Genomic DNA, 53,891 nt, shown 5'->3' on the forward strand with positions numbered 1-53,891 from the left:
CAAAGACCCGGTAACGTCCCTCCGACCGAACACGGTCCAGAGCGGTGCGGAAGGCCAGCGCGTAGTCCATGTCGATAGGGGCTCCTTGGGGCCGGGGGACCATGGAGGTCCACTCACCCCGCGGCCTTGACCGGGATCAAGGCCGTCAGATCGCCTTGGAATGCCGCGTCGCGTCGGCGTCGAAATAGGCGTCGAAGCAGGCGCAGATCGAACGCACGATGAGGCGGCCATCGCCGACGACCTTGAGCGTCGCACCGTCCAGGCGGGCCAGTCCATCCGCGAAGAAGGGCGCCAAGCGCGAGATCGCCTTGGAAAGGTGCGACATCTGCGCGCCGTGCCGCGCGCAAACCGCGTCCAGATCGACGGTGAGGTCGCACATGAGCCGCTCGATGATCTCACCGCGCAGGCGATCGTCCTCGGTCAGGGCCACGCCCCGCGCGATCGGGAGCTGATCGGTCTGGACGGCCACCCGCCAGCCGAGCTCCTGAGCAATATTCTGCACGTAGCCCTGCGGCAGGCGGCCGATCGCCGACGCGCCCAGGCCCAGCAGGGTGTTCGCAGTGTCGGTGGTGTAGCCCTGGAAGTTGCGGTGGAGGCGTCCTTCGCCGAGGGCTTGCGCCAGATCGTCGTCGGCCCGCGCGAAATGGTCGAGGCCGATGCGGACGTATCCGGCTTCGACCAGCCGGTCGGCCGCGGCCTCGGACTGGGCGAGCCGCTCCTCAGGACCCGGCAGCGCAGCCTCGTCGATCAGTTGCTGGTTGGCCTTCATCCAGGGCACATGCGCATAGCCGAAGAGCGCGATCCGCTCGGGCCGAAGCGCCAGGATCGCGTCCACCGTCTCAAGCGTGTTGGCCGTGGTCTGGTGCGGCAGCCCGTACATCAGGTCGAGGTTGATCGACCGAACGCGGGCTTCGCGCAGCCATTGAACGCCCGCGGCCACCTCCTCGAAGCTCTCGCGGCGGTTGACGGCGGCCTGAACCGTCGGGTCGAGGTTCTGCACGCCGAGACTGGCGCGGTTCAGGCCATGTCGGGCCGCAGCTCGCACCCAGTCGCGGCTGAGGGTCGAAGGATCCAGTTCCGCGGCGACCTCGAGGTCGGGCGACAGGTCGAAGACGCGGCTCAGGCCGTCGAAGATCGCGGTGAGTTCCTCCGCCGACAGCATGTTCGGCGTCCCGCCGCCGAGATGGATGGCGCGCGCGGGCAACCGCCGCCCGATGGCCCGGGCCAGGAAGTCCATCTCCGCAAGGAGCAGCTGCACGTACTCGCCGATCGGCTCGCGCCGGTTCACCGCGCGGGTGTTGCAGCCGCAATACCAGCACAGCCGCGCGCAAAACGGCACATGGATGTAGATGGAGACCGGATCTGTGGCCGGAAGCTCGGCCAGCCAGCCTCGATAGACCGCCTCATCCACGGTCGGCGCGAACTGCACGGCGGTCGGATAGCTGGTGTAGCGAGGGGCGCGGCCGTCAAAGCGGGCGACGAGATCGGCGAGGCGGTGGGCGCGGTCGGTCACGACTGAACTGTTCATCCGGTGACCCTGATCACGAACGGCCGGCGACGGCCGTGATGCAGATCAAGTCGTCGGCCGGTCGTCGTCCTCGTCGATCAGGATCCTTGCCGCGTCACCCGCCGGATCCTGGTACTGGCCGTCCCGCAGGGTCCACCAGAACGCGCCCAGCGCGATCAGACCGAGCCCCAGTGAGAAGGGCGCCAGAAGCATCACGATGTCCATCGGCGGACTCCAGTACGCAGGGCGTTCAGCGTGACCACGAGGGAAGAGCCCGACATGGCGATCGCCGCCACGAACGGGTTCACCAGCCCCAGCATCGCGGCCGGTGCGGCGACCAGGTTGTAGAGGGCCGCAAGGCCAAAGTTTTCCAGCGCCCGGGCGCGCGCGTTGCGCGCCATGTCGATGGCGTCCACGACCGGCATCAACGCGTCGCCCGAGAAGACGAGATCCGCCGCGTTCTGGCTGGCCTCGAGCGCCGTGCCGGGCGCCATCGCCGCGTGCGCCTTGGCGAGCGCGCCGGCGTCGTTCAATCCGTCCCCGACCATAAGAACCTTGCGGCCCCGCCGCGCCAGCGCGTCGATCGCCTCCGCCTTGTCCTGCGGAGAGCAGCCGGCGCGCCAGTCCGCGACGTCGACGCCGGCGGCGGCGCGGCCGACCGGTCCGGGCAGATCGCCGGACAGGATCTCCACCGTCAGGCCACGCCGCCGCAAGGCGGTCACGACATCGCCCGCATCGGCCCGGAGCGCGTCGACGAACGCGAAACGGATCCGCAGGTCGCCGTCGAACCCAAACCAGAGCTCGGTCTCGCCGCTGCGGCTCTCGATGCCGAGGAAGGCGGCCTTGCCCAGCCGGCAGCGGCGACCGTCGACAACGCCTTCGACACCCTGACCCGGGACCTCGGTCACCGTCTCGGCCACCGGGCCGTCGCCGGCGACCGACGCCAGGGCGCGGGCCAGCGGGTGGCGCGAGGCGCGCGCCAGCGGCGCGGCCATGGCAGTCGCGGCGGGAGCGGAATCTTTGAGGCGGGGACGCCCCTCGGTGAGCACGCCTGTCTTGTCGAAGACCACGTGATCGACTTCGGCCAGCCTTTCCAGCGCGGCGCCTGACTTCACCAGCACGCCATGCCGGAACAGCCGCGCCGAGGCGGTGATCTGCACCGCCGGCACCGCGAGGCCCAGGGCGCATGGGCAGGTCACGATCAGCACCGCCACCGCACGGATCAGGGCCTCGCGCGGATCGAGGCCATAGCCCCAGCCACCCAGGAAGGTGAGCAGGGCCACCGTGTGCACGACCGGCACGTAGACGGCGGCGGCCTTGTCCGCGAGGCGGACATAGCGGGACTTCGACTGGGCGCCGAGCTCCACCAGCCGGGCGATGGCGGCGACCGCGGAGTCTTCCGAACGCGCCGTGGCCCGCAGGCGGAGGACACCAGAAAGGTTCAGCGCGCCGGCGCGGCAGGCCAAGCCGACTCCCACGGCGACCGGCGCCGTCTCGCCTGTGAGCAGGCTGTTGTCCAGCTCGGACGCGCCCTCGACGATCTGGCCATCGACCGGCAGCCGATCGCCGGGACGCACCAGGAGGATGTCGCCAACGCCGACCTGATCGAGGGGCACCACCGCGAGGTCTCCCTCGTGGCCGATGCGGGTCGCGGTGGTGGCCTGCAGGGCCAGGAGATCCGCGGCCGCGCTGGATGCGCGCGCGCGAAGGCGATGCTCCAGCCACCGCCCGATCAACAGCAGGAACAGCAGTGAGACCGCGGCGTCGAAATAGACGTCCCGCCCATGCAGGATCGTCTCCGAGAAGCTGATGGCCAGGGTCAGCAGGACGCCGATCGAAATCGGCACGTCCATATTGGCGCGGCGCGCCTTCAGCGAACGCCAGGCGGAACGGAAGAACGGCAGGCCGGCATAGATCGCGCATGGCGCGCCCACGATGCCCGAGAACCACATCATGACCGTCCGCGTCGCCGGACCCAGTTCCTGCCCAAACAGCCCCGCCCATATCGGAACCGAGAACATCATGGTGTTCATGACGCCGAAGCCGGCGACGGCCATGGCCAGGATGAGTTCACGACCTTCGAGATCGTGAGTGAGGCGCGCCTCCTGCGGATCGTACGGCGTCGACGGATAGCCCAGGCGGTCCAGGGCCGCGACGACCTCCGTCGCATCGCCCGCCCCCGGCTGGAACTCCACGGACAGCCGCTTCAGGCTGAGGTTGACGCGGGCCGTGGCCACCCCTGGGACCGCGCCGACGGCGCGCTCCACCTTCGAGAGGCAGCCCGCGCAGCGCACGTCCGGCACCAGCAGTTCCAGGGTGCTACGGCCATCGTCGCGGCGGCGGAGAAAGGCGCCGAGGTCGCGTCGGGGCGCGTCGTAGGTCAGGGCCACGTGAGCCTCCGCTCCGCCAGGAAGGCGCCGCCCGAGGCGCCCTTGGCGTCGGCCGTGAGGTCCCACGCCCCGGCGATCCGGCCCGCCGGCGCGATGTAGCGGCCCGGAGAAGCCTCAACGAACTTCAGGCTGATCCGTCCGGCTTCGGTGGCGGGGCGCTCGAGGCGGCCGACGATGGCCAGGCCCGAGAGGGGGCGGCCGTCGCGATCGCGGAATTCCAGCCGCACCTGACCGGGCTCGGCCGCGGCGGCGGCCCGCCAGCCGAGCCGTTCCTGAGCCTCGAGCTGGGCGATCCTGCGGTTGTAGAGCAGCCCGTCTTCGTAGGGCGTCACCGACACTTGGCCCGGGAACGTGCGGAGCGCGAGCACCGTGAACGTCGCATCCACGCCCATGACGACGGCGAAGAAGGCCGTGATGCCGGCCAGAACGTGCCAGCCACGGATCGTGAACCCCGGACGGGTGGAGGTGTCGGTGGCGCTCATCGCGACGTTTCCGTTCCGGTGATGAAGGTGGTCTTGGCTTCGAACACGCCGGCCTTGCCGCGGATCACGAAGGTGGCGGGCAGGCTCTCGGTCGCGGCGTCCGAGGGATCGGCCGTCACGAACACCCTTACGGCGCGCACCTCGTTGGCGGGGATCGTCGCGGTCAGGGTCGCGCCCGCCGCTTCGCCCGGGATGCGCAGCCGTTCGCCGCCCACGCCCTCGAACGCGACGGAGACCGTCTGCGGCTGGAACGTACGGTTGGCGATCTTGAGCGTATAGCCGTTGCGCACGGATCCATCGTGCAGCCGCACGAACATGGGATTGCGGTCGCGCAGCGCATGCAGGTCCATGGCGGGCCGGTTGAGCAGCCCCCAGCCCAGCAGCGACGACACCAAGGCCAGCGCCACGGCGTAGTAGAGCGTGCGCGGTCGGACGAGCTTGTAGACGGGCGGCTCCTTGCGGGCGCGCGCGGCCGCCGCCGCGTCGGTGTCATAGGCGATGAGCGAGCGCGGGCGCTCCACCCGGTCCATGATCTCGTCGCAGGCGTCGATGCACAGGCCGCAGTTGATGCACTCGAGCTGCGGGCCGTTGCGGATGTCGATCCCCATCGGGCAGGCGACGACGCAGGCGTGGCAGTCGATACAGTCGCCCCGGCCTTCCCAGGTCTGGCCTTTCTTGTGGGGGCCACGGACCTCGCCCCGGTCGTAGCGGTAAGTGACCTGCAGCGAGTGGTCGTCGAGCATGGCGCCTTGGATGCGCGGCCAGGGGCACATGTAGGTGCAGACCTGCTCGCGCATGTGACCGGCGAAAATGTACGTGGTGCCCGTCAGGATCGCGCACGAGAGATAGGACTGGATCGGCGCCTTGCCGGTCCAGAACTCCACGAACAGCGTCGGCGCGTCGCGGAAATAGAAGATCCAGGCGCCGCCCGTGCCAAACGCCACCGCCAGCCAGACGAGGTGCTTGCCGCCCTTGCGCCACAGCTTGTCGAACGACCACGGCGCCGCCGCCAGTCGCATGCGGGCGTTCCGATCCCCTTCGAAGGCCCGCTCGATGTAGATGTAGAGGTCGGTCCAGACCGTCTGCGGGCAGGCGTAGCCGCACCAGAGGCGTCCGAACAACGCGGTCACCAGGAAGAGCGCAAGCGCCGCGATCACCAGCAGGCCGGTGATGAAGTACACCTCCTGGGGCCACAGCTGGATGCCGAAGAAGTAGAACCGCTGGCCGAAGAAATCGACCAGCACCGCCTGGTCCGGCAGCGCGCCCGGCCGCTCCCAACGGATCCACGGGGTGACGTAGTAGATGGCGAGCGTGAGGATCAGCAGCGCCCACTTGATCCGCCGCCAATGGCCGTGGACCAGCTTAGGGTAGATCGGCACCCGCGGCTGATAGAGGCCGCCGGTCCCCTTCTCCTTGCGCCGCACGCGTTCGGCGGCGGACTCCGGCCCGCCGTCCGTTCGTTTCGACACCGTATCGATGACGGTCGGCATCAGCGGGCCGCGCCGAGGGCGCTCCCCTGCGACGCCGCCGCGACCGAGGCGGCCGGCTCCGTCTCGCCACCGGCGTTGGCGTGGATGTAGACCGCCAGCGCCTTGATCGTTTCGGGCGAGAAGCGGGCCTCCCAGGTGGGCATGACGCCATTGCGACCATTCCAGATCTGGTCGCGGATCGTCTGCCGGTCCGAGCCGTATAGCCACTCGGCGTCGGTCAGGTTCGGGATGCCGCGCGTCACGTCGCCCGTTCCGGCGGGCCCGTGACAGGCCGAGCACTGATCGGCGAAGGTCTGGCGCGCCCGACCCACCGCCGCAGCCTCCGCCTTGCGACCCGAAAGGGCAACCACGTACTCCGTGAGATCCGACACCTGCGCATCGCTCAGCATCTGGTCGCGGCCGAAGGCGGGCATGACCGCCTCCCCGCGCGCCTGCGCGTGACCCGAGCGCACGCCGACCTGGATGGTGTGGCGGATCTCGTCGAGCGTTCCCCCCCAGAGCCACACGTCGTCGCGCAGGTTAGGATAGCCCTTGGCGCCCGCGCCGCCTGCGCCGTGGCAGGTGGCGCAGTTGTCGCCGAACACCGATTGGCCGACCTGCATGGCATAGGCCTGCAGCTCGGGATCGGCCTCGATCTGCTGCAGCGACGCGTCGCGCAGCCGGGTCTCGCCGGCCTGCCGCTGCTTGGCCAGGGCGCCCAGTTCCTGGACGACGGCCGCCCGGTCTGAAAGCCCCAGGACACCCTTTGTATAGCCGGTGATCCCAGGCCAAGCCGGCATCAGGATCCAGTATACGATGGCCCAGGCGATCGAGCCGTACCACACCCACAGCCACCAGCGCGGCAGCGGGGTGTCCAGCTCCTTGATGCCGTCCCACTCGTGGCCGGTGGTCTCCGTGCCGGAGTGCTCGTCGCGCTCGCGGTCAGACATGGTCGCTCTCGTCCTGCTCGAGGGGGAGTTTGGCGAGGCGATCGAACGCCTCCTTGTGGCGCGGCCAGAGCGCGTAGATCAGGCCGCCGGCGAAGATCAGGCCGAAGTAGATTGTCCCGCCCTGCTGGGCGAAGGTCGCCACGGCCTCGTAGGAAAGACCGCTCATCGCAGGTTCTCCGGGTCTTCCGCCTTGTAGGTGCGGAAATCGACCATCGTGCCGAGCACCTGGAGGTAGGCGATCAGGGCGTCCAGTTCGGTGATCCGGGAAGGATCGCCGTCGAAGTCGCGCTGCTGCACCTTCGCGCCGTAGCGCTTCTTCAGGTTCGAGGTCTCGCCCGCGAACGGATCGACCTGTTGCTCGAGGTCGGCGCTGGCGTTGGCGATCTGGTCCTTGGTGTACGGCACGCCCACCCGTGTCAGCGCCTCGAGGTGCTTCTGCACCGCGCGGTAGTCCAGCTCGCGCTCAGCCAGGAAGGCGTAAGGCGGCATGTTGGACTCCGGCACGACGGCGCGCGGATTCTTCAGGTGATCGACATGCCAGCTGTCGGAGTACTTGCCGCCCACGCGCGCTAGGTCCGGGCCCGTACGCTTTGAGCCCCACTGGAACGGGTGGTCGTACATGCTCTCCGCGGCCAGGCTGTAGTGGCCGTAGCGCTCGACCTCGTCGCGCAGGGGGCGGATCATCTGCGAGTGGCAGACGTAGCAGCCCTCGCGGACGTAGATGTCGCGGCCGGCCTGCTCGAGCGGGGTATAGGGCCGAACGCCCTGCACCTTCTCGATCGTGCTCTCCAGGTAGAAGAGCGGGCTGATCTCGACGAGGCCGCCGATCGAGACCACGATGATGATGCCGATCAGGAGGACGAGCGAATGACGCTCGAACTTTTCGTGACGCTTCCACATTTGCAGGGCCCTACTCAGCCGCCATCAGGGCGGGGGCGCCCGCGGCCTGCAGGTCCGCGGTCGCGGGCCTGGGCATGCGGATCGTGCGCCACAGGTTGAAGGACATGATCACCGCGCCGGCGAGGTACATGAGCCCCCCGATCGTGCGGATGACGTTCTCGATATGCTTGGCCGCGACGGTCTCGACGAAGGCGTTCGCGAGGTAGCCCTGCGGCGTGTATTCGCGCCACATCAGGCCTTCCATGATGCCGGAGACCCACATCGCGGCGATGTAGAGCAGGATGCCCGTCGTCGCGATCCAGAAGTGCCACTCGACCAGGGTGTTCGAGTAGAGGCGGTCCTTCTTCCAGAGCCAGGGCACCAGGCAGTAGATCGCGCCGAAGCTGATGAAGCCGACCCAGCCGAGGGCGCCCGAATGGACGTGGCCGATGCCCCAGTCCGTGTAGTGGCTGAGCGCGTTGACCGCCCGGACCGACATGAGCGGCCCTTCGAACGTGGCCATGCCGTAGAAGGCGATGGCGACGACCATCATGCGGACGACCGGGTCGGTGCGCAGCTTGTCCCAAGCGCCCGAGAGCGTCATCAGGCCGTTGATCATGCCGCCCCAGGAGGGCATCCAGAGCATGATCGAGAAGGTCATCCCCAGCGTCTGGGCCCACTGCGGCAGGGCCGTGTAGTGCAGGTGGTGCGGACCCGCCCAGATGTAGATGAAGATCAGCGACCAGAAGTGGACGATGGACAGGCGGTACGAATAGACCGGCCGTTCAACCCGCTTCGGCACGAAGTAGTACATCATCGCTAGGAAGCCGGCCGTCAGGAAGAAGCCCACGGCGTTGTGGCCGTACCACCACTGGGTCAGGGCGTCCTGGACCCCGGCGAAAGCCGAGTAGCTCTTGGACTCCAGCAGGCCCACCGGCATCGCCAGGTTGTTGACGATGTGCAGGATCGCGATGGTGACGATGAAGGCCAGGTAGAACCAGTTGGCCACATAGATGTGGGGTTCCTTCCGCTTCCAGATCGTTCCCAGGAACACGAGCAGGTAAGCGACCCACACGATGGTCAGCCACAGGTCCACGTACCATTCGGGCTCGGCGTACTCCCGGCTCTGGGTGATCCCGGCGAGGTAGCCCGTGGCCGCCAGCACGATGAACAGCTGGTAGCCCCAGAATACGAACCAGGGCCACACGCCGCCCGCGAGGCGCGCCTTGCAGGTGCGCTGCACCACATAGAAGGAGGTCGCGATCAGGGCGTTGCCCCCGAACGCGAAGATCACCGCCGAGGTGTGCAGCGGGCGCAACCGGCCGAAGTTCAGCCACTCGGCGTCTGGGAAATAGAAGATCCTCGGCCAGGAGAGCTGGGCTGCGATCAGCACCCCTGCCCCGAGGCCGGCGACGGCCCAGAACATGGTGGCGATGACCCCGGCGCGCACAACGCCGTCGGCGTAGCGGGTTGGGTCGGCGCGCAGCTTTCCGTCGGCCATCGAGACCGACATCGCAAGGAAGCCCACGGCGAAGGCGCCCAGCATGATCCAGCTGTGAAGCCTGAAGCTGGGGTCCTGCGTGAAGGCGGTCGCCAGCAGCGCGGCGAACGCGCAGAGGCCGGTGAAGACATATAGGGCGACGGCGTCGAACGGCGCGTCGTCGCGAAAGGCTCGGGCCTGCGTCATGGAACCCACGGCTGCGTTGAGAGACGCTCAGGCTTCTGCCGCAGCGCGCATGGGGCGGCTTTGATCTCCGTCAACGCCCCCGCTTCCGGGGGGTGCGACAAGGCGGCGTTCCGGAGGACCGAATGCGCCGTCTCGCCCATCCCTATGAAGACCGCGTGTTCCGATTGGGCGCCGGGACGGTCGGCGGCATCCTGCTCGCCAGTGCAGGCCTCGCCGCCGACCTCGCCCGCGACCACATGGCCCTCATCGGAACGATTTGCGGCGCCGACGCCGCCCCCCATTGCGGCTGGTGCTACGCCGCGGCGGGCCTCGCGGTGGCGGGACTTGCCGCCGTGGCCATAGCCCTCGCGCCCTCGCGCCCCGCGCTCTGACCACGCTTCTGCGCCCTATCCGCGCGGGATGATCGCGCCCTCCGGCCGCCGATCCGATTTTCGAAAGTCGGGTTTGCTCCAGATCAAAGTCCCGCTGATCGGCAGGCGCCAAACCGTCCTCACAAGCGGCGCCATACGCCGCCGCGAAGGGGATAGAACCGTGAACTCGAAGCATCTGATTGCGGCGGCGCTCGCCGCCCTGGCGGCTGGCGGAAGCGCCCAGGCCCAGGACTTTAAGCCGAAGGCCAAGGGCGATGTGGTCCTCAACGTCCGCGTCACCGAAATCGCGCCCACCGGCACCGACCCGATCACGACCCTCGCGGGCGCCGGCGTCGGACTGCGCTCGAAGGTCGGCTACGACGTCATGCCGACCATCGGCGTCGCCTACTTCCTGAGCGATCACGTGGCGATCGAAGGGATCGCCGGCACGACCCAGCACACGGTCAGGGCCAAGGGCCCCGGCACGAACCTGAAGGTGAAGGACACCTGGGTGCTGCCGCCCATCGTGACGCTGCAGTACCATTTCGCGCCGGAGGCGCGGGTCAGTCCCTATGTGGGCGCGGGCGTGAACTACATGCTGTTCTACGGCGGCGACGACAAGAACGGCTTCCACCTCAAGCTCGACGACGGATTCGGCGCGGCGCTTCAGGCCGGCGTCGATATCGCCGCGCGCGACCGCTGGAGCGTCAACCTGGATGCGAAGAAGGTGTTCTTCGAAACCGACGCAGTCGACCAGGCCAGCGGGATCAAGTCGAAAGTGACCCTGAACCCCTGGGTGCTCTCGGCCGGCGTCGGCTATCGGTTCTGACGACACTCCGCAGTTGATCCTGCGCAAGGCGTCGACCTGGCCCCGTCCCTAGCCTCTTCCGATAGACCACGGGAGGCCGCCATGGACCGCTTGAAGGGGAAGGTTGCCGTGATCACCGGCGGCGCGCTTGGCCTCGGGCGCGCCACCGCGTTGCGCATGGCCGAGGAGGGCGCGGCGGTCGCGGTGTGCGACGTGCTCGTGCAGGACGCGAACGCCTTCGTCGACGAACTGGCGGGACGCGGATTCGACGCCTGCTGCTGGCAGCTGGACGTCTCGCGCGAGGCTGATGTGAAGCGCGTCCTGGACGCGGTGGCCCAACGGTTCGGCCGCATCGACATTCTGGTGAACAACGCCGGCGTCGCGGGGGTCAACAAGCCCACCGACCAGATCACCGAGGCGGAGTGGGACTTCGTGCAGGGGATCAACGTCAAGGGCGTGTTCTTCGGGACCAAGCACGCGATCCCCCACCTGCGCCGCGCCGGCGGCGGCGCCATCATCAACCTCAGCTCGATCTACGGGCTGGTGAGCGCGCCCGACGTGCCGCCCTACCACGCCTCGAAGGGCGCCGTGCGGCTTATGACCAAGACCGACGCCCTGCTCTACGCGAAGGATCGGATCCGCGTGAACTCGATCCACCCTGGCTTCATCTGGACGCCGATGGTCGAGGGCTATGTGCAGGACACCGGCGACGAGACGGGCGCCCAAGTCAGCCTGGCGGCGATGCATCCGCTGGGTCACATCGGCGATCCCGACGACGTTGCCTGGGGCTGTGTCTATCTCGCCTCCGACGAAGCCAAGTTCGTCACCGGCGCCGAGCTGGTGATCGACGGCGGCTACACGGCCCGTTGAGGTCCGCGATGCCCGCCCCGCTCGCCGCCCTGCTACGCGCCCTCGCTGTCTGGCTCCTGATCATGCTTGGCGAGAGCGCCCATGGCATGGCGCGCCGATTCCTCTTCAGCCCGGACGTCACCTTCGCCCTGCGCCAGGTCTCTGTGGTCGTCGGCGTCCTGATCGTGTTCGGGGTGACCTGGGTCTGCCTCCCTTGGCTGCGACTGCGCTCGGCGCGCGCTGCGCTTCTCGTGGGCGCCTTGTGGGTGACGCTGACGCTCGGCTTCGAGGTCGCGTTGGGAAGGCTCATGGGCCTCGGGTTGGAGCACACCTTCGCCGAATACGACTTGGCGCACGGCGGGCTCATGCCTCTGGGACTGCTTGCGATGGGGTTGACGCCCTGGCTCGTCCTGCGGCTCCAGGCCGCGCCACGCAAATTGCGGAAAACGCCATGAAGCACGCCGTCATCCTGGCCCATCCGGCCCACAACAGTCTGAACGCCGCCATCGCGGCGAGCTACGAGGCCGCGATCACCGCGCTCGGCCACGACGTCGTCGTGCGCGATCTCTACCGCATGCGGTTCGATCCCCGTCTGTGGGCCCCTGAGATTCCCGGGCCGAAGCCGCCGCGGTTCCGCGCCGATGTTCTGCGCGAGCGCGCTCTGCTCGCGGACGTCGACGTGTTCGCGTTCGTCTACCCGCTCTGGTTCAACGCGCCGCCGGCGATCCTCAAGGGTTACGTTGATCGCGTCTTCAGCATGGGCTTCGGCTTCACGCCCGGGTTCGGGGGGACCAATCCGGCGCTGACCGGCCGCCAACTGATCAGCTTCACCACCTCCGGAGCGCCGGACCAGTGGGTGCGGGACACGGGCGCCCTCAGCGACCTGCTGCGCCTCTTCGACCGACACCTGGCGGGGACCTGTGGGCTCGAGGTGGTCGACCACGCTCATTTCGGCGGCATCGTCTCCGACATTTCCCGGGATTTCGTGGCCGAGATCCTCGATCGGGTGACGAGCGCCGCGCGGGTTCATTTCCGCGCGCACCCGCCGCAGGCCGCCTAGTCCCCTGCCGTCTCCCATCCCAGCGCCTTCGCCACGCGGCGCGCGAAGTCGCCCAGCGGCAATGGCTTTGGCAGCACCGTGACGTTCCCGAAGGAGGGATCGACGCCCAACTGGCTGTAGCCCGTCACGAAGGCGAAGGGCGTCCCGCGGCGCGCCAGGTCTTCCGCGACAGCATAGACGAACTCGCCCTCCAGATTGACGTCGAGCAGCGCCCCCTCCGGCGGGTCGGCGGCCACCAGCGCGAGCGCGGCCGCGACCGTCGCCGCGGGCCCGATCACCTCCGCGCCCGCATCGAGCAACAGATCCTCGATCAGCAGCGCCACGAGGGGTTCGTCTTCCACGACCAGGATCCGGCGCCCCGCGAGCGCCCGCGTCCCCTTCATGCCTCGCCGTCCACCAAGGGGAACTCGAGGGAGGCCGTCAGGCCGTCGGCGGCGTAGTCGAGGGTGGCGGTCCCATGCAGACCCGCCGCCAGACTGCGCTTGATCAAGCGGGTGCCGAAACCTTCGCGCGCCGGGGGTGAAACGCCCGGGCCGCCGCGCTCCTGCCAGGTGAGCCGCAGCCGCGGGCCGGATGACGGGTGCTCGACGCACCAGTTCACCGCCAGGGCGCCGCCCGCCGCCGAGAACGCGCCGAACTTCGCCGCATTGGTCGCCAGCTCGCCCACGACCATTCCGAGCGTCACGGCTCGATTTGGGCGGAGCACGACGTCCGGCCCTTCGGACACGAACGGCGCCCCTTCGCGGCCGTAGGGAAGGAGTTGCTCCGCGAGGATATCGGCGACGTGGGCGCCGACCCAGTCGTTGCGCGTGAGCACGTCGTGGCTCTGCGACAGGGCGGTGATGCGCGCGATGACGGCCTCGCCGAAGGCCTCGGGCGTCGACGCCGAGCGGACAGTCTGAGCGACGATGGATTGCACGCTCGCAAGGGTGTTCTTGACCCGGTGATTAAGCTCCCGGATCAGCAGTACTTGGCGCTCCTGCACCTCGAGCCTGGGCGTCAGGTCGCGGATCACGCTGGTGATCAAGGGATGTCCGTGATCCGGCAGCAGGCTCAGGTTGGTCTCGATGGGGAACTCGGAGCCGTTCTTGCGCCGCCCGAACATGTTGGCCCCGTCCCCCATCCGCCGTGTCTGCGGGTTCGCGAGGTACGCCTGCAGATAGGCGCCATGGAGGCCCTGGAAGCGTTCTGGCATCAGCACGTCGATCGAGTCGCCGATCAGTTCCTCGCGCGAATAGCCGAACAGCCGCTCGGCCTCCGCATTGAGGAGAACGATGCGGCCATCCTCGTCGCAGATGACCATGGCGTCGGGCGCGCCCTCAAGCAGGGCGCGGAACCTCGCCTCGCTGAAACGCGGGCTCTCGGGCGGCGCGTTCAGACGCGGCATGCAGCTCTCCAGGAAAAGGACGCCCTGGCCCAATGGGCCGGGGCGTCCAGGTCGCCAGTCCGTCTTGGGGGACTATTTGGACTGGATCTCGATGGTCTTGGCCTCGGCGTCCGGCCGCTTCGGGATCTCTACGGTCAGAATGCCGTCCTTCAGGCTCGCGCTGATCTTCGAAGGGTCCGTGCTACGGGGCAGGTAGACGGACCGCGAGAAGCGCCCGTAGCTGCGCTCAGTCAGGCGGGCCTCGCCGTCGACCTTCTCCTGGGCGGCGGTCTTCTCGCCGCTGATGGTGAGAACGTCGTCTTCCGCGGTCACCTTGATCTGATCGCCCGTCAGGCCGGGAGCCTCGACGGTGATCCGCAGGCCGGACTTCGTCTCGTCCACGTCCATGCGCGGCGCGAACGAGGCCTCGGTCAGAGCGCCGAAGCCCTCGCCCAGGTCGTCGAAGAAGCGGTTGAACTCGCGTTGCAGCGGCGCGAACAGCGTCATGGCGTTGCGCTGCAGGTTGGGAACCAGGTCCTTTGCAGGCGTAGGGGCGATCATCTGGAACCTCCGTTGCTGACGTCCGCAACTTTCCCCACTCGGGGCGGAGACGCCTTGCGCGAGGTCAAACCGTCCGCGGCTTCAGGTCCGCAGAGGGGCCCGCGACCAGGTGGGGTGGACAGGGCGACGGGGGAGAGCATGCGGCTAAGCATGCGCGCGGCGCCGGCGAGCCAGTTTGATCCGCCTCAATCGCGCGGCAGGGAGCGGGCCAGCCGCGCATCCCAACCGTAGATGTCCGGATGGAAGGCCGGAGGCCCTTCGCCGGAAGGATGCACGGTACGGTGCACGACGAAGAGGGGTACGGCCGCCGGCAGCCGGATCCGCCGCGTCGTCCCCGCTGCGATACGGGCGTCGATCTCGGCCGATGAGATGCCGGCCCCGCCGAGCAACGCCGCGGCGAGCGCGCGCGGGTTTTCGAGCCGCATGCAGCCGTGGCTGAAGGCCCGCACCGGATTGGCGAACAGGCCCCTGCCCGGTGTGTCGTGCAGGTAGACGCCGAAGCGGTTCGGCACGTCGAACTTGATCTGGCCGAGCGAATTGTTCGGGCCGGGCCGTTGCTGCAGGCGGCCATCCACCCAGCGGATACCCAGGCTCGCCAGCATGCCCGGACGGCGCGCCTCCGCCGGCAGCAGTTCGTTGCGGGCGATGGAGTCGGGAACGTTCCAAGGCGGATTGAAGACCACCGCCTCTATCCGGGCGGCGAACATCGGGGTCGGGTGGGCCGGGCTGCCGACGATGGCGCGCATGCGGAGCACCTCCTCGCCCCCTCGGAAGAGCGCGGCGACCTGGGCGCCCGTGTCGACCTCCACCCGGTCCGCCGGCAGCGGGCGCGGCAGCCAGCGCCAGCGTTCGAGGTTGGCGTCGATTTGCGCAAGCCGCTCCGCCGCGGACACGTTGAGCGCGCGTCGGGTTTCACCACCCGCCACGCCGTCGACGGCGAGGGCGTGGCGGGCCTGGAAGGCGCGCACGGCCTGCTCTAGGGGGAAATCGAAGGTCTCATCGTCCCCAGAGCCGGGGGCGGCATATCCTTCCGCGGACAGCCGCTCCCGCAAGGCAGCGACCGGGTCGCCGCGCGCGCCGTCCCTCAAAGGCGCTCCCTCCGGTATGGGCCGCCAGCCGCCGGAGGCCGCGAGCGCGGCGTATCGGGCGTGCCCGGCGCGCAGGGCGTCGTAGGCGGGGTCCGGCGGCGAGAGGCCCGCGAGCCAGCTCGCCACCTGGCCGTCGGCACGCGCCGCGCGAAACTCGGCATCGATGTCGCGCGCGCCTGGCGCCAGGCTCCAACGGTTGTCGATCGCCGCGGGCCGCAGCGCCTGTCCGGTCTCGCGCCGCGCATAGGCCAGCAGGCGAGCCACCAGCGCCTCGTCGGACAACGACACTGCGGCCGCGGGTTCAAGGTCAAGCTCTGCGACGATCGCCGCGCGCGCCTCGGCAGACAGCGCAGGCTCGGCCGTCCAGGCCCCGCCGCAGGCCATCGCCATCGCCCCGGTCAGGACCGTCCGGCGGCCCACCGCTCGACCGCCTGAAATCAGTGTGAAGGCGGCGCTGTCACCGCGTTGTCGCGCAGGGCTGGGCAAGCTCGTCTCCTGCCGGCAACCTGACGACGCCGCGCGCACGCCGCAGTGACGAAAATCAAGCCCACCCGCTTGCGGCGGATCAAGGCGACCATCCCGGGGCAAGCCACTTAGACGCGATGACCACACGCAACTTCGACGCCCTCTTCGCGCCTCACGCCATCGCGCTGATCGGGGCCAGCCGCCGGCCCGGCTCGGTGGGCGACGTGCTGGCCGCCAACCTCGCGACGGGCGGCTTCGGCGGCGAGCTCATGTTCGTCAATCCGGGCGGCGGGCCAATCCACGGCCGCGAGACGGTCCGCACCGTCGCCGAGCTGCCGCACGTTCCCGATCTCGCGGTCATCGCGACGCCGGCCGAAAGCGTCCCGGGCCTGATCGCCGATCTGGGCGCACGGGGCTGTCGGGCCGCCGTGGTGATCAGCGCCGGCTTCGAAGGTGACGACCCGGCTAGCGCCGCCCGCCGCCAAGCGCTGCTCGACGCGGCGAAACCCCACCTTCTGCGGATCGTCGGGCCGAACTGCCTGGGTGTGCTGTCGCCCGGCCGCGGCGTGAACGCGAGCTTCGCGAGGGCCATGCCACCGGGCGGATCAATCGCGCTTGTGGCGCAGTCGGGCGCGGTGGCGGCGGCGGCGCTGGACTGGGCGCCCGCCCACGGGCTGGGCTTCTCCCACGTCGTGACGCTGGGCGACTCGCTGGACGTGGACGTCGGCGACGTCCTCGACTTTCTCGGCCGCGATCCCGCCACGTCGGCGATCCTGCTCTACGTCGAAAGCCTGAGCGACGCGCGCAAGTTCATGAGCGCGGGCCGGGTGGCCGCGCGGGAAAAGCCGGTCCTCGTTCTGAAGGGCGGCCGCAGCGCGTCCGGCGCCAAGGCCGCGTTCTCCCACACTCGGGCGCTGGCGGGCGCCGACGCCGTTTATTCGGCGGCCTTCCATCGCGCCGGCATCCTGCAGGTAGACGGGCTGGACGCCCTATTCGAAACGGCGCTTGCGCTCGCCGGCGCGCGCGCCACCGCCCCCGCGACCCTGACCATCTTGACCAACGGGGGCGGCGCCGGCGTGCTGGCCGTGGATGCGCTTGAGCGGGTTGGCGGGCGGCTGACATCCCTGTCCAAGGACACGCAGACCACACTTCGCAACCGGCTGCCGGCCAACGCCGCGGTGGGCGATCCCGTGGACATCCTGGGCGATGCCAAGCCGGCCCTCTACGCGGAAGGCCTGGGTATGCTGCTCGCCGCGCCCGAGGTCGAAGCGGTGCTGGTGATCAACTGTCCCACGGCCGTGGCCGACAGCGGCGAGGCCGCGGACGCGGTGGTGAGCGCCGCCAAGGGGTCCCGCAAGCCCGTACTCGCCGCGTGGCTGGGCGATGCGAGTGTCGCCGCAGGCCGCGCTCGCCTGTGCGCCGCCGGGATCCCCAGCTACGGATCGCCCGAGGCGGCCGTGCACGCGTTCCGCAGGCTCGGCGACATTCGCACCCTGCACGACCAACTGATGGAGGCGCCGGACGGTGAAGCCGACACGGTCGACGCCCCTGCCGCCCGGGCCGTGATCGCCGCGGCGCTCGCCGCCGGACGCGACCATCTTGACCCGCTCGAGGTTCAAGCCGTGCTCGGGGCCTACGGCATTCCGAGCCTGCCGATCGCTTTCGCCGAGACTCCGGCGCTGGCCGGGGACGCTGCGGCCGAGATGGATCGGCCTGTGGCGCTGAAGATCGTCTCCCCCCAGGTGAGCCACAAGTCGGACGTGGGCGGGGTCGCCCTGGGTCTGGTCGGGCGCGACGCGACCGAGCGGGCCGCCCAGGCCATGCAAGCGCGGCTCCAGACGGCTCGGCCCGACGCGCGCCTCGCGGGCTTTCTCGTCCAGGCCATGGCGATCCGGCCGAGGGCCCGGGAGATGCTGGCCGGACTGGTCCGCGACCCCACCTTCGGGCCCGTCGTCGTGGTCGGTCATGGCGGCGTCGCCGTGGAGGTCCTCGCGGACCGCGCTCTTGCGCTTCCTCCGCTCAATCTCACCCTGGCCCGCGAACAGATCGGGCGCACCCAGGTCGCTCGGCTCCTCGCGGGCTATCGCGACCGCCCGCCGGCCGACGTCGATGCGCTGGCGCGCATCCTGGTGGCGCTCGGGCGGCTGGGCGGCGACCTTCCCGAGGTCGTGGAGCTCGACCTCAATCCGGTTCTTTGCGACGAGGCCGGGGCGCTGGCGATCGACGCTCGTATCGCCGTCCGCCCGGTCGATGCGGCCACCGCGCGGGCCGCCATCCTCCCCTATCCCTCCCACCTGCGCCGTACGATCGAAAGCGGCGGCGAGGCGCTGGTCCTGCGGCCGATCCGGCCCGATGACGCGCCGCGGCTGATCGCGCTAATCGACCTCTGCACGCCGGAGGACCGCCGTCTTCGCTTCAGCAGCGGCATGCTGCACCTCGATCCGCGGCTGGCTCGCCAGCTCTGCCAGATCGACTACGACCGACACATGGCCCTGGTGCTGGAGACCGCCGCGGGCGAAATCCTGGGGGTCGGGCGGCTCGTGGAGGACCCGCAAGGGGACAGCGGAGAGTTCGCACTGCTCGTTCGCAGCGATCGCCAGAACGCGGGTCTTGGGCGGCTGCTGCTGCAAGCCGTCCTCGACTACGGCCGCGACCGCGGTCTGAAGGAGGTCTGGGGCGACGTCGCGGCGGACAATCCCCGGATGCTGGGCATGACGCGAGCTTTCGGGTTCACGGCCGCACCATCGGAAGCCGACCTGGGACGGATGCGGGTCGCCAAACTGCTCGACGATCCCGAACTCACGCGCCGTCGCGAAGCGTAGGCGTCTAGGCTCGGACGTCGGAGCCGACCGCCCACATCGGCTCGGCGCCGGCGCGAAGGCCGCCTTCGAGCAGGTGGGTCCAGATCGCCTCGGGCGTTTCGGCGAAGCGGAACAGCTTCAGGTCGTCGGCGTCGACCATGCCCGAGGCGGCCAGCCCCTCGAAGTTGAGGATCGAGCGCCAGTAGGCCTCGTCGAACAGGACGATGGGGATCGGCGGCGACTTGCGCGTCTGGCGCAGCGTGAGGATTTCGAAGAGCTCGTCGAACGTGCCGAAGCCGCCCGGAAAGACCACGAGGCCGTTGGCCCGCATCGCCAGGTGCATCTTGCGCATGGCGAAATAGTGGAACTGGAACGTCAGCTCGGGCGTGGAATAGGCGTTGGGAGTCTGCTCTTCCGGCAGGCTGATGTTGAAGCCCACCGACACAGCGCCTGCGTCGGCCGCGCCCCGGTTCGCCGCCTCCATGACGCCCGGGCCGCCGCCGGTGGCGATCACGTTGTGCCGGTGCTTGCCGCTGGTCAGCAGGGCTCCGCCCTGTCGCGACGCCAGAGCGCCGAAGGCCCGCGCGGCCGCGTACCAACGAGCCTGTGGCCCCGGACCGTCCTCGCAGATCCGCGCGCTGCCGAACACGACGATGGTCGAGCAGACGCCGAAGGTCCGCAGCAGTTCGTCGGCCTTGGCGAACTCCAGCATGAAGCGGGTCGCGCGCATCGAGGCGCCCAGAAGGAAATCGGTGTCCAGGGCGGCCAGACGGTAGGCCCGCGAGGCGACCTGCGCCGATGCGCCGGGGGCAGGATCGGGAGGAGGCGCCTGTTGCATAGCCGCCGGCTCCCGCCTCAGTGATCGCGTCGGACGGCGAGTTCGGCGTCCCGCGGCAGACCGTAGGCCCGCTCGCTGGCCGGCAGTCGCATGGCCATCCGCGTGGCTTCGCGCATCGAGGCGAAGGCGGTGGCCGCCCCCGGATCCTCGACCCAGATGGTCCGACCCGCGGGCATCATCAGGAGATAGCGTTCGGCGTCGCGGGCAGAGTCGGTCCTGGCGACGAGGGCCGGATGGGCCGGTTGGGCGAGGGTCGTTTCGGTGAAGGCGAGCATGGCGTTGTCTCCCGATGTTGGCGCCAGCTAACGTCCCCCGACGCGCCGCCGCCATTCGGGAGCGCCGCTTAAGTATCCGTACGGAGGCGCAGATGACCGGCCGCGCCCGCGGCCAGCCCGCCACCGAAGCCCACGGCCGCCGCGACCCACGCCAGACCGCCGGGCGGCGCGCTGAAGAGGAACAGCGCCGCGAGCGGCGGCGCGACGATCGCCGCCACGAGTCCGGCCGCGGCCACGACGGCGATCCCGGCGAACGCCAGGCGCTGCGCCAGGTCGGCCGCCCGTCCGGCCCCCGCCATCACGGCCGCCACGCCAAGATTGGCGGCGACCAAGGCGACGAAGGCGGCGGCGCGCGCCGCCGACGGCTCGAGACCCGCGCCGAGCAGCGCAAGGTGTGTCGCGTAGGCCACCGCCAGCAGCGCGAGTCCCTGCCCGATCGCCAGCCAGAGCCGCCCCGGCGCGAGCAACGAGGCCCCCGCGGCGCGGGGTGGCCGACGCATGGCGGCCGGGTTCGCGCCGCGGCTTTCGAACACCAGCGCGCACATCGGGTCGATCACCAGCTCCAGCAGCACGACCTGCATCGGGAACAGCACCGGCGGACCGCCGAACAGCGGCGGCAACAGTGCGAGCCCCGCCATCGGGATATGAACGGCGACGAGATAGGCCAAGGCCGCCTGCAGGTTGGCGTAGATCCGCCGCCCCTCGGCCACGCCGGCGACCACAGACGCGAAGCGGTCATCGAGCAGGATCAGGTCGGACGCCTCGCGGGCCACGTCGACCCCGCGCAATCCCATGGCCACGCCGACGTCCGCAGCCTCCAGCGCCGGAGCATCGTTGACGCCGTCGCCGAACATGCCGACCCGCTCGCCATTGGCCTGTAGCGCGCGCACCAGCCGCAGCTTCTGCTCCGGCGCCACGCGGGCGAAGACACGCACTCGCCTGGCAACCGCTCGAAGCGCCGCGTCGTCCATCCCGGCCACCTCGGCGCCGGTCAGGACGCCGCCGGAAACATCGATCCCGGCAGTGGCGGCGATGGCCAGGGCGGTGGCCGGGAAGTCGCCAGTGATCATCACGACCTTAATCCCGGCCGCCGCAGCGGCCGCCAGCGCCGGCGGGACGTCCTCGCGCACGGGATCCTCGAACGCCACGAGCCCCGCGAACCGGAATGGCGCGCGGTCGGGATCGCCCCCATCGTCGGGGCCAGGCGGCGTCGTGGCCACACCGAGCACCCGGAGGCCGCTCCGTGCGAAGCTGGCGACGGCAGCTTCGGCGGCCATGCGCGCGGCGGGTGAAAGGCGACAGAGGCGGAAGACCGCTTCGGGCGCCCCCTTGGCGGCGAAGGCGGCGCCGCCTTGCGCCGGCCAGGCCTGAATGAACGCCAGCCGATCGGGTCGCAGAGGGTAGGATCTCAGGGGCGCCCCGGCTCCCCGCCAACGGCGCGCCGCGGCGTGAAGCGCCCGATCCATCGGGTCCAAGGGGTGCGCCGCGCTGGCCAGCACGGCCGCGTGCAGCAGATCGCGACCGGCGGGATCGCGCGGGGCGGTGACGCCACCTTCCAGCCGCCATAGGGCAGCCAGCCGCATGCGGTTGCGCGTAAGGGTGCCGGTCTTGTCCACACAGAGAACACTCACGGCGCCAAGCGCCTCGATGGCGGCCGTGCGGCGCACCAGCACCTGGCGCTGGGCGAGTCTCCAGCCCCCGAGGGCCAGGAACACCGCAAGAACCATGGGAAATTCTTCCGGCACCAGGGCGATGCCAAGTGTGAGCGCCGCGAGCACCCCGCCGACCCAGTCGCCATGCAGCACGCCATGCGCGAGGAAGGCCACCGCCGTCAGGCCGAACGCCGCGGCGCCAAGCCACCCCACCACGCGCCGCGTGGCCAGCTGCAATGGCGTCGGCGGCTCCCGTCCCTCGGCCAGCGCGGCGCCGATGCCGCCCAGCCGCGTGGCGGCGCCCGTCGCCATCACGCGGACCACGCCGTGGCCGCGCACCACCAGTCCGCCGGCCCAGACCGCGGCGTTCTCCGGGACCGCTTCCCCCTCCGCCCAGGCCGCGGGCGTCCGGACCACCGGCGCCGACTCGCCTGTAAGCACGGACTCGTCCACCGACAGCACGTCGCCCGCCACCAGCACGCCGTCCGCGGGGGCGCGGGCGCCCTCGGCGAGCAGGGCAAGGTCGCCCGTCACGAGCTCGGCAGCGGGAATTCGGCGCGTCCGCCCTGCCCTCAGAACCTGGGCCGTGGGCTCGGCAAGCGCCTTCAGCGCCGCCAGGGCCCGCTCGCTGCGAGCTTCCTGGACAACGACCAATCCGATCGTCGCCAGCGCCCCGAGAAAAAGGAAGGCGGCCTCGGCATGATCCCCGAGCAGGAAATAGGCGGCGACCGCCGCGAGCAGCAGGAGGAACATCGGCTCGCGCAGCACGTCGCGGACGACCTCGGGCAGCCTGCGGCGGCGCGGGGGCGCCAAGCGGTTCGGGCCTTGGGCGGCCAGGCGGCGGGCGGCTTCGGCCTCGGAGAGGCCTTGCAGCGCCGCGGGGGCGGCAGCGATCGATGTTTCAGCAGGGGTCGACACGGATCGGAGGATCCACGCAGGGCGCGGCCGCCACCTTGATCCTGATCAGGACCCAGATCCCCGCCCTCCGAGGTTGATCCGAGTCAAGGCGGGCCTCGCGCCGGGGACCGAGCTTGTGTCGGATCGGAGACGCCCATGACCGCATCGCATCCTTCCGTCACCGCCGAGGCCGCCCGCTCTGCCTGCGCCGCCTGGGATCCGTCCGACGCCGTCAGCGAGATGTTCGGGGCCGGCGCCTGCGCCTGGGAGGTGTGGACGGGCTATCTGACGCGGGTGGCCCTGGCCCGCGGACCGATGGACCTGCTCGAGGCGGGGGCGCGGCTCACGCTCGAGAGCGCCGACATCTGCACTCGGGTGGCCGCCGGTCGTTTGCGCGAGGCGGGCGTTCGGGCGCCCTTGCTGAACGACGCCTGACGCTTGGCCGACGTTCGCAGGTCCGTCTTGACGATGGTCAAGGCGATCGCGACGGAGCCCGCGCCTGCTGAACGCGCACGATGATCGCCCCTGTCGAGGAGTTCGACCGTGGACACGGCAAACCTTGAAGATCCGAGGAGCCTGACCGCCGTCGAGTCCGACCCGCCCCGCACAGCGGCCGCGGCCTGATCGACGCCCTGGCGCGACAGCTCGGCGGCCATGCCAGACTGGGCGGCACGCCTTTCGGAGGGGTTGAGGTGGCGGTCGCATTCTCCCGCGGCGGCTGAGCCTACCGGCGGGGCGCTGGGGCCTGGAGACCGCGAAGGTAGCCCAGGATGGCGTCCACCTCCGACGGCGAAAAGCGAAACTCGGGCATCTCGGGATGTCCGGTCATCAGCCCTTCGCCGAGCGCTTCGCTCAGCGCGTCCACGTCGTAGCGGCGCGACAGCTCGCGGAACGGAGGCGCGTTCCGGCGCGAGCTTCGGTCGTGGCGGCCGACCGCGTGGCAGGCCGCGCAATCCCGGCGCAGGAGATCCCGGCCCAGACGATCCTGCGGAACGTCCGCCGCCCAGCCTGGAGCCGCGACCAGGAGCAGCGCCATGGCCGATGCGGCGGCCCGGTGGACAAGGATGGCTCGCACGTGAAACTCCGGGATGGGTGCGCCCAGCCTCGCTTCCGTCCGGCCACACGGACTTGACGCAGATCAATCGCGCGAGCGGCGCGGATTGACACCGCTCAAGGCGCCTCGCCGAAGCGGAGGCGACGCTCTCGTCATCCAGGGAGCGCGCCATGACGAGCACCGACGAAATCCGCACCTTCGAGAGTCTCTCGATGAAGGACGTCCCGCTGGTCGGCGGCAAGACCGCGTCGCTCGGCGAGCTCCACCGACTGCTGCGGCGCGGACCGATCCGCGTTCCGAATGGATTCGCCATCACGGCGCACGCCTATCGCGAGGCTCTGCGGCAAGCCGGCGCCGAGCCCCGGCTCGCGGCCTTGATGGAAGGCCTCGACGTCACCGATCTCTCCGAGCTCGCGAGACGCGCGGCGTCGGCCCGCGAGATCGTCTACCAGGCCACCGGCGAGCCCGGCCTGCGGGCGCAGATCGTGGCCGCGTTTCACGGCTTGCGCGCCCACTGCAGCGGCGATCTCAGCGTGGCGGTGCGCAGCTCCGCCACGGCCGAGGACCTGCCGACCGCCAGCTTCGCCGGCCAGCACGACAGCTTCCTGCACATCCGCGATGAAGGCGCGCTCGTGGAAGCCTGCCGCCGCTGCTTCGCATCGCTTTTCACCGATCGGGCGATCGTCTACCGCACCCTGAACGGCTTCGACCACCTGAAGGTCGCGCTGTCGGTGGCGGTCATGCAAATGGTGGCCTCGGACGAGGCCGCGAGCGGCGTCATCTTCACCCTGGACACCGAGAGCGGCAATCGTGACGTCGTGCTGGTGACCGGGGCCTATGGGCTGGGCGAGACCATCGTGCAGGGCCGCGTGGACCCGGACGAGTGGCTCGTTCACAAGCCCACCTTCCGCGCGGGGAAGCGCGCCGTCCTCAAGCGCAGCCTGGGCGGCAAGCAGAGCCGGATGGGCTGGCGCGGCGCCGGCGGTCGAGGAGGCCTGCGCGCACGTCCCGTGCCGCGCTCGGAGCGCGAGCGGTTCTGCCTGACCGACGAAGAGGTGCTGCAACTCGTCGAGACCGCGCTGCGGATCGAAGATCACTATTCCACCCGGGCGGACCGTCCGACGCCGATGGACATCGAGTGGGCGAAGGACGGCGCCGACGGGCGCCTCTACATTGTCCAGGCGCGGCCCGAGACTGTCGCGTCCCAGCGCAGCGCCACCCTCGAGAGCTTCCGCCTCAAGGGTTCCGCCCCCGTCCTCGCCTCCGGCCGGGCGGTGGGCGAGCGCATCGCCAGCGGACAGGTCCGGGTGGTGCGCGGACACGCGGACCTAAGGGCCTTCCGGCCCGGCGAGGTTCTGGTCGCCGAGGTCACCAATCCCGACTGGGAGCCGGTGATGAAGCAGGCCGCCGCCGTCGTCACCGACCGTGGCGGCCGAACCTGTCACGCTGCGATCCTGGCCCGCGAGCTGGGCGTTCCCGCCGTCGTGGGCGCGGGCGACGCCACGCGCGTGCTGACGGACGGCGCCCGGATCACAGTCTCTTGCGCCGAGGGCGAGACCGGCCGGGTCTATGCCGGCGACGTGCCGTTTGAGGTCGAACGCGTGGAGATGGGCGGCGTCGCACCCACCCGGACCCGCGTCATGCTCAACCTCGCCCAGCCCGACCTCGCGCTCAGGCTGGCGCAGTTGCCGAGCGAAGGCGTCGGCCTCGCGCGACTGGAGTTCATCATCGGCGAGGCGATCCGCCTGCACCCGATGGCGGCGGCCCACCCGGATCGCGTGAGTTCGGCCCGCGACCGCGCGGCGATCGCCCGGCTCAGCCGTGGTTACGCCTCGCCGCGCGACTACTTCGTGGCGCGGCTGGTGGAAGGCGTGGGCCTGATCGCCGCGGCGTTCTTTCCGCGGCCGGTCATCGTGCGGCTGTCCGACTTCAAGACCAACGAGTACGCCCGGCTGCTCGGCGGGGCCGGCTTCGAGCCCGCGGAGGAGAACCCGATGCTCGGCTTCCGCGGCGCGTCCCGCTACGCCCATCCCCTCTACGCCGACGGCTTCGCCCTGGAATGCGAGGCGCTGGCGCGGGTACGCCGCGATCTCGGCCTGGCCAACGTCAAGGTGATGGTCCCCTTCTGCCGCAGGGTGGAGGAGGCGCAGCGCGTCCTGGACGCCATGGCCAGCCACGGCCTGGCGCGAGGGAAGGACGGGTTGGAGGTCTACGTCATGTGCGAGATCCCCAACAACGTCATCCAGATCGACGCCTTCGCGCAGCTGTTCGACGGCGTTTCGATCGGCTCCAATGACCTCACCCAGCTCGTCCTCGGGGTGGATCGCGATTCCGACGCCGTGGCCTTCGACTTTGACGAACGTGATCCCGGCGTCTTGGAGATGCTCCGCCAGGCCGTGAACGGCGCCCATCGGCACGGGCGCCACGTCGGGATCTGCGGGGAGGCTCCCGCGACCTACCCGGAGATCGCCGCGTTCCTCACGCGACTCGGGATCGACGCCATGAGCGTCAACCCGCAGAGCCTCTCCAGGACCCTCGCCGTGGTACGCGAGGCGGAGGCGGCCGCCGGGCCACAGCCGCGCCTCGCGCGAGCGGAGGGCTGAGGCCGCTATGCCGAACCTGATCCCGACCCATGCGACCGGCTTCAATATCCTTGGCGTCAGGATCCGCATCCACGTGAGCTGGCTCCTGATGGCCCTGTTCATCGCCTGGTCCCTGGCCGCCGGTGAGCTGCCCGCGCTGTACGCCGGCCTGCCTCGAGGCGGCTATTGGCTGGCGGCTGGAGCCGTCGTTCTTGGTCTCGGCCTCGATCGTGCTGCATGAGCTGGCCCATACCCTCGTCGGCCGCGCCTTGGGCGTGCCGGTGAACCGGATCACGCTCTTCCTGTTCGGCGGGGTGGCCGAGCTGGCGGAGGAGCCGAGGCGGCCAGGCGCCGAACTCGCCATGGCCCTCGCCGGCCCGGCCCTCAGCGTCGCGCTCGGCATTGCCCTCGGCGGCCTCTCCGGCGAGATGCAGGCGGCGGGCGGGCCGGGCGAGCTGATCCTGGCGAGCGGCTACCTCGCGACCCTCAACCTCGTGCTGGCGGCGTTCAACATGACCCCGGCCTTCCCGCTGGACGGCGGCCGCGTGCTGCGCGCGCTGATCTGGATGTCGACGCGCGACTTCGCGAAGGCGACCCGCTGGGCGACCCGCACCGGGGAGGTGCTCGCAATCGGCCTGATGGCATTGGGCCTCATGACCGTCTTCACGGCAGGTGCGGCCACCGGGCTGTGGTGGATCCTCATCGGCCTGTTCCTCCACAGCGCCGCGCGAGGGGCGCGCAAGGATCTGGAAGCGCGGCGTCTCTTCGCAGGGCATGCGATCGCGGAGCTGATGGCCCCTGAGGTCGAGCGGGCGCCCGCCGCCTACACCCTCGATCGGTTCGTCGACGAGCGCCTGCTGAGCAGCCGCCATGGCCTCTATCCGGTGGAGCGCGACGGAGTGTGGATTGGCGTCGTCACGCCGGAAGATGTGCTCCGCGTACCTCGCGAGGCCTGGTCGCGGACAACGCTCGGCGACATCTGCCGTCCCGCCTCCGAGACGCCTTCCGCGGCGCTGCTCGACGACGCCGGCGGCGTCCTGGAGCGGATGCAGGCGTTGCAGGTGCAGCGGATGCCGGTGGTGCACGGCGGGACTGTGGTCGGCATCGTGACGATCCAAGACCTGTTGCGGAGCGTCGAGCTCTGGCGGCGCTTTGGACGGGCCCCCGCCTGACGCTCGTGGCCCCGTGCAGGCCTCACGACGGGGGGATCAGGCGCTCGGACGACCGCTGGGCGCCTGGGACGGCGTGGTGTCCGGTTCGTTGAGTGCGCGCGCCAGGGCGGCCTTTTCCTCGGCCAGCAAGGTCTCGATGGTTCGACGGCGCTGCGCGTCGAGGCGCCCAGACAGCAGCTGCTGGTAGCGGCGGATATTCTCTGTCAGCGTGAACCAACTCATGGCGCCCGCCCACGACGTCAGATCCCAAGGCGAGACATTACCACCCCACCGCGCGGCAAGGTAGGAAAATCAACCCAGGGACGTCCCCTCACGCCAGGACTTAGGCTCGCCCTCGACGCCGTCGGCGACGCCGGCGAAGAAATAGCCCACCTCCACGTCCAGGGCTCGCGCTAGCTTGAACAGCATGACCGCCGAAATTCGGCTGGCGGCGCATTCGTACTTCTGGATCTGCTGGAAGCGCACCCCACACAAGGCGGCGAGGTCCCGTTGCCGGAGGCCGAGCAGCCGCCGCCGCTGCCGAAGACGTTTGCCAAGCGCGTGGTCGAGGTCAGTAGTCATTCGAAATCCCGGTACGTTCCTCTAGGCAACCTGACCGCTCGGGGAGCCGCTGACATTGCGCTCGATCAACGAGCGGGGCGGCGGCGGCGAGCTAGGCTGTCTTGACGCCACCCTCCTCTGGCCCCCTAGCCGGGTTCGCTGACCGCCAGGCGATTCACCACCTCGCAAACTCCCGGCAGGGTCCATGCCAGGGCCCCGGCTCGGTCGCGGTCCTGAGGGCTGCGGGCCTGCCCCGAAAAGGTGACCACGCCGCCTGCGATCGAGACCCACATCCGGGATGCGTCCACCCGCGCAGCCGCGAGCGCCTCGAGCAGGCGGGGCCCGCTGGCGGCGCACCCAGGGATCACCGCCAGGTAGTTGTGGACATCCGCCACCTCGGGCAGCGCCAACAGCCGCCGCTCGACGAGGCGACGCGTCGCCTCGTCGGCCACCGCACCGCTCAGGGTGACGATGCCGTCCGCCATGGCGGCGTCGACACCCGTGGTCGCCAGCGCGGAAAGCTCGGCGCGGACCGCGTGGGTCAGTCCCGTGTACATCGTGGCTCCTCCTGTCACTGGCTGGCTCGCGCTCCGGCGGAGGCCGCGGTGCCGGCGGGTTCGATGACGACCTCCGGCAGCAGGCGGCGCACGTCGTCCGGGCGGCACAACTCCGCGCCGTGAACCAAAACCGCGGCCCCACCAGCCGCCACGCCGTGGCGGAAGGCCTCAGCCAAACCGAGACCGGCCGCCATCGCCCAGACCATGCCGCCCAGGAAGCTATCCCCAGCGCCGACGGTGCTGACGGCCCGCAAGGGCAGTGGGCGGGCGCGCCATGCGGCTTCGTCGGTCACCAGCAACGCCCCGTCGGCGCCGAGCGTCAGCGCGACCGCCTCGGTGCGGCCTCCGGCGATCAACTCGCGACAGGCGGCGATCAGGGAGGGCTCCTCGTCGAGCGCGCCGCCGACCAACTCGCGCAGCTCGCTGAGGTTCGGCTTCACTAGGTGAACGCGCTCCTGCAGCGCCGCCTTCAGCGCAGGCCCCGAGGTGTCGAGGACGAAGCGGGCGCCATGCATCTCGGCGATCTCGGCCACGCGGACATAGAAGTCGACCGGGGCGCCCGGAGGAAGGCTGCCGCTCGCGCAGATGTAGTCGGCCTTGCGCTCAATCGACGCCAGGGCCTTCAAACAGGCCATCCATTCCCGTTCGGCGACGCGCGGCCCGGGCAGCACGAACCGGTAGTCCTCACGCGTCGTCTCGTCGAAGACCGTGAAGTCCTCGCGCGTTTCGCCGCGGATGGGAACGACGACGCTCTCCACGCCCTCGCGCGCCACGAGCGCCTGCAACTCCTGCCCCGCCAGGCCGCCGCTGGTGTAGAGCGCCAGCGTATTGGCCCCCAGCCGGCTCACCACGCGGGCCAGGTTGACGCCGCCGCCACCGGGGTCACGGCTCGCCGCGCTGCAGCGCAATTTGCGCACGGGCTCGACCCGCGCGACCGAGGTAGACACGTCGACGGCGGGGTTCGGGGTCACAGTCACGATCAGGGGCATGGCGTCCTCTGCCCCAAGACTGCGATCGCCGCCGGTCGGCGTCCTTGAGCGAGGTCAACGCCCGCCATTGACCTCGCTCAAGGCGCGGCGCCCGCCCGGGCCCCATCCTGTCGCCAACTGCGCGGCCGGCGCGCGTCTCGGGTGGACCCGTCATGCATCATCCCTTCCCCAAGCCCACCCATCTGTCGCCGGACCTCGCCCGGGTGGACGCCTATTGGCGCGGCCTGCTTCGCGGCTCCGCGCAGATGCCGTTCTGGGACGACTACCGGCCGACCGAGCTGCCTGACCTGGCCGACCGCCTGTTCCTGGTGGACGCCTTTGCCGAGCCCGAGCGCTTCCGGTTCGCTTCGGTCGGGACCGAGCTCGGCGGCGCCGGGCTGGAAGGCTGCTTCCTGGACGAGACAGAGCTACCGCGCCCCCTCGCCTTCCTGCGGGCGCAGTGCAGCGCCACGCTCGAAGCCGGCCGTCCCACCGGCTGGCGCGTGGACGCCGACGAGGGCGGCCCCGCCTACGCGCGCCTGCTCCTCCCGATGTGGGGCGACGGCCGTATCTCCATGCTGCTCGGGGCCGTGGACTTCGGTTGAGCCGGCGCTCGGTCGGCCACAGCCCACCACCCTTGAGTGAGGTCAAGGCGGGGTCGCGCAGCGACCGTTAAGCGGACCAGATGATGCCCCAGGCGCGCCCGGATCCACCCGCGACGTTCGAGATCCGTGGCCTCACCAAGGTCTACCGGACCGGGGCCGGCGACGTGCATGCCCTGCGCGGCGTCGACCTGCGCATCGAGGCCGGGAAGACGATCGTCCTCCTGGGTCCGTCCGGATCCGGCAAGTCGACGCTCCTGAACATCCTGGGCGGGCTCGACGGCGCGACGAGCGGGTCGGCGCATTTCCACGGCCAGGACCTCTGCGCGGCCAGCCATGCGGAGCTCACCCGCTACCGGCGCCGATCCGTCGGCTTCATCTTCCAGTTCTTCAACCTGGTCCCGAGCCTGACGGCGCGCGAGAACGTGGCCCTCATCACCGAGATCGCCGCCGACCCCATGCCGCCCGAGGAGGCGCTGGCGCGCGTCGGCCTGTCCGACCGGCTCGACCATTTCCCCGCACAGCTGTCCGGCGGCCAGCAGCAGCGGGTCGCGGTGGCCCGCGCCATCGCCAAGCGGCCCGAGCTCCTGCTTTGCGACGAGCCGACGGGATCGCTCGACAGCGAGAGCGGCGTGCAGGTGCTGGAAGCGCTGGTCGAGGTGACCCGCGACGTCGGAGCCACCACCATGATCGTTTCGCACAACAGCGACATCGCCGGGCTGGCCGACCGAGTGATCCGGTTCCGCGACGGCCAGATCCAGGAGGTGGCTCGCAACCCAAAGAAGCTCTCTCCGCGAGAGATGCGCTGGTGACGCTCGCGCCGCTCGATCGCAAGCTGTTGCGCGACCTCTGGCGGCTGAGGTGGCAACTGCTGGCCGTCGGTCTGCTCGCGGCCTGTGGCGTGGCCGTGGCGGTGATGTCGCTCTCGGCGCAGCGCGCGCTGACCAAGGCGCAAGACGCCTTCTACATGCAGAGCCGCTTCGCGGATATCTTCGCACAGGCCAAGCGGATCCCGGTGTCTCAGGCCAAGGACCTGGCGCACCTGCCGGGCGTCGTGGCCGCCGACGCGCGGATCGTCGAGGCGGGCCTGGTCAATGTTCCCGGGCTCGCGCGACCCGCCAATGTGCGACTCATCTCGCTGCCCGACGACGAACGTCGCGCCCTGAATCGGATCGGTCTGGTTCGCGGCCGTCTGCCGGATGCGCAGCGACCCGGCGAGGTCGTGGCGCTGAAGACGTTCCTCGACGCCGCGGGCGTATCGCTCGGCGATCGGTTGACGGCCGTCATCAACGGCCGTGCGGTGACTTTCACGGTCGTGGGCGCGGCTCTGTCGCCCGAGTTCGTATATGTGCCTGCGCCGGAGTCATTCATGCCGGACGACGCCCACCAGGCGGTGCTCTGGGCGCCACGTCCGGTCGTGGAACGCGCGGCGGCCATGAGCGGGACGGTGAACAGCGTGGCCCTCAAGCTCGCGCCGGGCGCCTCGGTCGCCGCGACGCTCGCGGCGCTGGACCGCAGGCTGGCGCCCTATGGCGGGCGGGCCGCCTACGCGCGCGCAGACCAGCCATCGCATGCCTTCCTCGCCGCGGAGCTCAAGGAGCTCTCCACCTCCGCGACCATCCTGCCGCCCATATTCCTGGCCGTCGCCGCGGCGCTCGTTCACCTGACGGTCTCGCGCCTCGTGGAGGCCGAGCGCGAGCAGATCGGCCTGCTCAAGGCGTTCGGCTATCGCGATGGCGAGGCCGCCGCGCCCTATCTGCGCCTGGCCGCCGTCATCGGTGTGCTCGGCGCCGCGGCCGGCGGCCTCGCGGGCGGGGCCCTGGCCGCCGCGGTCGTGGAGCAGTACCGCGAGTACTTCCGCTTCCCCGTGCTGGCGGCAAGCTTTCACTGGCCCGCGTTCGGAGCGGCCACCGCGGTGGCCCTCGGCGCCACCCTGGCCGGGTCGTTCGCGGCCGTGCGGCGCGCCGCGTCGCTCTCCCCCGCCATCGCCATGCAGCCGCTCCGCCCGGCCGCCTACCGGCCCGGCGTTCTGGACCGCGTCGTGCGCGGGCCCAGCGTGGACCAGGCGACCCGCATCATCGTGCGCAACCTCGAGCGGTTCCCGCTCCGCGGCGCGCTTGCCGCATCCGGCCTCGCCGCGAGCCTGGCCCTCCTGGTGGGAACCCAATTCCTGTTCGACAGCCTCGATCGGGTCGTGGATCAGGCCTACTACCGCGCGCAAAGCTGGAGCGAAGCCATCGGCTTCGTCGAGGCCCGCAGCGTCGCCGCCATGGCCGAGGTGGCGCGACTGCCGGGCGCCTACGCCGCGGAGCCCGTACGCGTGGTGGCGGTGCGGCTGAAGGCCGGGGGCCGCGAGGAACTGACGCGTATCGTCGGGCTGGAGTCCGATGCGCGCCTGCAGCGCCCCCTCGACGCCCTGGAGCGGCCGATCCCTTTCCGCGGCCGCGGCGTCATCGTCAGCGAGGCCCTCGCGGGACGCCTCGGATTGGCCACCGGCGACTTGGTGCGGGTGGAGGTGCTGGACGGTTCTGCGCCGACCGCCGACCTGCCGGTCACCGGCCTGGCGCGCGACTACAGCGGCTTCGCCGCCTACATGCCCCGCCGGGAACTGAACCGCCTGATGGGCGAAGGCGACGTGGCCAGCGGCGCGCAGCTTCTGGTCGCCGACGACGCCCGACCGGCCTTCTATCGCGCCGTCGCCCGCGTCCCCCAGATCGCGGGCGCCTCGTCGCGCGACGAGACCGTGGCGAACTGGCGCCAGGCCATGGCCGAGGCCTTCCGGGTCACGGTGAGCTTCTACGTCGGCTTCGCCGGGGCCATCGCGTTCGGCGTGGCCTACAACACCTGCCGTATCGCCCTGTCCGAGCGCGCGAGGGACCTCGCCACCCTGCGGGTGCTGGGGTTCGGCCAGGCGGACTGCGCCTACATCCTGATCGGTGAGCTGGCCATCCTGGCCCTCCTCGCCGCGCCGCTGGGTGTGCTGGGAGGCCAGGCCCTCGCGCACGGGCTCGTCGCAGCCTACAGCCGGGACGAGGTGCGGCTGCCGGCCGTGATCAGCGCGCGCAGCTATGGGATCTCGATCGCGGCCTACCTCAGCGCAGTGGCCCTGGCCGCCGTGCCGGTGGCCCGACGCATCTGGGGCTTCGACCTCGTGGCCGTTCTGAAGACCAGGGAGTAGCCGATGCCGAAGGTGCGTTGGATGCGGTGGGTCGTCGGCGGCGCGGTCGTCGCACTGGTCATCGTGGCGATCGCCCTGCTGCTGGCCCCTCGCCCTGTCGACGCCGACGTCGCGAAGGTCGTCCGCGGCCCGATCGCCGACGCGGTCGCCGACCAGGGCTACGCCCAGGTTCGCGACGCCTATGTGGTGGCCGCGCCCGTCGCGGGGCGCCTGCAGCGGATCGACCTGCGGGTGGGCGACCACGTGACGGCCGGGACGACGGTCGTCGCCCGGATCTGGCCCGCGACCGCAGACCTTCTGGACCCTCGCGCCCGCGCAAGAGCCGAGGCCGCGCGGGCGGCGGCGGGCGCGGCCGTCGCCGCCGCCGTCGCGCATCGGGAACAGGCGGCGGCGATGTCCACTCGGGCCGACCAGGACGTGCGCCGCCTGCGCGCGCTCGCGGCGCAGGGATATGCGACCCGCCAGGCGCTGGAGGCGGGCGAGGCCGAAGCCCGCGCCGCCAGCGCCGACCTGCGGGCCGCCGTGGCGGAGCTGGGCGTGCGCCGCGCCGAGCTCGCCGCCGCCGAGGCCGCCTTGCTGGAGCCGGAGGCCGCGGGCCGCCGCGCGCTCGCGGTGACTTCGCCGGCCTCAGGCTATGTGACCCGCGTCCTCCAGCAGAGCGAGCGCACCGTCGCCGTGGGCGCGCCCATGGTCGAGATCGGCGACCAGCGCGGGCTCGAGGCCGCCGTCGAATTCCTGACGCAGGACGCCGTGCGGATCCGCGAAGGCATGACGGCCGAGGTCTTCGACTGGGGCGGAGACGGCGTAATCCCCGCCCTGGTGCGCCGCGTGGAGCCTCAAGGGTTCACGAAGGTCTCTGCGCTGGGCGTGGAGGAGCAGCGGGTGCTCGTCCTCCTGCAGTTCACGGGCGACCCGCAGCGCTGGTCCCGGCTGGGTCCGGGCTATCGCCTATGGGGGCGCGTGTTCCTGCGCCGGGAACCCCAGGCGGTCACCGCGCCGCTCGGCGCCCTGGTGCGCGACGGCCGTCGCTGGGCTGTGTACCGCGTCGAGGGGGGCCAGGCCCGGCTCGTCCCGGTGGACGTGGGCGCCATGACCGATGCGGCGGCGGAAATTCGCCGCGGCCTGGCGGCGGGGGACACCGTGGTGGTCTTTCCCTCCGACAAGGTCGCCGACGGGGTCCGCCTGAGGGTTCGGGCTCGCAACTGAGAGCCATGGCGACCAAGGCGCCCTGACAACCGGACCCGCGTCTCATGGATGGGATTTGCGTTGCGCGGACCGCGGCCGGGCCTCCCTCACGGGCGGGAGGCCCGGCCCAAGTGGCTTGATCCGCCGCCACCGTCCTCGTGTCGTGGCTTTGGACGCGGTGGGCAGACTCCGGTGTGGACCCGGCCCCGCTCCTCCACCGCCGGGGGCGGCTGGAGCGCTTTCACCCTAGCGCGCCCTCGCCTCCCGGCCTTGCGCAAGATCAATCCGACGCCGCTTGATTTCCCGCAAGGCGGCCTCGCGGCGCGCGCGCACGGTTTCGATGGGCCAATTGAGGCCTGAACCGAGGTGACGTCATGGACGACAAGTTCGTGAAGAAGCTCGTGGAGGACGAGCTGCAGTTCCAACCCAGCGTCGACGCCGCCCACATCGGCGTGAGCGTCAACAAGGGCATCGTCCACCTGAACGGACGGGTGGCAAGCTTCGCCCAGAAGTCCGCCATCGAGAGCGCCGTGAAGCGCGTCAAGGGCGTGCGCGGCTATGTCGAAGACCTGATCGTGCAGCCGAGTGGCGATGTGCACAGCGACGACGCCATCGCCATCCAAGTGGCCAACATCCTGGAGTGGGACGCGCTCCTGCCGAAGAACGCCATCAAGGTGAAGGTCGAGCAGGGATGGGTCAGCCTCAGCGGCGATGTCGAGTGGGCCTATCAGCGCCTGGCTGCTGAGGCCGGCCTGCGCCGGCTGGAGGGCGTCCGCGGACTCACCAACCTCATAATGATCAAGCCCAAGGTCGCCGTCGGCGACATCAAGCGCCGCATCGAGGAGGCCTTGGGACGCCAGGCCGAGGTCGAGGCGAACCACATCGTTATCACGGTGCAGGACGGCAAGGTGCGGCTCGACGGCAAGGTCCGCGCTTGGCATGAGCGTGACATCGTCGAACGGGCGGCCTGGAGCGCGCCCGGCGTGACGGCGGTGGACGATCACGTGACCATCGGCGCCTAACCGCCCACCGGATCAAAGGTGACGCCCCCGTCATTTTTTGACTCAGATCAAGGCAACGGCCCGGCAACGGAATAGGCTTTCCCGAAACGAGTGAGGAGAGCGAGATGGATGGCGCAATGGGTCCTGGCCGAGCGTCGCCGGAGCATGTAGACGTCTTGATCGTCGGGGCCGGGATTTCCGGCATCGGCGCAGCTCACCATCTGAAGCAGCAGTGTCCGGGCAAGACGTTCCTCCTCCTGGACGCCCTTGACGGCTACGGCGGCACCTGGCGCACCCACCGCTATCCGGGCGTGCGTTCGGACAGCGACCTCTACACCTTCGGCTACCGTTTCAAGCCCTGGACCGGGACTCCCATCGCTAGTGGCGAGGAAATCCAGCGGTATCTCGGGGAAGTCATCGCCGAGGACGACCTGGCCCCGCACATCCGCTACCGCCACCGCGTCCTGACGGCCGCTTGGGACAGCGCCGCCGCGCAATGGACGGTCGAGGCGGAACAGTCGGACACCGGAGCGCGGGCCACCTTCACCGCCGGCTTCCTGTGGATGTGCCAGGGCTACTACCGCCACGAGGCGGGCTACACTCCGGAGTGGCCGGGCATGGCCGACTATCGGGGCCGCATCGTCCATCCTCAGACCTGGCCCGAGGACCTGGACTGGCGCGGCAAGCGGATCCTGCTGATCGGCTCCGGCGCCACGGCCGCCACCCTGTTGCCGGCGCTCGCGCCGGAGGCCGCCCACGTCACCCTGCTGCAGCGGTCGCCGACCTACTTCATCCCCGGCCGCAACGCCAACGAACTGGCGGATACGCTGAACGCGCTCGAGGTCGAGCCGGCCTGGACCCACGAGATCGTGCGCCGCAAGATCCTGCACGACCAGGACGCATTCACCCAGAGAGCCTTCGCCGAGCCCCACGCCGTGAAGGCGGAACTGCTCGCCGGCGTGAGCGCGTTCGTCGGCCCAGAGGCCACCGCCCGGCATTTCACGCCGCGCTACCTGCCCTGGCGCCAGCGCATCGCCTTCGTGCCCGACGGCGACCTCTTCCAGTGCGTGCAGGCCGGCCAGGCCTCGGTGGTGGACGGAGAGATCGAGGCCTTCACCGAAGCCGGCGTGCGGCTCACCGACGGGCGCACGCTCGATGCCGATCTCGTGGTCACGGCTACCGGCTTCGAGATTTCCGTGCTGGGCGACATCGCCTTCACGGTGGATGGCCATGCGGTCGATCCGGCCGAGACCGTCACCTACCGCGGAATGATGTTTACCGGCTTGCCGAACCTCGCCTGGATCTTCGGCTATTTCCGGGCGAGCTGGACGCTGCGCGTCGACCTGGTCGCGGACTTCGTCTGCCGCCTGCTGAACCACATGACGGAGCGTGGCGCCGACACGGTGGAGGTGACGTTGCGTCCGCAGGACCGAGACATGGCGCGGTTCTCCTGGGTCGAGCCCGAGAACTTCAACCCGGGCTACCTGCTGCGGGGCGAACACCGGCTCCCGCGGCGGGGCGAGGCGACGGAATGGCGGCATACCCAGGACTACTGGGCAGAGCGCAAGGCGCTGCCTGCGGTGGATCTGGAGGGACCGGAGTTCCGCTATGGGCGTGCGGCGGTCACGAAAGGGGCGTCTGGCCTGGCGACCGCCGAGCCCGCCTGAGCGGCGCCTTCAGGGAACCAGCACCGCCGCGCCGGCGAAGGCTCCGGCGCGCAGGTCGCTCAGCGCCTGGTTGGCTTCGGCCAGGGGGTAGTTCACCACGTGCGGCCGCACCCCGGCCGCCGCCGCGCGCGGAAGATAGTCCAACGCGTCCTGCCGCGTGAGGTTGGCCACCGACAGCAGCCGGCGTTCCTCCCAGAGCAGCCGGTAGGGGAAGGCCGGGATGTCGGTCATGTGGATGCCGCCGCAGACCACCGTTCCCCCTTTGCGCACGGCGCCCAGCGCCGCGGGCACAAGGGCGCCGACCGGCGCGAAGATGATCGCCGCGTCCAGGGGCTTCGGCGCGGCGTCTTCCGACGCGCCGGCCCAGGCGCAACCGAGGCGGCGCGCCAGGCCCAGTGCCCCCTCGTCGCCCCGGCGGGTGAACGCATACACTTCCTGGCCTTCGGATATGGCGAGTTGGGCGAGCAGGTGGGCGGCGGCTCCGAAGCCGTAGAGCCCAAGGCGCGCCACCGGATGCGCCTCGCAGGCGAGCCGCCACGCGCGAAACCCGATCAGGCCCGCGCAGAGCAGCGGGGCGGCGACAGCGTCCTCCAGGCCCGGCGGCAGCGGGAAGCAGTAGTCGGCCCGGACGATCACGCGATCGGCGTAGCCGCCGTCCCGGGACCAGCCCGTGAACTCGGCGGCGTCGCAGAGGTTCTCGCGCCCTTCCCGGCAGTACACGCAGCGGCCGCATGCGCCGCCGAGCCAGGGCGCGCCGCGTCGCTCCCCGAGGACCGCGCCGCTCACACCCGGTCCGATGGCGTCGACGACCCCCACGATCTCGTGGCCGGGCACGACGGGCCCCTTCGTCTCGAGTTCGCCATCCAGGATGTGCAGGTCGGTTCGGCAGACGCCGCAGGCCCGAACCCTGAGGCGCAACTCTCCCGGCCCGGGCTCGGGATCCGCGCAGACCTCCGCGACCAGCGGGACACGCGGACGTTCCAGCAGCATCCGTCTCATGGGCAGCCTCGCTGCGGATTCGGCGCCGGGGTCAGTGCGACAAGAAGAGGGGAACCGGCAGTCGAGCCAGCATATCGCGGCTCGCCCCACCCAGCACGAGCTCCTGCAGCCGCGGCCGCCCGTAGAGCCCCATCACCACCAGGTCCGCGTCCAGCACCACCGCCTGGCGGGCCAGCACCTCGCCGGCCGAGCCGTCGGGGCTGGGGTCGACGATCAGGTTCGCCGCCTGGCCATGGTGTTCCAGCAGGCGCTGGAGGCCCGCGTCGGGACCACCCTCGCCCTTCGGCGAAACCACCACGATGTGGAGTTCGTCGGCGTCGGCGATCAGCGGCCAGGCGTCCCGCAGGGCGCGGCTGGCCTCGCGGCCGCCGTTCCATGCGAGCAGGATCCGCTTGCCCACCGAGGGCGCGAAATCCGTCTCGGGCGCTACGATGACCGGTCCGCCGCAGGCCAGAGCCACCTGCGCGGCCTCCACTCTTTCGCGGCCCAGGCAGGCGATGGCCTGGCGCGGCATGATGACGAGATCCGAGCGGCGTGCCGCCGCCACGAGCTGACCGCGGCTGTCGCCTGTGAAAACCCGCCATTCGGATTGGACGCCCTGGTCGGCGGCCGCGGCCTCGAAGCGCATGCGGGCCGCTTCCCCGCGGCGCTCGAGCGTCTCGGCGTGGGTCTTCATCAGGTCGGCGACCAGCTCGGGCGTGAGGGTCATGTAGGACTCGTCCGGAGTCACGAATTCCGGCGGCATGTCGCTGGCCAGGAACGCGCCCGTCACATGGGCCTGCATGCGGCGGGCGATATCGACGGCGGCGCGCACGCGGGGGGCTGCGGCCGCGGAATCGTCCACCTGGACGAGGATGTCGCGAAAGCTCATGGCGATCTCCAATGGGAGGCTGAAGCGTGGCGCAGGGCCGCCCGTGCGGCCTTGACGGTCGTCAAGCGATCCGACCGCCCTAGCGGGCGCGAAGGCCGCGCCAGATGGCCCAGCCCCCGACCAGCACGAGGAGTTGCGCCGCCGCGGACGCCAGCAGGCTGCCGGCCAGGCCGAGCCTGACAGACCAGACGCCGTTGGCCGGCGCATCGCCGTAGACGGCTACGAAAAGGGCGGCCAATCCGCCGACGCCTGCGATCAGGCAAAACAGGCCGAACGCCGCGAGGGGCAACGAACGCCTCGGGCGCCCGGCGCCGGGGATGGGCGAACTCATGGGGTCAGACCCAAGGCGGCGGCGCCATCGGAGGGCGGCGCCGACTCGGGCGGGAGACGCGCCGTGCGCGGCGGGTCACGTTCAAGTATCCGGACATGTTCCACGTGCCCGAACCCCTTGCCGTAGTCGAGCACCCCGACCACTTCGGGCGTCACCTCGAACAGCGCCATCTCGCCGGCGTCCATGTCGCCGACATACTGAGCGATCTCGCTGAACTTGGCGGCGAACAGCGAGGCCACCCTGGTCTGCACGTCGCCGGACCGAACCGGATGCGCCCTCCCGCAGATCGACAGCCCGCGGATCTGGCTCCAGTCGCGGTAAGGCAGCGTGATCGTCAGCGCCACCCGATCGTCGCGGCCGAGGTTCCGCGCTTTCTGGGATGCCGGCGAGCAGCCGAAGTAGAGGGCGACCCCATCGTTCGCGTAGCTCACGGTCACCACATGCGGCGCGCCGTCCGGAAAGGTCGTGGCCACCGCCATGTCCTGGCCCTCCGCCAGAACCGCGAGGATGTCGGACAAGAGATGCTGCGCCATGGAGGCCTCCTCTCGCGCGCAGTGGGACGCAGGTCGGCGGCCCTCGCCTTGCGCGAAGTCAAGCGCGGACGCCGATCCCAGCGCGCAGAAAGCGTTGGCCTCTTGACTATTTTATTTTTCTAGAAATATAGAATTCACGTCATTCAGCGGAGCCAAGCCATGAAGCGCCTCCACCTGCACGTGAGCGTCCCCGACCTCGCCCAATCGATCCAGTTCTACGAGACCCTGTTCGGCGCCGCGCCCAGCGTGGTGAAGGACGACTACGCCAAGTGGATGCTGGACGATCCCAGGGTGAACTTCGCGATTTCCAAGCAACCGAACCGCGTCGCGGGCGTCGACCATGTCGGCATCCAGGTCGACAGCAGCGACGAGCTCAGCGAGCTGTCGGGGCGCCTGAAGGCCGCTGGCGCACAGACCTTCGACGAGGACGCCACCACCTGCTGCTACGCCAAGTCCGACAAAAGCTGGGTCGCCGACCCTGCCGGCGTTCGCTGGGAGACCTTCTATACCTTCGGCGAGGCCACGACATATGGGACCAGCGACGCGCTCGCCGCTCTCGAGGCCTCGGCGAAACCCCAGGCTGCCTGCTGCGGCCCGGCCCCCAAGGTCGAGCCGGTCCCCGCCGCCACCGGCGCCTGCTGTGGCTGACGGCCTCGAGAAGGACGAGGCGATCCGCGCCCTCTCGGCGCTCGCCCACCCCGGCCGTCTCGACGTGTTCCGCCTGCTGGTGCGGGCGGGACCCGACGGGATGGCGGCGGGCGAGATCGCTCGGGCCGTCGGCAGCCCGCTGAGCAGCCTGTCGGCGAATCTTACGCTCCTGTCGACCGCCGGGCTGGTCACCTCGCAGCGCGACGGCCGGTCGATCATCTATCGCGCCGCCTACGAGCGCATGACCGGCCTCCTCGCCTTCCTCATGGAGGACTGCTGCGCCGGCAAGCCTGAAATCTGCGCCCCGCTGGTCGCCATGGCCGGCGACCCCTGCGGGCCGGGAGCCCGCTGCTGAAGCCAAGGACACGGCCATGAGCGAACGTCCCTACAATGTGCTCTTCCTGTGCACCGGCAATTCGTGCCGCTCGATCCTGGCCGAGGCGATCATGAACCGCCTGGGCGGCGGACGCTTCCAAGCGTACTCCGCCGGCTCCTTCCCGACCGGCCAAGTCAACCCGCACGCCCTCGCCCTGCTCAGGAAGTTCAACTACGAGACGGGCGGCCTCCGCTCGAAGTCCTGGGACGAGTTCTCGCGCGATGGCGCCCCGGATGCGCCCGCGCTCGATTTCGTCTTCACCGTCTGCGACGAAGCGGCGGGCGAGGTGTGCCCCTATTGGCCGGGCCAGCCGGTGACCGCGCACTGGGGCCTGCCCGATCCGGCTCGCGCCACCGGCAACGACGCCGAGGTCGCCCTTGCCTTCGCCGACACCTATCGGATGTTGAGCCACCGCATCTCCATCTTCCTGAACCTGCCGCTCGCCAAGCTCGACCGGATGTCGCTTCAGAAGCGCCTGGACGAAATCGGCCAGACCCGAGGGGTCCCGAAGCCGGCATGACCGACGCCAGCCTCGAGCCGCCCCGCGAACCGTTCGACGTCCCGAGGCGTCTCGCCGCCGAGGCGCTCGGCACGGCGCTGCTGCTGGCGGTCGTGGTCGGCTCGGGCGTCATGGGCGAGCGCCTGGCCGGTGGGAACGACGCCATCGCGCTTCTCGGCAACACGCTCGCGACCGGCGCGGCGCTGGTGGTCCTGATCACGGTCTTCGGCCCCCTCTCGGGCGCCCACTTCAATCCCGCCGTCACGCTGGCCTTCGCGCTGAGGCGCGAGATCGGCGTCGGGCTGGCGCTGGGCTATGTCGCCGTGCAGGTCGTCGCGGGGGTGGCGGGGGTGATCGTCGCCCACGCGATGTTCGACGCGCCGCTCCTGCAGGTCTCGACCAAGTTGCGCGAGGGCCCGTCGCAGGCTTTCGCCGAAGGCGTCGCCACCTTCGGCCTGCTGCTCACCATCCTGGGAACGCTGCGCTTCCGCCCCGGCTTCACCCCCGCCGCGGTCGGCCTCTACATTACGGCCGCCTACTGGTTCACCGCCTCGACTTCGTTCGCCAATCCGGCGGTGACGTTGGCGCGCAGCCTGACCGACACGTTCGCGGGCATCGCACCAGCCTCGGCGCCCGCGTTCATCGGGGCCCAGGTGGTCGGCTCGCTGGCGGCGCTGGGGGTGGCGCGGTGGCTCTTCGACAGTCGGACCGCGCGCGTCGGGGCATGAACCGCCCGCTCGGGTCGCTCACACGCGCAGGCAGTCAGGCTCGATCCTGGAGGCTCCGCCGCCGGCGCGCTGCCAACGCCAGGACCACAGCGCCGGTCGTGGCGGACAGCAGGCTGCCGCCCAACACGCCCAGCTTCACTTCCGCGTCGATGGTCTCGCCTGAACCCGGGAAAGCCAGGGCGCCGATGAAGAGGCTCATGGTGAAGCCGATGCCGCACAGCAGGCTCACACCGTAGATCTGCAGCCAGTTGGCGCCGTCCGGCCGAGCGCCGAGCCGTAACCGGGTGACGGCCCAGACCGCGGCCAGGACGCCCGCCTGCTTGCCCAGGAAGAGCCCCAGGGCGATGGCGACGACCAGGGGCGCCAGGGCCTGCTCCGCCGTAAGACCGCCGAACGCCACGCCCGCCTTGGCGAACGCGAACAGCGGCAGGACGAGGAAGGCGTTCCAGGGATGCAGGTCGTGCATCGCCTCCTGCAGCGGGCTCTGGTGATCTTCCCGTCGAGGCTTCAGCGGGACGATGGCGGCGAACGCCACCGCGGCCAGCGAGGTGCTGAGGCCGGCCGCGACCGTGAACCACCAGACCGTGGCGAACCCCACGATCCAGACCGGTGACGGTATGCGCACCCAACGCACGGCGAGCGCCAGCGCGACCAGGACCAGCGCCGCGGCGCTCGCCATGCTCCAGTCCGTCCCGGCGCTGTATAGCGCCCCGATCAGCACGATGGCGCCGAGGTCGTCGACGATCGCAAGCGTCAGGAGGAAGATGCGCAGCGAGGGCGGCAGGCCACGGCCCACTAGCGCAAGGACGCCCAGGGCGAAGGCGATGTCGGTGGCGACCGGGATCGGCCAACCGGCGTGCGGCGCGCCGAGGCTCGCGGACAGCGCCAGATAGACGAGGACCGGCCCCAGCATACCGCCCAGCGCCGCGACGACCGGCGTGGCCAGTTTGCGCGGGTCGCTGAGTTCGCCCCGCAGGATCTCGTGTTTGATCTCGAGCCCGACGACCAGGAAGAAGAGCGACATGAGCCCTTCCTTGATCCATTCCGAGGTGGACAGGGTCAGCGCGAGCGGCCCCGCTTGGAAGGTCTGCTCGGACTTCAGCAGGTGGAAATAGTCGCCGGCCCATGGCGAGTTCGCGGCCACGAGGGCCGCAAGGGCCGCCGTCGCCAGGATGCTGGCCGAGGCCGCTTCGGTCTTGAGGAATTCGAACGTCAGTCTGCGCGCCACGGCGGCCTCCCTTTGGGGTCAGCGGTCGTGACGCCAGGTTATCGACGGGCGTCTGACTGGGTTCGCCCGTCCGAGCGCCAGCCCGGTCGCACAGCAAGGCGACCCGATGTCTGCCGCGCAGCATAGTGGCGTCGCTTCTGATCGCAAGCACAGCCGGCCATGTTCAGAATGGGAAGTAGTAGGGAATCACGGCGACCCCGACGGCCCAGGTCAGAAGGTTGAGCGGGACGCCGATCTTGACGAAGTCCAGGTAGCTGTACCGCCCGATCTGGTAGACGAGGACGTTGGTCTGGTAGCCGAACGGCGTGGCGAAGGCCGCGCTGGCCGCCATCATCACGCCGACCAGGAACGGCCGCGGACTGACGCCGAGACTTTCCGCCAGCGCCACCGCCACGGGGGTGAGCAGGACGGCGACGGCGGCGTTCGACAGGATCTCAGTGAGGAACAAGGTCGCGCCATAGATCAGGGCGAGCGCCATGAGCGGTCCCAGAGCGCGCACCCAGACCACCAGGACATCGGAGGCCACGCCCGCGAGGCCCGTGAGTTCCAGCGAAAGGCCCACGACAACCATGCCAGCGATCAGGAACAGAACCTCCGGCCGCAGACCCCGATAGGCCTCCTCCACGCTGATCACCCGCAGAAGCACCAGGGCGATGGCGCCCGCGAAGGCCGTCGCGGCGATCGGCGCCACCCCAAGCGCGGCGGCGGCGACCGCGGCGACGAACACCCCCAGGGAGATCATCGCCTTGACTGGCTGGAAGGCGCGGTCGATCGGAAACAGGCCAGGATCGTCGCCGGGGGCGTTCTGCTCGGCGAGAACGCCCTCCCCTTCGGGCGCGTCGGATGGCCCCTGGGTCAGGAGACGGCCGCCGAACAGCAGCAGGTAGAGGCCGCCGGTCAGCGCCACGATCACGCCGACGGGCGTGATCTCGAAGATGCCGAAGGCCGGCTGGCCGGCGCTGCGCGCCATGTCGTTCACCAGCAGGTTGGTCGACGTGCCGATGAGCGTGCAGGCCCCGCCGAGAATGGTCACGTAGGAGAGCGGGATCAGAAAGCGCTTTGGCGAGAGCCGCATCGACTCGGCGACGTCGCGCACCACCGGCGCGGCCAGTACGACGATGGGGGTGTTGTTCAGGAACGCCGACGCGCCGCCGGCGAGGGCCACCACGAGCCAGAGGCCTGCGGCGCCCAGCCGACTGCACAGGCGGGTGGCGCCCCGAATCATCAGTCCGAGCAGCCCCGACAGCTCCATCGCGTAGGCGATCACGAATAGCGCCGCGAGCGCGATGATCGCCGGGCTTGCGAACGCGCCCTGGACCTCGACCGGCCGAACCGTCCGCGTGACCAGCAGGACGGCCGCGCCGGTCAGGGCGACAACGTCGGAACGCAGCCGCCCGTTGATGAGCGCCGCCACGACGGCCGCCAGCACGACCAGGGAAATGATCTGCGGCTGGGTCATGGGCAATGCGGTCGCTGACGCTGTCTGCACGCCACGATCGGCGATCGCCGCACCAACGCCTCATCATCTGCTATGGTCGCGGCCATGGCCGACAATAGTCCGCGCACCCCAGGGCGCAAATTCGGGCTGATCGCCCCGATCAGCATCGCCGCCGGCATCGCCCTCGTTGTCCTGATCGCAATGCTCCTCGGCAAACCCCGACCGCAGCCGCCGGCGCCGCCGAACCCGACGCCCGTGACACAGGCTCCGGCCCCGGTCGAGCCGCCGGCCGACCCGGTCGTCGGGCGCGCGGAGTTGATCGCCTCGGCGGACGCCCTGGCGGCGGCCTACGCCGCCAACGGCCCAACGGACACGAAGGCGCCGCCGCCGGGCCGACGGTTCGAGGTTCGCTTGCCTTTCGGATGCGAGGGGCCTCAGGTCCGCGCTGGGGCTGCGCAGGCCTACTACGAGTACGACGCCGCGAAGCGAACCATTCGCCTGGTGGCGCGTCCAGCGGTTTGGACCGGCCTGGCGGCCGTCCAGGAAACCACCGCAGCCGACTCGGTCGAGGCGGCGGAAGGCTTCTGGATCCCGCAGCCCTGGAGTCCCGCCGAAGCCTGCCCGACGCCGCGCGACACGCCTTTGCCCGCTTCGCCCACCCCACTGCCGGGCGAGACCCTCGGCTTGGTCCGACTGTTCACCTCGACGGAGTCTCGGGTGGGACGTCGGGGTGAGCGACCCTACGAGCAAGTGGTGAAGCTGGGAGAGAACGACCCGCCGCCGCTGTTCCAGGGCTATCGGCTGGTGCTGCAAGGTCGATTCGCCAGCTTCCCGGACGGCCGCGTCGCGCACTGCTGGAGCGAATCGGCGAGCCATCGGCCGATCTGCCTCTACGCCATCGCTCTGGACCGCGTGGCGTTCGAGACCGGCGACGGCAAACGCACCCTGGCCGAGTGGAGCGAGTAGCGCCCTTCAGGTGACAGCGTGGGCGGGCCGCGCGCCCGCCCCGATGATCGGCTCGCCGATCTCGGCGTCCCGGGAGCGCCGGACCTCGAAGAGCGCCGCGAGGAAGTCGTCGCGCCAACGCGAGACGTCCTGCTCGGCCACCACCTGCATCAGGTCCGCGTAACGCGCGAGGCGCTCGGCCTTTGGCATGGCCAGGCCGCGCCGGATCGCCTCGGCCACGTCTTCCCGGCTAAACGGGTTGACGATCAGCGCCGCATCCATCTGCTCTGCCGCGCCTGCGAACTGCGAGAGGACGAGAACGCCCGGGTCCTCCGGATTCTGGGCGGCCACATACTCCTTGGCGACCAGATTCATGCCGTCGCGGAGCGGCGTGACCAGGCCAAGGTGCGCGGCCCGGTACACCCCCGCCAACTCGTCCCGGCGATAGGATCGGTTCACGTAGCGAAGCGGCACCCAGTCGATCGTGGCGTAGGCGCCATTGATGCGTCCGCTCACCGCGTCGAGCCGCGCGCGCAAGTCCTGATAGGCTTCGACCTCGTCGCGGCTCAGCGTGGCGATCTGCAGGAAGAACACATTCTCCAACTGGTCCGCGCCATCGGCGAGGAACTGTTCATACCCAAGGAAACGCTCCTCCAGCCCTTTGGAATAGTCCAGCCGATCGACGCCCAGGATCATCTTCCGCCCGGTCATGCTCCGGCGCATCCGCCTGTGCACGGCCTGGGCGGTCGACGACGAAGCCGCCTGCCGGAAGTCGGCCAGGTCGATGCCGATGGGGAACGCTCCGATCCGCGAGCGCCTGCCCAACAACTCCACGTCGCCGCCGGCCGTCACCTTCCCCTGCAGCGTCTCGGTCACGTAACTCTGGAAGGCGTCGCGAGCGTCTTCGGTCTGGAAGCCGATCAGGTCGTATTCGAGCAGGGCCTCCACGAGGTCCTGGTGGCGGGGCAAGCTCGTCAACACCCGACGCGACGGCCAGGGGATATGCAGGAAGAAGCCGATCCGGTTTCGAAGCCCGAGACGGCGAAGCGCCTGGGCCAGCGGGATCAGGTGGTAGTCGTGCACCCAGATGACGTCGTCGCGCTGGACGAGCGGCGCCAGGGCGGCCGCGAAACGTTCGTTGACCCGCGCATAGCCCGCGTCGAACGAGCGTTCGTAGGCGGCAAGGTCCGTTCGGTAGTGGAACAGCGGCCAGAGTGTCTTGTTGGCGTAGCCGTTGTAGTATTCCTGGCGATCCTGTTCATCGAGGTCGAGCGTGGCGACGTTGACCGCGCCGGCCCGGCGGGTTTCGACCTCGCCTGTGAAGGCCTCCACGATGCGGCCGCTCCATCCGAACCAAAGGCCGGAGTGTTCCCGCAGGGCTGCGGCGAGCGCCATCGCGAGGCCGCCCGTGGAACCGCCGCCGGCGTCGTCGGGAGCCTGTACCCGGTTCGAGACGACGATCAGGCGGCCCATGACAAGGTCCTTTCAAGGTGGAAAGCCTCGCGCTTCAGGCTGTCGTTCAGCCAGGCGAGCACCTCGTCCACGCCGTCCAGACGCGCCGTCGCGAAGCTGGGTCGGGCCGGCCCAACCAGCACGCCGAGGCCGCCATGGGCCGCGGCCTCGGCGAAGCCAGCCTCATCCGTCAGGTCGTCGCCGACAAAGATCGGGGTCGCGCCGCGGAAAGGCGCCTCGGTCAGGAAGGTGCGCACGGCCGCGCCCTTGTCCGGACCGGGGGTTCGCAACTCCATCACCATGTGCCCCGGCTGGATTTGCAGCGCCTCGGTCTCGGCGACGCGCCGCACGAATTCCATCACCGCCGCCTCCGCCTTCGGCGCGCCGCGATAGTGCAGCGCCGCGCTCTGGTCCTTGTGCTCCACGAGGAGGCCGGGGTGGCCCTGCGCGAAGGCGGCCATCAGCTGTGCGGCGTGTGCGATCCGGGGGTGCGGCGCTATCGACTCACGCTCTCCAGCGGCCGAGCGTCGCTGTAGGCCATGCACGCCGGCCACGGCCCGGCAGCTCCCTTCGAGGATGGCGTCGATGTTGTCGATCGTTCGGCCGCTCACGATGGCGACCCGTCCCCCGAGAGCCTCGCAAACGAGCCGCAGCAGGCGATTGCGCGCGGCCGATGGCCCGACGTCCCCGGGGGACTCCCGTATCGCCGCGAGGGTTCCATCGAGGTCCAGGAACAGGCAGGCTTCCGCCAGCGGCAGGCGCGTCGCGGTCGATCGTCGAGAGGGCGGAGTCACGCCGGCTGCGCCCGGCGCAACGCCTCCAGGTCGATCGCCGGCGCCACGCCAGGCGTCAGGGCCGCGTCATCGTCGGGACGGAGCACGAAGCATTCCACGCCCCAGGTGTCGGACAGGGCTTGCGCCAGCTCGCCCGCGTTCCGACGACCAGCCGTCTCACCGACCAGGATCGCCGACCTGGGCGCCGTCTGCGCGGTGAGGGCGAGCGCAAGGCCCGCTGTCGAGGCCGAGCCCACCACGCTCGCGCCATCGTCGTGCAGGCGCGCGACGATCTGCGCGCACCGGTCGGCGTCCGCGCATACGACCAGCACGGTCTCCATCTCTCTTCCACTCATTCGAGTCTCCTCTGAAGTTGGTCCGACGCCCAATAGATAGATCGTATTACGATCTAACTGGAGTCACGCTTGCGCGAGCTGCAGGGAACCGGGGCGGCCAGGCCGCGACACCAGACGGAACGCTTATCGGGCGCCTACGGCTCCGGTCACCTCACGGTCATGTTATGATACATCGTCTTACGATCTTTTTCGACGTGGTGTAGGGCAGACGCCGGGTCGATCAGATCCAGGCGGCGCCGGGCTACCAGCATCCCCGGTCACCGGCGTCGCCCATCACCGCGCTTGGCGGGGCTGTAGGTCAGGCGCGACGGGAGTGTGGCCGGCCGGAACCAAACTGGAGGCACGGCCGCAGGTGCAGAAGGGGCGCGACTTTTTAGTCGCCGGGGCGCCCGGGCGGCGTCACCGGGCAATTCCGTGTTCGGTGGCGCCGCGACCCGCGGCTTCGGGACGGCCGTGACCACCGAAATCGAACCGTATGCGCCGCTCAACGTGTTGAAGCCGGTCGCGCCGGACGTCTGGATCGTCGATGGCCCGACCATCCGCTTCAACCTCGGCGGCGCTCACCTCCCCTTCCCGACCCGCATGACGGTGCTGCGCCTTGGAGGCGGTCAGCTGCTGGTGCATTCGCCGACGGCCCTGACGGCGGACCTGCGGAGCGAGTTGTCGCAACTGGGCAAGGTCGCCTGGCTGATCGGGCCAAATCGGTTGCACTACTGGTGGCTGCCCGAGTGGGTGGAGGCGTTTCCTGAAGCAGGCGCCTACCTCGCGCCGCGCACCAAGCGCCAGGCGGGTCGGCACATCGCCTTTCAGGGCCTGCCGCTCGACAGCCGCGACGGCTACCCCTGGGACGCGGAGGTCGCGACGCTGCCGGTGTTCGGGCGCTTCATGACCGAGGTGGTGTTCTTCCACCGCCCGACGCGGACCCTGGTGCTCACCGACCTGATTGAGAATTTCGAGCGCCAGCGGATCGGGTCCAGATTGATGCGCTGGCTCATAAGCCTGGGGGGCGTTCAGGCGCCCACCGGCGGCATGTCCCGGGACCTGCGGTTGACCTTTCCGCGCGCCGAGCTGCGCGAAGCGATCGAGCACATGATCGGGTGGGATCCGGAACGGGTCATCATCGCTCATGGCCGCTGGTTTGCGCGCGACGGGGCGTCGGAGTTGCGCCGGGCGTTCGCCTGGCTGCTGGCCTAGGCCCGGATGCGCCAAAGGATGGATCTTCTGGACGCGAGACTCCCACCGACGCCCACGATCCTCGCCTGCGTGGACGGCTCGGCGTATGCGCCGTCCGTCTGCGATCATGCGACGTGGCTCTCAAGCGCCCCCGGAGCCGTCATCGACCTCCTGCATGTGGACGAGGCAGACCTCGCCTCGGAACAGGGGCGGGCGCTGTTGCAGGACGCCGAGGCGCAGATCGCGGACAATGGCGGCCAGACCCGGTGCTCGCGGATGGAAGCCGGCTCGTTTCGAGAGATCGTCCGCGCCCAAGCCACCACCGGAGGTGCGATCGTGATGGGCAAGCGTGGCGTCGCGGCCGGCGCGCGCCGCACCGACCTCGGCTCGAACGCCTCGGCGTTGTTGCTGCACTCGAACGAACCCCTGCTTCTCGTGTCCCAGCTCTACCTCCCGGTCCACCGCGGACTGGTCCTGATCGACGCCGACCCTTGTCACCGGCGGACAGTGGAGTTCGTCGCTACGCACCCGGTTCTTTCCGCGCTCGAGATCGATGTCATTCTCATGCAGCCCATCGGCATGGATCCGGAGCCCAAGCTCACCTGGGCCCGCACTAGGCTCGGGAAGGGCGACGCGGACGTCTTCCCAATGCAGCACGGCGGCCCGGACGAGGCGGCCGCCCGCTACATGGTCGACCATCAGGTCGATATCATCGTGCTGTCCCGCGAGATGTTGTTCGATCAGGACCTCGGGCTGGGGATGGCGTTCGAGACCCGCGCCCTGTGGGGTTGGCGCACGCCCCTCTTCATCTGCTGACCACGTCCCACCAAGTCTGCGCTGGCAGACCGCGCGCCTTCACCCGGGGCTTCGTAAATGCCCAGCATCCGGCGCCCAGGGATAGCGCCGGGCCGCCTCGGGCCCCGGGGCCGCGCGACAGGCGTAGTAGTTGATGGCCCCGACGAGCCGGTCGCCGGAGTCGTAGACGTTCACCTTCGCGTCACGTCCGAGGCGCGCAACCGACTTGGCCACGCGTCTGCCCTGGCGCTCGGCGTCCCCACCGTGGGCGAACACCATCGATTCCAAGCCCTCGCCTTCGAGCCGCCATCCGGCGCCGCAGGATCGGACGGTAAGCAGGCAAGCGACACCTTCGACGCCCGCCCCCGACCAGGCGAGCGGCAGATGCCCGCCGCGCGGGTTGTGACCCGGAATGCGAGCCGCCCTGCCTTCGGATGCAGTCATGGTGTGGCCTCCTCGGGGCTGCGGCCGCGCGACGCGGTGCGGCGGTGTCGGATAGAGGCTGGCGTCCCGAACCTGCGCAGGCGCGTCGCCAAGCTGAGCAGCTCTCCGGAACTCGAGCATGGATGGAAGGCCGGGAGGGAGAGCCCGGCCTTCCCGCCGGGAGCTGACGACGAGGGTCCGTCGAACCGCCATCGCCAGATACGTCGTATTGCGATGTAACAGACGGATCAAATCACACGCCCGCGAGGTCGGCCGCCTTCCCTTACATCGTCTCACGATGTAATCGTCGGACGGGGCGGGCGACGTGAGAGGAGACCTGGTTGGATGCCGACGTCGCAGACTGCCGATATCCCGTTCCTGCGACTGGCCCAGCAGGCCAACCGCGCCGATCCGCGAACGGCGGCGGCATTGGGAAGCGCCCCACCCACGCCAGCGCGGCGACGGAGGTTGACGACGACCGACTACCAGGCGCTCGGCGCATTCAGACTGGCGCTGCGGCGCTTCCTGGCGTTCAGCCAGGCCGGCGCTCGGGCAATGGGCCTCACGCCCCAGCAACATCAGGCGCTGCTCGCCATCCGGGCGCATCCGGGGCCCGGATCGATGAGCGTGGGCGGGCTCGCAAGCAGCCTCCTGATCCGAAACCACAGCGCGCTGGGGCTCGTCGACCGACTTGCCGAGCGAGGCCTGCTCGTCCGCGGGCCCGATCCTCAGGATCGCCGGCGCGTCGCGCTCGCCCTCACCGAGGGCGGCAGCCGCGCCCTCGAAGCCATCTCGCGGAGCAACCTCGGCAAGCTGAAATCGACGGTCCCGGTCTTCACAGACCTGCTCAAGGCCCTCGAACAGCTCGACCTGCCGCCGGGTGCGAACGCCGCCTGCAAGACCAACCCCATCGGGGCGAACACGGACGGGATGGCCTGAGGCGCGCCTTGTCGACGGAACGCGATCTTCCTGACCTCATCCGCACGCACCTGCCCTCGGTCTGGTCCTTGGAACTGCTCATGCTCGTGCGGCGGGGAAGCGACCAAGGCTGGACGGCGCAGGGCTTGACCGACGAATTGCGCGCGAGCCTGCCGATCGTGACCTCTGCGCTCGATCGGTTCGAGCGATCCGGACTGGTCGCACAGGATGGCGATGGCCGCTACAGGTACGCGCCCGCGTCGCAGTTGCTCGCCGACTTCGCCGACGTCGTGGAACGGCAATACCGCGAGCGGCCGGTCGCGGTGATCAACCTGATCGTCGCTCCCGATGACCGCATCCAGCAACTGGCCGACGCCTTCCGCTTCCGGGGGAACGACCGCAAATGAGCCTTGCGCCCGTCGTCTACCTGCTCTGCTTCCTCGCCGCGCTCGCCTGCGCGGTGCTCCTGCTGCGGGCCTACGGCGGCGGCCGGACGCGCCTCCTGTTGTGGGTGGGTCTGGGGTTCGCCGCCCTCACCCTCAACAACCTGTTCCTCGTCCTGGACCTGGTGATCTGGCGCGGCGCCGACCTTTGGGCGGCGCGCCAGGCGGCCGCGGTGCTCGCGATCGGCATCTTCCTCTATGGGTTCCTGTGGGAGGCCGAGCGATGATCCCGGTGGCAACCGACGCCTTCGTCGGCGGGCTGATCGCGGGCGGCTACTTCACCGTCGGCCTGTTCTTTCTCCGCTTCTGGAGCCGTACGCGCGACAGACTGTTCGCCGCCTTCGCGACGGCGTTTTGGCTGATGTCCTTGAGCCAGGGCGCCAGCGTACTGCTCGGCCTGCCGGAGGAGGACCGGTCGGGCGTGTACCTGCTGCGGCTGGCGGCCTTCGGCCTGATCATCGCCGCCGTCCTCGCCAAGAACGTCCGGGCTCGCCGCAGAGGCGGCGACCGGGGCGGCTAGGCCCCGAGCCGGTCGCCCCCCTCCTCCAGCCGGCGCAGCGCGTTGTGCAACGCGACGATGGTGACGGGCCGCGGCTGCACCGTGGCCGCCTCGAAGCGTTGGACGGTTTGTTCCTGCAGGCCCGCCCGCCGGGCGAGTTCCAGCACGGTCAGGCCCAAGGCCTCACGCCGACGCCGGCAGCCGAGCGGCGAAAGCTCGATCTGGCGGGCCACCGGCCTTATCGCAGGCGGCCTGCCCCGCCGGCGCGGCGCGGGCTGACTGCGTTCGGGATCGTCTGGTCCGTCCATCCTTGCCCCCTTCGACGTCGGAGAGTCTAAAACATCGGATCACGATATTTCCAGTCTACGCCGCATCGTGGAGACTCCGGATCGGTCCGGCGCGACAAAACATCGCGATCGGATGCATCTTCGGCGTTGAAGCGGAACAAGGGCGATGGCAGGAGATTTTCCGATGATGATCCCGCCGACCGAACGGACCGGCCCATGACGACCGATGACCGGCCGGCCGCCAGGCGGCGGCGTAGCGACCTCTCTTCCGACGAGTACCAGGCGCTCGGCGCGTTCCGCCAGGCCTTGCGACGCTTCCTTGCCTTCAGCGAGGCCGGAGCCCAGGCGCTCGGCCTGACACCGCAGCAGCATCAGGCGCTGCTCGCGGTCCGCGCCCACTCGGGGCCTGAGCCGATGTCGGTGGGCGAACTGGCCCGGGCGCTCCTGGTCCGCAACCATAGCGCGCTGGGGCTCGTGGACCGCCTGGTCGAGCGCGGCCTGCTTGAGCGCAGTTATTCACAGACCGACGGCCGCAGGGTCCTGCTGGCGCTGAGCGAACTGGGGCGGGCGAAGCTCGAAACCATCTCGCGCAACAATCTCGGTGAATTGAAGAGCGACCTGCCGGTCTTCACTGACCTGCTGCAGGCGCTCGAGCAACTGGAGCCGCCGGCGCCCTCGCCCCGGCAGCCGTCGGACAAGCCGAAGTCTCCGCGGCGCGCCCGGCGGACTTGAGATACGTCCCCCTCCGCCTAGCGCTCGAACCGAACGTCTAATGCAAGGTGACGGCCGGCCGCTCGACCATCGGCGTTTCCGGCAAGGGGACGGTCAGCTCCAGGCCGGGCCCGCTCGGCCCGGGCGCACCCACTTCGAGCCGGGCGCCGAGTTGCTCGACCATCGCCTGGAACATGAAGGCGGCCGGCGCGCCGACGTCGGCGGGTTCGCCTAGCGATCCGGTGAGCCCGACCCAGACCCGCGCCCGTTCTCCGTCGGCCTGAAGGTCCACGTGGATGGTCCCGTCAGGATCGTGCCGCAGGATCCATGCCAGACACTCGGCGAGTGCGACACCCAGGGTTGTGGCCACTTCTATGGGCGTGAGGACCGGCCCGCCGGAAACCGCGATCCGGGTCGCAGGCTGCTTCGCCTCGGCGCAGACCAGGCCCGCCAGCGTCTGCGCGAAGTTTGCGAAGTCGACGGACGACGTCGGCTCCCCCGCCCGCTCCCGCACGGCGCGGGCGATGAGTTCCGAGCGCTGGCCGGCTTTGCGCAGCAGCACCAGGACTTCGGGGTCGGGCTCGC

At 70.3% G+C, this 53,891-nt stretch carries 61 protein-coding genes (1 of these 61 running past the window's edge); 28 read left to right on the top strand and 33 right to left on the bottom strand.

The genetic code is table 11. The features are described 5' to 3' along the window. Positions 1 to 145 precede the first annotated feature (145 nt). From hemN to ccoN, 9 genes are read right to left on the bottom strand one after another with little or no spacing between them, the layout of a single operon-like run. Complete coding sequence (gene hemN, locus ACODSY_RS19660; protein WP_488953579.1) at positions 146 to 1,528, bottom strand: oxygen-independent coproporphyrinogen III oxidase; 1,383 nt, start codon at positions 1,526 to 1,528, stop codon at positions 146 to 148. Positions 1,529 to 1,573: 45 nt separating this feature from the next. Further along, a complete protein-coding gene (gene ccoS, locus ACODSY_RS19665; protein ID WP_488953580.1) occupies positions 1,574 to 1,732 on the bottom strand; it encodes a cbb3-type cytochrome oxidase assembly protein CcoS in 159 nt (52 codons plus the stop codon). Continuing rightward, positions 1,720 to 3,897 (bottom strand): heavy metal translocating P-type ATPase, encoded by a 2,178-nt coding sequence (locus ACODSY_RS19670; RefSeq protein ID WP_488953581.1) that lies wholly within the window; start codon positions 3,895 to 3,897, stop codon positions 1,720 to 1,722. Before ACODSY_RS19670 ends, ccoS begins: the two co-directional genes overlap by 13 nt. Further along, positions 3,888 to 4,379: a FixH family protein gene (locus ACODSY_RS19675; protein WP_488953582.1), complete on the bottom strand. Its 492-nt coding sequence runs from the start codon at positions 4,377 to 4,379 to the stop codon at positions 3,888 to 3,890. Before ACODSY_RS19675 ends, ACODSY_RS19670 begins: the two co-directional genes overlap by 10 nt. Next, a complete protein-coding gene (gene ccoG, locus ACODSY_RS19680; protein ID WP_488953583.1) occupies positions 4,376 to 5,869 on the bottom strand; it encodes a cytochrome c oxidase accessory protein CcoG in 1,494 nt (497 codons plus the stop codon). Before ccoG ends, ACODSY_RS19675 begins: the two co-directional genes overlap by 4 nt. Further along, positions 5,869 to 6,798, bottom strand: a complete 930-nt coding sequence (gene ccoP / locus ACODSY_RS19685; RefSeq protein ID WP_488953584.1) for a cytochrome-c oxidase, cbb3-type subunit III — start codon at positions 6,796 to 6,798, stop codon at positions 5,869 to 5,871. Before ccoP ends, ccoG begins: the two co-directional genes overlap by 1 nt. Further along, entirely contained in the window at positions 6,791 to 6,964 is a 174-nt protein-coding gene (locus ACODSY_RS19690; protein WP_488953585.1) for a cbb3-type cytochrome c oxidase subunit 3, read from the bottom strand. The genes ccoP and ACODSY_RS19690 overlap by 8 nt, the downstream gene beginning before the upstream one ends. Next, positions 6,961 to 7,704, bottom strand: coding sequence for a cytochrome-c oxidase, cbb3-type subunit II (gene ccoO / locus ACODSY_RS19695; protein WP_488953747.1), 744 nt, complete (start codon positions 7,702 to 7,704; stop codon positions 6,961 to 6,963). Before ccoO ends, ACODSY_RS19690 begins: the two co-directional genes overlap by 4 nt. A 4-nt stretch (positions 7,705 to 7,708) precedes the next feature. Then, positions 7,709 to 9,190: a cytochrome-c oxidase, cbb3-type subunit I gene (ccoN, locus tag ACODSY_RS19700; protein ID WP_488953748.1), complete on the bottom strand. Its 1,482-nt coding sequence runs from the start codon at positions 9,188 to 9,190 to the stop codon at positions 7,709 to 7,711. 296 nt (positions 9,191 to 9,486) lie between these two features. Here ccoN and ACODSY_RS19705 point away from each other — a divergent pair, with 296 nt between their 5' ends. The 5 genes from ACODSY_RS19705 (at position 9,487) to ACODSY_RS19725 (ending at position 12,431) form a co-directional block, all read left to right on the top strand. After that, positions 9,487 to 9,735 (top strand): hypothetical protein, encoded by a 249-nt coding sequence (locus tag ACODSY_RS19705; RefSeq protein ID WP_488953586.1) that lies wholly within the window; start codon positions 9,487 to 9,489, stop codon positions 9,733 to 9,735. A gap of 160 nt (positions 9,736 to 9,895) precedes the next feature. Further along, positions 9,896 to 10,543, top strand: a complete 648-nt coding sequence (locus ACODSY_RS19710) for an OmpW/AlkL family protein (protein ID WP_488953587.1) — start codon at positions 9,896 to 9,898, stop codon at positions 10,541 to 10,543. An 81-nt stretch (positions 10,544 to 10,624) separates the two neighbouring features. Continuing rightward, complete coding sequence (locus tag ACODSY_RS19715) at positions 10,625 to 11,392, top strand: SDR family NAD(P)-dependent oxidoreductase (RefSeq protein ID WP_488953588.1); 768 nt, start codon at positions 10,625 to 10,627, stop codon at positions 11,390 to 11,392. Positions 11,393 to 11,400: 8 nt separating this feature from the next. Beyond that, the gene (locus ACODSY_RS19720; RefSeq protein ID WP_488953589.1) at positions 11,401 to 11,826 is read left to right on the top strand and encodes a hypothetical protein; all 426 of its coding nucleotides are present in this window, start codon (positions 11,401 to 11,403) and stop codon (positions 11,824 to 11,826) included. After that, entirely contained in the window at positions 11,823 to 12,431 is a 609-nt protein-coding gene (locus tag ACODSY_RS19725) for an NAD(P)H-dependent oxidoreductase (protein ID WP_488953590.1), read from the top strand. Before ACODSY_RS19720 ends, ACODSY_RS19725 begins: the two co-directional genes overlap by 4 nt. Here the strand turns inward: ACODSY_RS19725 and ACODSY_RS19730 are convergent. The 4 genes from ACODSY_RS19730 to ACODSY_RS19745 form a co-directional block, all read right to left on the bottom strand. Then, positions 12,428 to 12,814 (bottom strand): response regulator, encoded by a 387-nt coding sequence (locus ACODSY_RS19730; RefSeq protein WP_488953591.1) that lies wholly within the window; start codon positions 12,812 to 12,814, stop codon positions 12,428 to 12,430. The genes ACODSY_RS19725 and ACODSY_RS19730 overlap by 4 nt on opposite strands. Beyond that, positions 12,811 to 13,818, bottom strand: coding sequence for a sensor histidine kinase (locus ACODSY_RS19735; protein ID WP_488953592.1), 1,008 nt, complete (start codon positions 13,816 to 13,818; stop codon positions 12,811 to 12,813). The genes ACODSY_RS19730 and ACODSY_RS19735 overlap by 4 nt, the downstream gene beginning before the upstream one ends. A gap of 72 nt (positions 13,819 to 13,890) precedes the next feature. Next, on the bottom strand, positions 13,891 to 14,358 hold the full coding sequence (locus tag ACODSY_RS19740) for an Hsp20/alpha crystallin family protein (protein ID WP_488953593.1): 468 nt from the start codon (positions 14,356 to 14,358) through the stop codon (positions 13,891 to 13,893). Between the two features lie 185 nt (positions 14,359 to 14,543). After that, positions 14,544 to 15,932, bottom strand: coding sequence for a L,D-transpeptidase family protein (locus tag ACODSY_RS19745; RefSeq protein WP_488953594.1), 1,389 nt, complete (start codon positions 15,930 to 15,932; stop codon positions 14,544 to 14,546). Between the two features lie 116 nt (positions 15,933 to 16,048). Here ACODSY_RS19745 and ACODSY_RS19750 point away from each other — a divergent pair, with 116 nt between their 5' ends. Further along, entirely contained in the window at positions 16,049 to 18,733 is a 2,685-nt protein-coding gene (locus ACODSY_RS19750) for a bifunctional acetate--CoA ligase family protein/GNAT family N-acetyltransferase (RefSeq protein WP_488953595.1), read from the top strand. 4 nt (positions 18,734 to 18,737) lie between these two features. Here the strand turns inward: ACODSY_RS19750 and ACODSY_RS19755 are convergent, their stop codons facing one another. The 3 genes from ACODSY_RS19755 to ACODSY_RS19765 all read right to left on the bottom strand — a co-directional run bounded on the left by ACODSY_RS19755 (position 18,738) and on the right by ACODSY_RS19765 (position 22,395). After that, entirely contained in the window at positions 18,738 to 19,550 is an 813-nt protein-coding gene (locus tag ACODSY_RS19755) for an LOG family protein (protein ID WP_488953596.1), read from the bottom strand. 17 nt (positions 19,551 to 19,567) lie between these two features. Next, entirely contained in the window at positions 19,568 to 19,825 is a 258-nt protein-coding gene (locus ACODSY_RS19760; RefSeq protein ID WP_488953597.1) for a hypothetical protein, read from the bottom strand. A 68-nt stretch (positions 19,826 to 19,893) separates the two neighbouring features. Then, entirely contained in the window at positions 19,894 to 22,395 is a 2,502-nt protein-coding gene (locus ACODSY_RS19765; protein ID WP_488953598.1) for an HAD-IC family P-type ATPase, read from the bottom strand. Positions 22,396 to 22,530: 135 nt separating this feature from the next. Here ACODSY_RS19765 and ACODSY_RS19770 point away from each other — a divergent pair, with 135 nt between their 5' ends. Continuing rightward, the gene (locus ACODSY_RS19770) at positions 22,531 to 22,809 is read left to right on the top strand and encodes a hypothetical protein (RefSeq protein WP_488953599.1); all 279 of its coding nucleotides are present in this window, start codon (positions 22,531 to 22,533) and stop codon (positions 22,807 to 22,809) included. Between the two features lie 289 nt (positions 22,810 to 23,098). Here the strand turns inward: ACODSY_RS19770 and ACODSY_RS19775 are convergent, their stop codons facing one another. Beyond that, on the bottom strand, positions 23,099 to 23,449 hold the full coding sequence (locus tag ACODSY_RS19775) for a c-type cytochrome (RefSeq protein ID WP_488953600.1): 351 nt from the start codon (positions 23,447 to 23,449) through the stop codon (positions 23,099 to 23,101). 149 nt (positions 23,450 to 23,598) lie between these two features. Here ACODSY_RS19775 and ppsA point away from each other — a divergent pair, with 149 nt between their 5' ends. Genes ppsA through ACODSY_RS19790 form a run of 3 tightly spaced genes read left to right on the top strand, consistent with a single transcriptional unit; the run spans position 23,599 to position 27,182 of the window. After that, positions 23,599 to 26,031: a phosphoenolpyruvate synthase gene (ppsA, locus tag ACODSY_RS19780; RefSeq protein ID WP_488953601.1), complete on the top strand. Its 2,433-nt coding sequence runs from the start codon at positions 23,599 to 23,601 to the stop codon at positions 26,029 to 26,031. Positions 26,032 to 26,038: 7 nt separating this feature from the next. Next, positions 26,039 to 26,251, top strand: a complete 213-nt coding sequence (locus tag ACODSY_RS19785; protein WP_488953602.1) for a hypothetical protein — start codon at positions 26,039 to 26,041, stop codon at positions 26,249 to 26,251. Further along, a complete protein-coding gene (locus ACODSY_RS19790; protein ID WP_488953603.1) occupies positions 26,223 to 27,182 on the top strand; it encodes a site-2 protease family protein in 960 nt (319 codons plus the stop codon). The genes ACODSY_RS19785 and ACODSY_RS19790 overlap by 29 nt, the downstream gene beginning before the upstream one ends. Positions 27,183 to 27,218: 36 nt before the next feature. On the opposite strand, the gene ACODSY_RS19795 is transcribed toward ACODSY_RS19790, so the two are convergent. The 4 genes from ACODSY_RS19795 to ACODSY_RS19810 all read right to left on the bottom strand — a co-directional run bounded on the left by ACODSY_RS19795 (position 27,219) and on the right by ACODSY_RS19810 (position 29,268). After that, positions 27,219 to 27,404, bottom strand: a complete 186-nt coding sequence (locus tag ACODSY_RS19795; RefSeq protein ID WP_488953604.1) for a hypothetical protein — start codon at positions 27,402 to 27,404, stop codon at positions 27,219 to 27,221. 69 nt (positions 27,405 to 27,473) lie between these two features. Continuing rightward, entirely contained in the window at positions 27,474 to 27,743 is a 270-nt protein-coding gene (locus ACODSY_RS19800) for a helix-turn-helix domain-containing protein (RefSeq protein ID WP_488953605.1), read from the bottom strand. Positions 27,744 to 27,868: 125 nt separating this feature from the next. Then, complete coding sequence (locus ACODSY_RS19805; protein WP_488953606.1) at positions 27,869 to 28,279, bottom strand: BON domain-containing protein; 411 nt, start codon at positions 28,277 to 28,279, stop codon at positions 27,869 to 27,871. Between the two features lie 14 nt (positions 28,280 to 28,293). Further along, positions 28,294 to 29,268, bottom strand: coding sequence for a 1-phosphofructokinase family hexose kinase (locus ACODSY_RS19810; protein ID WP_488953607.1), 975 nt, complete (start codon positions 29,266 to 29,268; stop codon positions 28,294 to 28,296). A gap of 152 nt (positions 29,269 to 29,420) precedes the next feature. On the opposite strand from ACODSY_RS19810, the gene ACODSY_RS19815 reads away from it, so the two are divergent. The 6 genes from ACODSY_RS19815 (at position 29,421) to ACODSY_RS19840 (ending at position 36,880) form a co-directional block, all read left to right on the top strand. Beyond that, positions 29,421 to 29,852 carry a hypothetical protein gene (locus tag ACODSY_RS19815; protein WP_488953608.1) on the top strand — a complete coding sequence of 144 codons (432 nt, stop codon included), beginning with the start codon at positions 29,421 to 29,423 and terminating at the stop codon, positions 29,850 to 29,852. Between the two features lie 83 nt (positions 29,853 to 29,935). Beyond that, positions 29,936 to 30,661: an ABC transporter ATP-binding protein gene (locus tag ACODSY_RS19820; protein ID WP_488953609.1), complete on the top strand. Its 726-nt coding sequence runs from the start codon at positions 29,936 to 29,938 to the stop codon at positions 30,659 to 30,661. Then, positions 30,658 to 33,027 (top strand): ABC transporter permease, encoded by a 2,370-nt coding sequence (locus ACODSY_RS19825; RefSeq protein WP_488953610.1) that lies wholly within the window; start codon positions 30,658 to 30,660, stop codon positions 33,025 to 33,027. The genes ACODSY_RS19820 and ACODSY_RS19825 overlap by 4 nt, the downstream gene beginning before the upstream one ends. 3 nt (positions 33,028 to 33,030) lie before the next feature. Further along, entirely contained in the window at positions 33,031 to 34,233 is a 1,203-nt protein-coding gene (locus tag ACODSY_RS19830; RefSeq protein ID WP_488953611.1) for an efflux RND transporter periplasmic adaptor subunit, read from the top strand. A gap of 353 nt (positions 34,234 to 34,586) precedes the next feature. Then, on the top strand, positions 34,587 to 35,234 hold the full coding sequence (locus ACODSY_RS19835) for a BON domain-containing protein (RefSeq protein WP_488953612.1): 648 nt from the start codon (positions 34,587 to 34,589) through the stop codon (positions 35,232 to 35,234). Positions 35,235 to 35,338: 104 nt separating this feature from the next. After that, on the top strand, positions 35,339 to 36,880 hold the full coding sequence (locus ACODSY_RS19840) for a flavin-containing monooxygenase (RefSeq protein WP_488953613.1): 1,542 nt from the start codon (positions 35,339 to 35,341) through the stop codon (positions 36,878 to 36,880). Between the two features lie 9 nt (positions 36,881 to 36,889). Here the strand turns inward: ACODSY_RS19840 and ACODSY_RS19845 are convergent, their stop codons facing one another. From ACODSY_RS19845 to ACODSY_RS19860, 4 genes are all read right to left on the bottom strand, one after another. Next, the gene (locus tag ACODSY_RS19845) at positions 36,890 to 37,879 is read right to left on the bottom strand and encodes a zinc-dependent alcohol dehydrogenase family protein (protein ID WP_488953614.1); all 990 of its coding nucleotides are present in this window, start codon (positions 37,877 to 37,879) and stop codon (positions 36,890 to 36,892) included. A 31-nt stretch (positions 37,880 to 37,910) separates the two neighbouring features. Next, on the bottom strand, positions 37,911 to 38,750 hold the full coding sequence (locus tag ACODSY_RS19850) for a universal stress protein (RefSeq protein ID WP_488953615.1): 840 nt from the start codon (positions 38,748 to 38,750) through the stop codon (positions 37,911 to 37,913). 79 nt (positions 38,751 to 38,829) lie between these two features. After that, positions 38,830 to 39,081: a hypothetical protein gene (locus tag ACODSY_RS19855; protein ID WP_488953616.1), complete on the bottom strand. Its 252-nt coding sequence runs from the start codon at positions 39,079 to 39,081 to the stop codon at positions 38,830 to 38,832. After that, positions 39,078 to 39,614 (bottom strand): pyridoxamine 5'-phosphate oxidase family protein, encoded by a 537-nt coding sequence (locus ACODSY_RS19860; RefSeq protein ID WP_488953617.1) that lies wholly within the window; start codon positions 39,612 to 39,614, stop codon positions 39,078 to 39,080. The genes ACODSY_RS19855 and ACODSY_RS19860 overlap by 4 nt, the downstream gene beginning before the upstream one ends. A gap of 159 nt (positions 39,615 to 39,773) precedes the next feature. Between ACODSY_RS19860 and ACODSY_RS19865 the strand changes: the two genes are divergently transcribed. The 4 genes from ACODSY_RS19865 to ACODSY_RS19880 are packed head-to-tail and all read left to right on the top strand — an operon-like array spanning position 39,774 to position 41,865. After that, complete coding sequence (locus tag ACODSY_RS19865) at positions 39,774 to 40,262, top strand: ArsI/CadI family heavy metal resistance metalloenzyme (protein WP_488953618.1); 489 nt, start codon at positions 39,774 to 39,776, stop codon at positions 40,260 to 40,262. Further along, positions 40,255 to 40,617 carry an ArsR/SmtB family transcription factor gene (locus ACODSY_RS19870; protein WP_488953619.1) on the top strand — a complete coding sequence of 121 codons (363 nt, stop codon included), beginning with the start codon at positions 40,255 to 40,257 and terminating at the stop codon, positions 40,615 to 40,617. Before ACODSY_RS19865 ends, ACODSY_RS19870 begins: the two co-directional genes overlap by 8 nt. Before the next feature lie 16 nt (positions 40,618 to 40,633). Beyond that, positions 40,634 to 41,158, top strand: coding sequence for an arsenate reductase ArsC (locus tag ACODSY_RS19875; protein WP_488953620.1), 525 nt, complete (start codon positions 40,634 to 40,636; stop codon positions 41,156 to 41,158). Beyond that, entirely contained in the window at positions 41,155 to 41,865 is a 711-nt protein-coding gene (locus ACODSY_RS19880) for an aquaporin (protein WP_488953621.1), read from the top strand. Before ACODSY_RS19875 ends, ACODSY_RS19880 begins: the two co-directional genes overlap by 4 nt. 34 nt (positions 41,866 to 41,899) lie before the next feature. On the opposite strand, the gene nhaA is transcribed toward ACODSY_RS19880, so the two are convergent. Both nhaA and ACODSY_RS19890 read right to left on the bottom strand, forming a co-directional pair. Next, the gene (gene nhaA, locus ACODSY_RS19885; protein ID WP_488953622.1) at positions 41,900 to 43,093 is read right to left on the bottom strand and encodes a Na+/H+ antiporter NhaA; all 1,194 of its coding nucleotides are present in this window, start codon (positions 43,091 to 43,093) and stop codon (positions 41,900 to 41,902) included. A gap of 163 nt (positions 43,094 to 43,256) precedes the next feature. Continuing rightward, a complete protein-coding gene (locus ACODSY_RS19890) occupies positions 43,257 to 44,552 on the bottom strand; it encodes an SLC13 family permease (protein ID WP_488953623.1) in 1,296 nt (431 codons plus the stop codon). 84 nt (positions 44,553 to 44,636) lie between these two features. On the opposite strand from ACODSY_RS19890, the gene ACODSY_RS19895 reads away from it, so the two are divergent. Further along, positions 44,637 to 45,497 (top strand): hypothetical protein, encoded by an 861-nt coding sequence (locus tag ACODSY_RS19895; protein WP_488953624.1) that lies wholly within the window; start codon positions 44,637 to 44,639, stop codon positions 45,495 to 45,497. A gap of 6 nt (positions 45,498 to 45,503) precedes the next feature. Here ACODSY_RS19895 and otsA read toward each other — a convergent pair whose 3' ends face one another. From otsA to ACODSY_RS19910, 3 genes are read right to left on the bottom strand one after another with little or no spacing between them, the layout of a single operon-like run. After that, the gene (otsA, locus tag ACODSY_RS19900; protein ID WP_488953625.1) at positions 45,504 to 46,949 is read right to left on the bottom strand and encodes an alpha,alpha-trehalose-phosphate synthase (UDP-forming); all 1,446 of its coding nucleotides are present in this window, start codon (positions 46,947 to 46,949) and stop codon (positions 45,504 to 45,506) included. Further along, positions 46,937 to 47,722, bottom strand: coding sequence for a trehalose-phosphatase (gene otsB / locus ACODSY_RS19905; RefSeq protein ID WP_488953626.1), 786 nt, complete (start codon positions 47,720 to 47,722; stop codon positions 46,937 to 46,939). Before otsB ends, otsA begins: the two co-directional genes overlap by 13 nt. Further along, a complete protein-coding gene (locus ACODSY_RS19910; RefSeq protein ID WP_488953627.1) occupies positions 47,719 to 48,057 on the bottom strand; it encodes a hypothetical protein in 339 nt (112 codons plus the stop codon). Before ACODSY_RS19910 ends, otsB begins: the two co-directional genes overlap by 4 nt. Before the next feature lie 453 nt (positions 48,058 to 48,510). On the opposite strand from ACODSY_RS19910, the gene ACODSY_RS19915 reads away from it, so the two are divergent. Beyond that, the gene (locus ACODSY_RS19915) at positions 48,511 to 49,251 is read left to right on the top strand and encodes a DUF4336 domain-containing protein (protein WP_488953628.1); all 741 of its coding nucleotides are present in this window, start codon (positions 48,511 to 48,513) and stop codon (positions 49,249 to 49,251) included. Between the two features lie 18 nt (positions 49,252 to 49,269). Further along, a complete protein-coding gene (locus ACODSY_RS19920; RefSeq protein WP_488953629.1) occupies positions 49,270 to 50,046 on the top strand; it encodes a universal stress protein in 777 nt (258 codons plus the stop codon). Positions 50,047 to 50,085: 39 nt separating this feature from the next. Here the strand turns inward: ACODSY_RS19920 and ACODSY_RS19925 are convergent, their stop codons facing one another. After that, the gene (locus ACODSY_RS19925) at positions 50,086 to 50,469 is read right to left on the bottom strand and encodes a hypothetical protein (protein WP_488953630.1); all 384 of its coding nucleotides are present in this window, start codon (positions 50,467 to 50,469) and stop codon (positions 50,086 to 50,088) included. Between the two features lie 324 nt (positions 50,470 to 50,793). Between ACODSY_RS19925 and ACODSY_RS19930 the strand changes: the two genes are divergently transcribed. Genes ACODSY_RS19930 through ACODSY_RS19945 form a run of 4 tightly spaced genes read left to right on the top strand, consistent with a single transcriptional unit; the run spans position 50,794 to position 52,329 of the window. Further along, entirely contained in the window at positions 50,794 to 51,387 is a 594-nt protein-coding gene (locus ACODSY_RS19930; protein ID WP_488953631.1) for a MarR family winged helix-turn-helix transcriptional regulator, read from the top strand. An 8-nt stretch (positions 51,388 to 51,395) separates the two neighbouring features. After that, positions 51,396 to 51,773 (top strand): hypothetical protein, encoded by a 378-nt coding sequence (locus ACODSY_RS19935; RefSeq protein ID WP_488953632.1) that lies wholly within the window; start codon positions 51,396 to 51,398, stop codon positions 51,771 to 51,773. Next, on the top strand, positions 51,770 to 52,036 hold the full coding sequence (locus ACODSY_RS19940; protein WP_488953633.1) for a DUF5985 family protein: 267 nt from the start codon (positions 51,770 to 51,772) through the stop codon (positions 52,034 to 52,036). Before ACODSY_RS19935 ends, ACODSY_RS19940 begins: the two co-directional genes overlap by 4 nt. Further along, entirely contained in the window at positions 52,033 to 52,329 is a 297-nt protein-coding gene (locus tag ACODSY_RS19945) for a DUF5985 family protein (RefSeq protein WP_488953634.1), read from the top strand. Before ACODSY_RS19940 ends, ACODSY_RS19945 begins: the two co-directional genes overlap by 4 nt. Here the strand turns inward: ACODSY_RS19945 and ACODSY_RS19950 are convergent. Next, positions 52,326 to 52,541: a helix-turn-helix domain-containing protein gene (locus tag ACODSY_RS19950; RefSeq protein ID WP_488953635.1), complete on the bottom strand. Its 216-nt coding sequence runs from the start codon at positions 52,539 to 52,541 to the stop codon at positions 52,326 to 52,328. The genes ACODSY_RS19945 and ACODSY_RS19950 overlap by 4 nt on opposite strands. Before the next feature lie 201 nt (positions 52,542 to 52,742). On the opposite strand from ACODSY_RS19950, the gene ACODSY_RS19955 reads away from it, so the two are divergent. Next, positions 52,743 to 53,327, top strand: a complete 585-nt coding sequence (locus ACODSY_RS19955; RefSeq protein WP_488953636.1) for a MarR family winged helix-turn-helix transcriptional regulator — start codon at positions 52,743 to 52,745, stop codon at positions 53,325 to 53,327. 37 nt (positions 53,328 to 53,364) lie between these two features. Here ACODSY_RS19955 and ACODSY_RS19960 read toward each other — a convergent pair whose 3' ends face one another. Beyond that, positions 53,365 to 53,891, bottom strand: partial view of a DUF4118 domain-containing protein gene (locus ACODSY_RS19960; protein WP_488953637.1) — the 3' portion only. Its footprint extends 481 nt past the window's final position; 527 of the gene's 1,008 nt are visible here — the last part of the coding sequence; its start codon lies beyond the right edge, outside the window — the gene reads right to left on this strand; it ends in the stop codon at positions 53,365 to 53,367.

It is taken from the genome of Phenylobacterium sp. FG114 (assembly GCF_057809855.1).

Bases quoted from the DNA above. Each gene is read 5' to 3' on its own strand.
- hemN (WP_488953579.1), bottom strand. From the start codon at position 1,528: ATGAACAGTTCAGTCGTGACCGACCGCGCCCACCGCCTCGCCGATCTC.
- ccoS (WP_488953580.1), bottom strand. From the start codon at position 1,732: ATGGACATCGTGATGCTTCTGGCGCCCTTCTCACTGGGGCTCGGTCTG.
- ACODSY_RS19675 (WP_488953582.1), bottom strand. From the start codon at position 4,379: ATGAGCGCCACCGACACCTCCACCCGTCCGGGGTTCACGATCCGTGGC.
- ccoG (WP_488953583.1), bottom strand. From the start codon at position 5,869: ATGCCGACCGTCATCGATACGGTGTCGAAACGAACGGACGGCGGGCCG.
- ccoP (WP_488953584.1), bottom strand. From the start codon at position 6,798: ATGTCTGACCGCGAGCGCGACGAGCACTCCGGCACGGAGACCACCGGC.
- ACODSY_RS19690 (WP_488953585.1), bottom strand. From the start codon at position 6,964: ATGAGCGGTCTTTCCTACGAGGCCGTGGCGACCTTCGCCCAGCAGGGC.
- ccoN (WP_488953748.1), bottom strand. From the start codon at position 9,190: ATGTCGGTCTCGATGGCCGACGGAAAGCTGCGCGCCGACCCAACCCGC.
- ACODSY_RS19705 (WP_488953586.1), top strand. From the start codon at position 9,487: ATGCGCCGTCTCGCCCATCCCTATGAAGACCGCGTGTTCCGATTGGGC.
- ACODSY_RS19715 (WP_488953588.1), top strand. From the start codon at position 10,625: ATGGACCGCTTGAAGGGGAAGGTTGCCGTGATCACCGGCGGCGCGCTT.
- ACODSY_RS19720 (WP_488953589.1), top strand. From the start codon at position 11,401: ATGCCCGCCCCGCTCGCCGCCCTGCTACGCGCCCTCGCTGTCTGGCTC.
- ACODSY_RS19725 (WP_488953590.1), top strand. From the start codon at position 11,823: ATGAAGCACGCCGTCATCCTGGCCCATCCGGCCCACAACAGTCTGAAC.
- ACODSY_RS19730 (WP_488953591.1), bottom strand. From the start codon at position 12,814: ATGAAGGGGACGCGGGCGCTCGCGGGGCGCCGGATCCTGGTCGTGGAA.
- ACODSY_RS19735 (WP_488953592.1), bottom strand. From the start codon at position 13,818: ATGCCGCGTCTGAACGCGCCGCCCGAGAGCCCGCGTTTCAGCGAGGCG.
- ACODSY_RS19740 (WP_488953593.1), bottom strand. From the start codon at position 14,358: ATGATCGCCCCTACGCCTGCAAAGGACCTGGTTCCCAACCTGCAGCGC.
- ACODSY_RS19750 (WP_488953595.1), top strand. From the start codon at position 16,049: ATGACCACACGCAACTTCGACGCCCTCTTCGCGCCTCACGCCATCGCG.
- ACODSY_RS19755 (WP_488953596.1), bottom strand. From the start codon at position 19,550: ATGCAACAGGCGCCTCCTCCCGATCCTGCCCCCGGCGCATCGGCGCAG.
- ACODSY_RS19760 (WP_488953597.1), bottom strand. From the start codon at position 19,825: ATGCTCGCCTTCACCGAAACGACCCTCGCCCAACCGGCCCATCCGGCC.
- ACODSY_RS19770 (WP_488953599.1), top strand. From the start codon at position 22,531: ATGACCGCATCGCATCCTTCCGTCACCGCCGAGGCCGCCCGCTCTGCC.
- ppsA (WP_488953601.1), top strand. From the start codon at position 23,599: ATGACGAGCACCGACGAAATCCGCACCTTCGAGAGTCTCTCGATGAAG.
- ACODSY_RS19785 (WP_488953602.1), top strand. From the start codon at position 26,039: ATGCCGAACCTGATCCCGACCCATGCGACCGGCTTCAATATCCTTGGC.
- ACODSY_RS19795 (WP_488953604.1), bottom strand. From the start codon at position 27,404: ATGAGTTGGTTCACGCTGACAGAGAATATCCGCCGCTACCAGCAGCTG.
- ACODSY_RS19800 (WP_488953605.1), bottom strand. From the start codon at position 27,743: ATGACTACTGACCTCGACCACGCGCTTGGCAAACGTCTTCGGCAGCGG.
- ACODSY_RS19805 (WP_488953606.1), bottom strand. From the start codon at position 28,279: ATGTACACGGGACTGACCCACGCGGTCCGCGCCGAGCTTTCCGCGCTG.
- ACODSY_RS19810 (WP_488953607.1), bottom strand. From the start codon at position 29,268: ATGCCCCTGATCGTGACTGTGACCCCGAACCCCGCCGTCGACGTGTCT.
- ACODSY_RS19815 (WP_488953608.1), top strand. From the start codon at position 29,421: ATGCATCATCCCTTCCCCAAGCCCACCCATCTGTCGCCGGACCTCGCC.
- ACODSY_RS19820 (WP_488953609.1), top strand. From the start codon at position 29,936: ATGCCCCAGGCGCGCCCGGATCCACCCGCGACGTTCGAGATCCGTGGC.
- ACODSY_RS19830 (WP_488953611.1), top strand. From the start codon at position 33,031: ATGCCGAAGGTGCGTTGGATGCGGTGGGTCGTCGGCGGCGCGGTCGTC.
- ACODSY_RS19835 (WP_488953612.1), top strand. From the start codon at position 34,587: ATGGACGACAAGTTCGTGAAGAAGCTCGTGGAGGACGAGCTGCAGTTC.
- ACODSY_RS19840 (WP_488953613.1), top strand. From the start codon at position 35,339: ATGGATGGCGCAATGGGTCCTGGCCGAGCGTCGCCGGAGCATGTAGAC.
- ACODSY_RS19845 (WP_488953614.1), bottom strand. From the start codon at position 37,879: ATGAGACGGATGCTGCTGGAACGTCCGCGTGTCCCGCTGGTCGCGGAG.
- ACODSY_RS19850 (WP_488953615.1), bottom strand. From the start codon at position 38,750: ATGAGCTTTCGCGACATCCTCGTCCAGGTGGACGATTCCGCGGCCGCA.
- ACODSY_RS19855 (WP_488953616.1), bottom strand. From the start codon at position 39,081: ATGAGTTCGCCCATCCCCGGCGCCGGGCGCCCGAGGCGTTCGTTGCCC.
- ACODSY_RS19860 (WP_488953617.1), bottom strand. From the start codon at position 39,614: ATGGCGCAGCATCTCTTGTCCGACATCCTCGCGGTTCTGGCGGAGGGC.
- ACODSY_RS19865 (WP_488953618.1), top strand. From the start codon at position 39,774: ATGAAGCGCCTCCACCTGCACGTGAGCGTCCCCGACCTCGCCCAATCG.
- ACODSY_RS19875 (WP_488953620.1), top strand. From the start codon at position 40,634: ATGAGCGAACGTCCCTACAATGTGCTCTTCCTGTGCACCGGCAATTCG.
- ACODSY_RS19880 (WP_488953621.1), top strand. From the start codon at position 41,155: ATGACCGACGCCAGCCTCGAGCCGCCCCGCGAACCGTTCGACGTCCCG.
- ACODSY_RS19890 (WP_488953623.1), bottom strand. From the start codon at position 44,552: ATGACCCAGCCGCAGATCATTTCCCTGGTCGTGCTGGCGGCCGTCGTG.
- ACODSY_RS19895 (WP_488953624.1), top strand. From the start codon at position 44,637: ATGGCCGACAATAGTCCGCGCACCCCAGGGCGCAAATTCGGGCTGATC.
- otsA (WP_488953625.1), bottom strand. From the start codon at position 46,949: ATGGGCCGCCTGATCGTCGTCTCGAACCGGGTACAGGCTCCCGACGAC.
- ACODSY_RS19910 (WP_488953627.1), bottom strand. From the start codon at position 48,057: ATGAGTGGAAGAGAGATGGAGACCGTGCTGGTCGTATGCGCGGACGCC.
- ACODSY_RS19920 (WP_488953629.1), top strand. From the start codon at position 49,270: ATGGATCTTCTGGACGCGAGACTCCCACCGACGCCCACGATCCTCGCC.
- ACODSY_RS19925 (WP_488953630.1), bottom strand. From the start codon at position 50,469: ATGACTGCATCCGAAGGCAGGGCGGCTCGCATTCCGGGTCACAACCCG.
- ACODSY_RS19930 (WP_488953631.1), top strand. From the start codon at position 50,794: ATGCCGACGTCGCAGACTGCCGATATCCCGTTCCTGCGACTGGCCCAG.
- ACODSY_RS19940 (WP_488953633.1), top strand. From the start codon at position 51,770: ATGAGCCTTGCGCCCGTCGTCTACCTGCTCTGCTTCCTCGCCGCGCTC.
- ACODSY_RS19945 (WP_488953634.1), top strand. From the start codon at position 52,033: ATGATCCCGGTGGCAACCGACGCCTTCGTCGGCGGGCTGATCGCGGGC.